Origin of the sequence: Tabrizicola sp. (genome assembly GCF_022842145.1) — a bacterium.
GTDB lineage: Bacteria > Pseudomonadota > Alphaproteobacteria > Rhodobacterales > Rhodobacteraceae > Tabrizicola.
The window spans coordinates 1-53,844 of sequence record NZ_JALHQD010000012.1 but is presented as its reverse complement, the minus strand read 5'-3'; the positions used below and the strand labels follow the sequence as shown (position 1 = coordinate 53,844).

Genomic DNA, 53,844 nt, shown 5'->3' with positions numbered 1-53,844 from the left:
GCCGAAACCGATCAGTATGTCGCCTTCGGATCGGAATACCGGGCGCTGGTGAACCTGCCGGGCATCGAGGACGCCCGCGTCTGGGAACCGGAACCCGCCACTGTCTACTTCTGGGAGCGTTGAGAGAATGCAGAGTTTCGATCTGGGGCAGGAAGGGCTGCGCGCCCTCAATTCCTCGCTTCACGCCCTGAAGGGCCAGACCAACATGACGGCCTGGGAAGTCATCAACCCGAAAGGCGCGCATGCGATTGCCGCCGGGGTGGATGCGCCGGTGGACATCACGGTCCGTGGGTCGACCGGATATTACTGCGCCGGGATGAACAAGCAGGCGACGATCCGGATCAAGGGCAGCGCCGGGCCGGGCGTGGCCGAGAACATGATGTCGGGCACCGTCATCATCGACGGCAACGCCAGCCAGTATGCCGGCGCGACGGGACGGGGTGGCCTGTTGGTCATCAAGGGCAATGCCTCCAGCCGCTGCGGCGTGTCGATGAAGGGGATCGACATCGTCGTCCACGGCTCCATCGGCCACATGTCGGCCTTCATGGCGCAGTCGGGCAACCTGGTGGTCCTGGGTGACGCAGGTGATGCGCTGGGTGACTCGCTTTACGAGGCGCGGCTGTTCGTGCGCGGTTCGGTAAAGTCGCTGGGTGCGGACTGCATCGAAAAAGAGATGCGGCCGGAGCACATTGCCTTGCTCACCGATCTTCTGAAGCGCGGCGAGGCGGACGGGAAGGCAAAGCCGGAAGAGTTCAAGCGTTATGGCAGCGCCCGGAAGCTGTACAACTTCAACATCGACAATGCGTCGGCCTATTGAGGCAATGGAATGACCGATCTTCCCCGTACCCCGCCCCGTTACTCGGCGACCTTCACCCCGGCGGTAAACGCAGAAATCCGCCGCGCTGCCGCCTCTGGCATCTATGACATTCGCGGCGGCGGTACCAAGCGGCACCTGCCGCACTTCGATGACCTTCTGTTCCTTGGCGCCTCGATCAGCCGCTATCCGCTGGAAGGTTACCGCGAGAAATGCTCGACCGACGTCTGGCTTGGCACCCGCTTTGCCAAGAAGCCGATCCACCTGGACATCCCGATCACCATCGCCGGGATGAGCTTCGGTGCCCTGTCCGGTCCCGCCAAGGAGGCCCTTGGCCGTGGCGCATCGGAAGCCGGCACCTCGACCACCACCGGCGACGGCGGGATGACCGAGGAAGAGCGCGGCCATTCCAAGACGCTGGTGTATCAATACCTGCCTAGCCGCTATGGCATGAACCCCGACGACCTGCGCCGGGCGGATGCGATCGAGGTTGTGGTTGGTCAGGGCGCGAAGCCGGGTGGCGGTGGGATGCTTTTGGGACAAAAGATCAGCGACCGCGTGGCCAACATGCGGAACCTGCCGAAGGGGATCGACCAGCGGTCGGCCTGCCGTCACCCGGATTGGACCGGGCCGGATGATCTGGAAATCAAGATCCTGGAACTACGCGAGATCACCGATTGGGAAAAGCCGATCTACGTCAAGATCGGCGGCGCGCGGCCATACTACGACACGGCTCTGGCTGTGAAGGCGGGCGCGGATGTGGTCGTTCTTGACGGCATGCAGGGCGGCACCGCAGCGACGCAGGACGTGTTCATCGAACATGTCGGCATGCCGATCCTGGCCTGCATCCCGCAGGCCGTGAAGGCGCTGCAGGACCTTGGCATGCACCGCAAGGTGCAGTTGATCGTCTCGGGCGGCATCCGGTCAGGCGCCGATGTGGCCAAGGCGATGGCCCTGGGCGCGGATGCGGTTGCCATCGGGACGGCGGCGCTGATCGCGCTGGGCGACAACGATCCCGTCTGGGAAGAGGAATACCAGAAGCTCGGCACCACCGCCGACGCATATGACGACTGGCACGAGGGGAAGGACCCCGCGGGGATCACCACTCAGGACCCGGAGCTGTTCAAGCGCTTCGATCCCGTCCTGGGCGGGCGTCGCCTGAAGAACTACCTCAAGGTGATGACGCTGGAAGCGCAGACCATCGCGCGCGCCTGCGGCAAGAACCACCTGCACAACCTCGAGCCCGAGGACCTTGTCTCGCTGACGATCGAAGCGGCAGCGATGGCCGGGGTTCCCTTGGCGGGCACCAACTGGATACCGGGGCGGAACGGCGGCTTCTAAGGCCGCCCTTTCCTACAACAACCAAAAAGACGACAGGGAGTTACAGTGATGGCGAAGGACCTTGCCAAGTGGGCCAAGGAAAAGGGCGTCAAGTATTTCATGGTCTCCTACACCGATCTCTTCGGTGGGCAGCGTGCGAAACTGGTGCCGACGCAGGCGATCAACGACATGGCGGTGGACGGGGCGGGCTTTGCCGGCTTCGCGACTTGGCTTGACCTGACGCCTGCGCACCCCGACATGATGGCGGTCCCCGACCCGGAAGCCGCCATCCAGCTGCCCTGGAAGAAAGAGGTTGCCTGGGTCGCTTCGAACTGCGTCATGGAAGAACAGCCGCTGGCGCAGGCCCCGCGAAACGTCCTGCGCCGCCTGATCGACGAGGCAGCCAAGGACGGTCTGCGGGTGAAAACCGGGGTCGAGCCCGAATTCTTTCTGCTGACCCCGGAAGGCGACAAGATCGCCGACCCCTACGATACGGCCGAGAAGCCCTGCTACGACCAGCAGGCCGTCATGCGCCAGTATGACTGCATTTCCGAGGTCTGCGACTACATGCTGGACCTGGGCTGGGAGGCCTACCAGAACGACCACGAGGACGCGACCGGGCAGTTCGAGATGAACTGGAAGTACGACGACGTCCTGCAGACCGCCGACAAGCACAGTTTCTTCAAGTTCATGATGAAGTCCGTCGCCGAAAAGCACGGCCTGCGCTGCACCTTCATGCCGAAGCCGTTCAAGGGGCTGACCGGATCTGGTTGCCACGCCCACATCTCGGTCTGGAGCCTGGACGGGTCGACGAACGTCTTCGCCGACAAGTCGAAGGAACTGGGGCTGTCCGAGCAGGGCCGCAACTTCCTGGGCGGGATCATGAAGCATGCCTCGGCCTTGGCGGCGATCTGCAATCCGACCGTGAACAGCTACAAGCGGATCAATGCGCCGCGGACCTCGTCCGGCGCGACCTGGGCGCCGAACACGGTGACCTGGACCGGGAACAACCGGACCCACATGGTCCGCGTTCCGGGACCGGGGCGGTTCGAGCTGCGGCTGCCCGATGGGGCTGCGAACCCTTACCTGATGCAGGCTGTCATCCTGGCGGCGGGTATCGATGGGGTGCGGACCAAGGCTGATCCGGGCAAGCGGCACGATATCGACATGTATCAGATGGGGCACACGGTGAAGAACGCGCCGAAGCTGCCGCTGAACCTGTTGGATGCGCTGCGGGAGTATGACCGCGACAAGACCCTGAAGTCGATGATGGGCGAGGAGTTCTCGACCGCCTTCCTGAAGCTGAAGCACAAGGAATGGAACGACTACTGTTCGCACTTCTCGGCCTGGGAGACGCAGAACACGCTGGACATCTGAGTCTGCCCACGGTGGTGGTCGCGGCGTGGCCAATGATATCAACGACTTGCTCGCGGGCGTACACGACTTCTTAACACCTTGCGGCGGGTGGACTTACCTGACCTGAACCCCCAACTGGCCCCGGAGCGATCCGGGGTTTTTCTCGTTGCAGGTGGCTGATCCGCTGGTGCTACAGGCCCGAAGCCGCCGTGCGCGCCTACAGAAGGCGCATCAGGGCCTTGCGGTCACATCATCCAATCCAGAGGCAACACACCGATCAAACGGACCATGAGGCGGTCGAACCACGTGGTGTTGGGCTCGGTCGCATGGACCACCTGCGCGCCGTTTTGATCCCGCGCTGCCCATTCCAGGCTTCCCTCCGCGGACAGACGCAGCGCGTAGGCGTCCTGGCCCATGACCTGATCCACCGCCTTCGTGACCGCCGCCGCAAAGGTCGGGCTTTCAATGAGCAGGCCCATTTCGGTGTTCAGCCGCGCTGAGCGGGGGTCGAAGTTGAAGGACCCGATAAAGAGCCGTTTGCCATCGATTGCAATGACCTTGGAATGAAGCGAGGAGGCGGAGCCCGCAAGCAGGCTGGCCAGCGTCTGGTCCTGTTGCGGGATCAGCGGGTCAACCCTGAGTTCGCCCAAGGCAACTCCGCCTGCCAGCAGTGCGGGGCGATATTCGGCGTAGGAGCCGTGGACGGCAAAGACATCCGTTGCTTCCAGCGCGTTGGTCAGCACCCTGACCGCAACCCCTTGCGCCGCCAGACCGGTCAAGAGGTCGGTTCCTCCAGGCCCCGGCACGAAATAGGCCGAGACAAGATCGACCGAAACACGGGGGCGGGTTTCGTCATCCGCCAGAATTGCCGCCAGCCGCTGGATCAGCAGCCCACCCGGACCCGGCTGACCAAGGCCCTTGCCGGGGTGATCGACTACTAGTGTCACCTGGGCCCATTCGATCGCATCCCGCCCTTGCAAAAGGGTTCTGATCAAAGGGGACTCGGCGATAGCTGCCAGATAAGGCGCAGCAAGATCGGCGGCCTTGACCCCAGCTACGGCGGAAGTCAGACGCGCCATGCCGTCGGGTGCCGGGGAGAGGATCAGATCTGCCGGATAGGCCGAGGCGCTGTTCCAATAGGCATCGAACGCAGTCGAGACATCCGCTGCCGCCGGGCCAAGGGCCATCACATCGGTGTCGATGTAATGCTTGTCCGGTCCGAAGGCGAAATAGATGTCGCCGACGTTCCGTCCGCCGACAACGGTTGCCGCGCCGTCCGCCGTGAAGGACTTGTTGTGCATCCGTCGGTTCAGCCGGACAAAATCGAAGCTGTAGGACAAAAGTTTCGGGCGGCGCAGGGTGAAAGGATTGAACAGGCGCACCTCGAAATTCGGCTGGTCGTCCAGCGCGCGCAGGGAGGCGTCCAGCCCTGCAATCCCGTTGTCGTCCAGTAAAAGCCGAACCCTGACCCCACGCGCGGCGGCGGCGCGCAATTCCTCCAGCAGGAGGTAGCCGGTCGTGTCGGCCTGCCAGATGTAAGACTGCACGTCGAGCGACTGCTGGGCCGTCCGCGCAAGCAGCATCCTTGCGGCAAAGGCCTCGCCCCCGCCCGCCAGAGGGATGACACCGCTTTTTCCCGGATGAGCCGCCTGCGCCCGGAGGACGGCAGCGCCGATCTTGGTGTTGGTCGTGGCGGGGAAGGCTTCGGTGACTTCGATCCCCTGTCGGGGTGGCAGCGGCAGTAAAAGCCCGAGTGTCACCACAACCGCGGCAAGTCCGGCCAGTAGGATAAGAAGGGTGCGAAGGAACGCCACGCTGTGTCACCGTGAAACCTGAGAACGGGATAGCAAGCTTTCGGACCGCAGGCCACCGTGTCGGGGCGTGGTGTCCGACCTACTCCACCGGCGTTTCGGCACCCGCGATGTGGACGGCCAGCAGGCAGCCGTTCGGGCTGTAGGAGTTGTGTTCCGTCCCGTCGCGGTAGAACACCATGTCTCCGGCGCGCAGGATGGTGCCGTCGCTTTCGTGCAGCTCGCCCTCCAGGATCAGGAACTGCTCGTGCCCGTTGTGGCGGTGGCCGCGCGTCGTCATGCCGGGGGGCATCCGGTAGACGTGGAAGCCCACGCCGAGCGGTTGGCTGTCGTCGAGTTGCAGGACCACGTCCCCCAGCGCCACACCGTCCGGATAGACGAAGGGCGTAAAGGCGGCCTGGTGGATATTGGCGATACGGCGGTCCTTTGGGTCGATCGACTGCATGGCGCGCTCCGGCGATTTTACCTGTGGGTGAACTTTCTTGACGCAGGTCAAGGCGGACAGGGGCATTTGGTGGTCTGCAGGGTGCGACGTCAACCGGGACAAGGGTGAAGCCATGACGAAGAAGATCCTGTGTCCGACCGATGGGTCGGATCATGCCAATCTGGGAGTGATCCAGGCTGCGGAACTGGCCAGACTGACCGGCGCACATCTGACGATCTGCGCGATCAACCTGGCGCTTGGCGGTGCTCGCGGGCCGCTGATCAACCAGTGGAGCGATGAGGAGGCCGAGGGCGTGTTGCAGAAGGCCGCCGCCGAAGCGAAGGCCGCCGGTGCGACGGACATGAACACCGTGGCCGTGGTTTCCCGCAGCGCCGGTCCGGCGATCATCGCCTATGGCGAAGAGATCGGCGCGGATCACATCGTGATGGGCACCGGCGACAAGCGCGGGGTGAAGCGTCTGGTCCTGGGCTCGGTCGCGGCGGAAGTCGCGGGTCAGGCGCATTGCACGGTGACCATTGCCCGATAGCCGCGCTTGCGCTTAGAATTCATGCAGAGGTTGCAGATGGACCCCGGAAAACTGATGTGTTCCGGGGTTCATTATGTTTACCAGCAGGAAGAAGATTTGACACAGGCGCAACTTTGTCTCTAGGCTGACGCAAAACCAGCGCGCCCTACGCGTGAAAAAAGACTCACCATCCGGAGGTTACCATGAAGAAGAGAGTTGCCGTCATCGGAGCGGGGCCGTCCGGCCTTGCGCAACTGCGCGCGTTCCAGTCGGCCAAGGCGAAGGGCGAGGATATCCCCGAGGTCGTCTGCTTCGAGAAGCAGTCGAACTGGGGCGGCTTGTGGAATTACACCTGGCGCACGGGCCTGGATGAGCACGGCGAGCCGGTGCATTGCAGCATGTACCGCTACCTCTGGTCGAACGGCCCGAAAGAGGGGCTGGAGTTCGCCGACTATTCCTTCGAGGAACACTTCGGCAAGCAGATCGCCAGCTACCCGCCGCGCGCAGTGCTGTTCGACTATATCGAAGGCCGCGTGAAGAAGGCGGGCGTGCGCGACTGGATCCGCTTCTGCACCACGGTGCGGATGGTCAAGTACAACGAGGACAAGGGCAACTTCACCATCACGGTGCATGATCTGAAGGCCGACCGGATGTACTCCGAGGACTTCGACAATCTGATCGTCGCGAGCGGTCACTTCAGCGTGCCGAACGTGCCGGAATATCCCGGCTTCGACAAGTTCAACGGTCGCGTGCTGCACGCCCACGACTTCCGCGACGCGCGTGAATTTTCGGGCAAGGACCTGCTGATCCTGGGGTCGTCCTACTCGGCCGAGGATATCGGGTCGCAATGCTGGAAGTACGGCGCGAAGTCGATCACCGTGGCTTACCGGAACGCTCCGATGGGGTTCAACTGGCCCGACAACTGGAAGGAAGTCCCGAAGCTGGAGCGGGTGGATGAGACGACGGCCTACTTTGCGGACGGGACCTCGAAGAAGATCGACGCGATCATCCTGTGCACGGGCTACAAGCACCACTTCCCGTTCCTGCCCGACGATCTGCGGCTGAAGACGGCGAACCGGCTGGCCGCGGCGGATCTGTATAAGGGCGTGGCATGGGTGCATAATCCGAAGTTGTTCTACGTCGGCATGCAGGACCAGTGGTTCACCTTCAACATGTTCGACGCGCAGGCCTGGTGGGTGCGCGATGCGATCATGGGCAAGATTGCCATTCCGACGGACAAGGCTGTCCTGCTGAAGGACGTCGAGGACCGGGTACGCCATGAGGACGAGGGCAAGGATGCCCACGACGCGATCCACTATCAGGGCGACTATGTGAAGGAGCTGATCGCCGAGACGGACTATCCGTCCTTCGACGTCGACGGCGCCTGCGAGGCTTTCTTCGAGTGGAAGGAACACAAGAAGAAGGACATCATGGCCTTCCGCAACAACGCCTACAAGTCGGTCATCACCGGCACGATGGCCCCGGTTCACCACACCCCGTGGAAGGATGCGCTGGAAGATTCGATGGAAAGCTACCTGCGCAACTGAAGCAGGCTTCACGACAGGAAAGGGCCCCGGCATCGTCCGGGGCCCTTTGTCGTTCCGATTCATCTCTGCCGATTTTCCGGGCAACCGCCCGGTGTCTTGCCTTGGCGGGGCGCAGTTCGCGCGGCGGATGTCAAAGCCAGGAAACCTTGTTGCCCGGGATGAAGGGGCGAGTGCGCTCTGTGTGGTTAACTGTCTCCACCAGCTGCCCGGCATGCAACAGCGGCAGCGACAAACGGGGAGACGATCATGGAAGAACAGATCGCGGCCTTGACCGCGGAGCTTGCCGCCATGAAGGACAGCCTGGCCGGGTTGAACCGGACGACGGCAGAAACCTTCTACTGGCTGACCATCCCGCTGATGGTGCTGATCCATGCGGGGTTTCTGTCCTACGAGATGGGGGCAAGCCGCGCAAAGAATGCGCTGGCCTCGGGGATCAAGAACATCCTGGCTTTCGCCTTCATCATCCCGACCTTCTACTATGCCGGCTGGTTCATCTACTGGGCCTTTCCCACCGGCTTCAGCATGACGCCGGGGCCGATTGGCACCTCGGGTCTGGAGTATGCGATCGGGGCTGCCAATCCGGCCGGTTCGGTGATGGGACCGAACGTGGCCGACAGCGCGACGGGCGTGTTCTTCGGGGCCTTCGCCATGTTCGCGGCCACCACGGCCAGCATCATGTCCGGCAGCCTGATCGAGCGGATCCAGATCGTCGGCTTCACCATCCTTGCCATCGTGTTGGGCAGCTTCGTCTGGATCCTGGGTGCGGCCTGGGGCTGGCACGCGGATGGCTGGCTGGTCACGGCCCTTGGCTACCATGACTTTGGCGCTTCGGGCGTCGTGCACGCCATCGCGGGCTTCTTCACGCTGGGCGTGCTGATCAACCTTGGCGCGCGGATCGGAAAGTTCAATCCGGATGGAAGCGCCAACGCCATCGCCGGACATTCGATGCCAATGGCGCTGGTCGGGCTGATGCTGATCATCGCGGGCTTCTGGGGATTCCTGATGGGTTGCGTGATCTTCCCCGGCGAGCCTTGGAGCTGGGGGTCCGGTATCTTCCATTCGATCTACGGCACGCCGGTCACGTTGTCGGGCATGACCTTCAACATCCTGATGGGCTTTGCCGGGGGTGCGATTGCGGCCTGGGTGATGACGCATGACCCATTCTGGATGATGTCGGGCGCGCTGGGTGGCATCATCTCGGTCGCGGCGGGACTGGACCTGTACTGGCCGCCGATGGCCTTCGTCATCGCGATGATCGGCGGAGTGATCATGCCGCTGGTCGCGGGTTACGTCGAAAAGCTGCAGATCGACGACGCGGTGGGCGCGGTGGCGCTGCACGGCGTGGTGGGTCTGTGGGGCGTGGTCGCTGTGGGCATCTTTGCCAGCGGCTATCCCGCACTGACAGCTGAAGGTGCGCCGACGATCACGCTGTACGGGCAGGTCATCGGGGCCCTCGTCATGGCGGCGCTTGGCTTCATTCCGGGCTATCTGGTGTCCCTGGCCCTGAAGAAGCTGGGGCTTCTGCGAGTCCCGCAATCGGCCGAGATCATGGGCCTCGACAAGGTCAAGGTCCCGGTTCAGGCCTATCCCGAATTCCTGGGCGCGAACCCGCCGCCCGCAACCCCTGCAGAATGAGAGGACCACGGACATGCTGATCGGAACAAGCATTACAGACTGGAGCACGGTCGATGGCGCCTATTACGCGGGACAGGGGACCGAGGCGATCTGGCTTGGCCTGTCGATCCTACTGTGTGTCGTAGCTTTGGTCGCGGGGGCCCGCCATGAGAAGGCGGCCTACAAGAAGGCTGGCTGACACAGGTCGTGCTTGACGAGTGGGACCTGACTTGGGTCAAGTGAGCGGACTCTGGCGCTGCCGGAGTCCGCGATCCCTTTTGCACACGCTTTGCGTGTGACAGCTTTGGGAAACATTTATTCGCACAAATAAAATTTTCCTCGCCTTGTGGCCGCGACCGTGCTTTTCTCGCGCCGTCGGGCCGCTGGCAGTGCCACCTGACATGCGTCGGACGGGGAAAAGGCTGGGGAACCGGAAAAACACAAAATCCGATGCCGCAAAGCAATCTGGTCATTCGAAAAAAGCAGGGCAGTCAATAAGCCCGGATCGGATCGGCCATCCAACAGGAGTGAGGGAATGACGACTGAAACTGGATCGGGCCAAATGGTCCGAGCGCTAAGCTGGAAGGGGGCCTTCTGGGTCGCCGCCGGTGTGCCGCCACTGGTGCTGTTTTCGATTGGCGGAATTGCAGGAACGACGGGGAAACTGGCCTTCGCGGTCTGGATGATCTCGATGGTCATGGGGTTCCTGCAAAGCTTCACCTATGCCGAAATGGCGGGGATGTTCGGCAACAAGTCGGGCGGGACCTCGGTCTACGGGGCGACGGCCTGGCTGCGCTATGGCAAGCTGATCGCGCCCCTGTCGGTCTGGTGCAACTGGTTCGCCTGGTCGCCGGTGCTGTCCTTGGGCTGTGCCATCGCGGCGGGCTATATCCTGAACGCGCTGTTCCCGATTCCCCTGGCCGACAGCCAGCCGGTAATCGACTGGGTGACAGCGAATCTGGCCAGCTACACCGCCGAGACGCAGTCGGTCATCGACTATATGGCCGCCAACGCGGGCGTGGCGGTCGAGGATGCGATCAAGGCGGTCGCGGCGACGGATGGCGTTACGGCCCTGACCCCGGCCTTCCGGGTCTGGGAAGCTTTCCAGATCACCATACCGGGGCTGGGTAACCTCCACTTCAACTCGACATTTGTGATCGGCGTGATCCTGATGCTGATCATCCTGATGATTCAGGAGCGCGGCATCGCATCGACGGCGTCCGCGCAGAAGTATCTTGCGATCATCGTGCTGGTTCCGTTGCTGCTGGTCGGTCTGGTGCCGATCCTGACCGGGTCGATCAACTGGATGAACGTCACCAACCTGGTTCCGCCGACGGCGGCCTATTCCGGGGTGGATGGCGAGTGGAACATCGGCGGCTGGACGCTGTTCCTGGGCGGCATGTACATCGCCGCATGGTCGACCTACGGGTTCGAGACTGCGGTCTGCTACACCCGCGAACTGAAGGACCCGAAGACCGATACGTTCCGGGCGATCTTCTACTCGGGCCTTCTGTGCATCGTGTTCTTCTTCCTGATTCCGTTCTCGTTCCAGGGCGTGCTTGGGCAAGAGGGGATGCTGGCCTCCGGCATCGTCGACGGAACTGGCGTGGGCGAGGCCTTGGGCAACATGATCGGCGGCGGGCCGGTGATCACCCAGATCTTCGTCATCCTGATGATCATGGCGCTGTTCCTGGCGATCATGACCGCCATGGCCGGGTCGTCGCGCACACTTTACCAGGGCTCGCGTGATGGCTGGCTGCCGAAGTATCTGGGCGAGGTGAACAGCCACGGCGCGCCGCGCAACGCGATGTGGACGGACTTTGGCTTCAACGTGATCCTGCTGGCGCTGGCCTCGGACATCGGGGGGTACTTCTACGTCCTCGCGATTTCGAACGTCGGCTACATCCTGTTCAACTTCCTGAACCTGAACGCCGGCTGGATCCACCGCATCGACAGCGCCCATATGGAGCGTCCGTGGAAGGCTCCGACCTGGTTGATCGGGGTGAACACGCTGCTGGCCTTCGTCAACGCCCTGTTCCTGGGTGCGGGCGCGAAGGTCTGGGGCTACGAGAACGCGCTGTGGTCGGGTCTGATCTTCGCGGCCTTCATCTTCCCGGTGTTCTGGTATCGCCACTACTTCCAGGACGGCGGGAAGTTCCCGAAGGAAGCCTACGACGACATGGGACTGGCCTACGGCGACCTGGGCGAGCGGAAGGCGGGGATGCTGCCCTATCTGGCCCTGCTGCTGGGGGCCGTGGTGGTGCTTTGGTCCAACTGGTTCTTCGTGCTGCCTGTCTGACGGAAAAAAACGCTTTGGATCAGGCCGTCCTTCGGGACGGCCTTTTTCTTGGGCGGATGTTTTCTGAGAAGAAAGAATGTTGCACTTCATTATTGCTTTCTGGCGGGAATCGCCTGAGACTGTCGAAAAATCACCAATCAAAAGGGGAGGGTGTAAATGACGAATTCCTGGCGTTTCTCGGCACTGATGGACCGGCATCGGGCCCTGGGTTCAAATCTGGAAGACTGGAGCGGGATGGGAACCGCTTGGTCCTACTCCAAGGGTGACCCGGATGCCGAATACATGGCGATCCGCACCAAGGCCGGATTGATGGATGTGTCTGGCCTGAAGAAGGTTCACATCACCGGCCACGCCGCGTCGCATGTGATCGACCGGGCGACGACCCGCGATCCGGACAAGATCGCGCCCGGCAAGTCGGTTTACGGCTGCATGCTGAACGACGCGGGCAAGTTCGTTGACGACTGCATCATCTACCGGATGGGACCGAACTCCTACACCGTCGTGCATGGGTCCGGTCAAGGCCATGAGCAGCTGACGATGGCCGCGACGGGCCGCGATGTCTCGATCCGGTTTGACGACAACCTGCACGACCTGTCGCTGCAGGGTCCACTGGCGGTGGACTATCTGGAGAAGCACATCCCCGGCGTCCGCCAGCTTGCCTACATGGGCCACATGCCGGCGATGCTGTTTGGCAAGCCGATCACGCTGTCGCGCACCGGTTATACCGGCGAGCGTGGGTACGAGATTTTCTGTCGCGGTCAGGACGCGGGCGAAATCTGGGACCGCATCCTGGAAGAAGGCGCCAGCATGGGGATCATTCCCTGCCGCTTTACCACGCTGGATATGCTGCGGGCCGAGAGCTACCTCTTGTTCTTCCCCTTCGACAACTCGGAAATGTATCCGTTCGAGAACGAGGGCCCCGGCGACACGCTGTGGGAGCTGGGCCTCGACTGGACGGTGACCAAGGGCAAGACCGGCTTCCGCGGCGCCGAGGAGCACTATCGCCTGCAGGGCAAGGAACGCTTCAAGATCTATGGGCTGAAGCTTGAGGGCAAGAACGTCCCGGGCAACGCGCCCGTGTTCAAGGACGGCAAGAAGATCGGCGTCGTGACGCAGCCGATGTACTCGCCGTTGAACGACTGGGTCGTGGCGATTGCCCGTCTGCCGGTCGATTGCGCGGTGGATGGCGTCGAGGTGGAAGTGCGCTGCGGGACGCATGGCCCGATCAAGGCCGTGACCCATTCGCTGCCCTTCTACGACGTGGAGAAGAAGCGCCGTACCGCGAAGGACTGATCTTTTGGGGCCCGCCTTCGGGTGGGCCCCTTTCACTTAGGGAAATGCCCCGTGAAAGTTGAACTGACCCCCATTGACGCCCCCTCGATCAAGTCGCGCCCGGTCTATGCGCCGCTGGAGCCGCGTCCGGGAAAGCTGCACGTGATCGTCGCCGATGATGCGGGCGCGGATGCCGTGAATGACATGCTGACCAAGGCGACCAACCGTTCGGAAATCCTGGCCGGCGCGCATGTGATGTACTGCCCAGGCCCGACCGGGACCGACGGGACGGCGAAACTGGAGGCATTGGGTGCGGCGCAGTTCTTCCGCGCCCCCACCATTCCTGCGCTGCTGCCAAGACTTGTTCGGGTGCTGTTGGACGCCCATATGGGAACCCAGTTCTACCTGGCAGGCAGCGAAAGCCTGATCGGTCAGGCGGAACGCGAGATCATGAATACCGGCTTCCCCTTCGCCTCGATCCAGAAGGAACAGCGCGGTTCGACCCTGCGGCGGGTGCAATGCGTGCACTGCAAGGGGATTACCGAGAACGTGGCAACCGACCCGTTCAGATGCAGCCATTGCGGGCTTAGCCTTTTCGTCCGCGATCATTACTCCCGGCGCATGGCCGCCTTCCAGGGCGTGAACATCGATGCCGAGGACCCCGGCCTGGTGCCGGAAAGCGTGGTGAGGTTCAAATGAGCGGGGGTGCGAAACTGCAGGTCCGGGTGGCCGAGGTTGTTGACGTCAACGAACTGATCAAGCGGTTTCGCTTCGTCAGCCGCGATGGCTCGGCGTTGCCGGCGTTTTCGGGCGGCGCGCATACCGTGGTCGAGATGGATGACCACGGGACCCGCAGGCTGAATCCCTATTCACTTATGTCCGACCCCGAGGATCGCTCGGCCTATGAGATCAGTGTCCGGCGGGATGATGTGGGACGTGGCGGCTCGCTTTACATGCACCGGCATGTGGTGACGGGGATGGAGATGACGCTTTCCTACCCGGTCAACCTGTTCCCCTTGGACAACCGGGCGAGGAAACACCTGATGATCGCGGGCGGGATCGGGATCACCCCGTTCCTGGCGCAGATCGCCCAGATCACGCATTTCGGCGGCAAGTTCGAGCTGCATTATTCGGCACGGTCCCCGGCGCTGGGGGCCTATATGGACCGGCTGACGGCGGCGCATCCGGACCGGGTGCATTGCTACTTCGACGACCGGAAGCAGATGATCGACCTGCAGAAGGTCCTGGAAAATCAGCCGATTGGGACGCACCTCTACGTCTGCGGGCCGAAGGGGATGATCAACTGGGTGCTGGCGACGGCCGAGGCCTTGGGCTGGCCCAAGCAGGCGCTGCACCATGAGGAATTCCTTGCGCCAGGTACCGGCCTGCCGTTTCAGGTGGAATTGGCCGCCAGTGGCAAGACGATCACCGTCGGCACGACGCAAAGCCTGCTGGAAGCGATGGAAGCCGCCGGAGTCGACGCGCCTTACCTGTGCCGTGGCGGGGCCTGCGGGCAGTGTGAAACATCCGTTCATAAATGCGACGGCACCATTCTGCACCGCGACCATTGGCTGTCGCCCGAGGAGCATGCCTCGAACCAGAAGATCATGCCTTGCGTTAGCCGCTTCGAGGGCAAGACCCTCGTCATCGACCGATAGGAGACGACGATGAGCCTCGATTTCAAGTTCGCGCCCGATGACTTCGGTGGGTTCTTCCGGGACGAGACGTTCCGCGAGACGTTCACCTACACCAACAGCAATCCGCGCCGATTCCCGTTCCCGTTCGACCGCGACGACTACATGTACTCGGTCAACATGGAGCCGCATGTGCCGGGCCGTCCGGGGACGGTGTTCGAGCATGTGTTCGACGTGGACGAACACTACGTCGCCGAGATGATCGACCGCGCAAAGGTGCTGGCCGAGGACCCGCTGCGCTGCCAGTCGTTGCCGCACATGACGCTGGCGGGCTGGGACGTGCTGGAACTGATCATGGAGGCGAAGGCGCGGGACTATCCGCAGTGGTTCTCGCTGACCAAGGATGGCAACCGTTGGCACTGGGTGAACCGGCCGCTGGGGATCGAACAGTCGTTCACGTTCCTCGACGAGTCCACGCTGCCCTATCCGCCCTTCGAGTACATCATGCGGCAGACCCAAGGCGACTGGACGCTGCAGGACGACCGCGAAGGGACGCTCTGGATGGATGCGGGCATCGCGACCAGTCAGGCCGACTGGTCGGTGGACTTTGACGTCGGCATGAACTTCATGGAATGGCACGCCCCGGTGCCGCTGGCGCATGAGAAGGGAGTTTTCGACCGGGCGCTGAAGTTCCTGCTGAAGCTTCAGCACGGTTCGCCCGTGCGGCGGTTCAACTGGACGATGACGGTGAACCCTTTGCTGGACACTGCGCCGGAGACTTACCCGAAGTGGGGCCCGATGAAGGCCAGCATCACGCCCGAGAATCTTGGGGCCAAGCAGCACCTGCGGGTGGAACTGCAATCGCTGTACCGCCTGCCCCGGTCCAACGCGATCGCCTTCGACATCCGCTGCTACCTGTGCAGCTTCGACCAGATCGTGACCGTCCCGAAATGGGCGCGCCGCCTGCACCGGGTGGTGCGCGACCTGCCGGACGAGTTGGCGACCTACAAGGGCTTCATCCGCAACCGCCCGGCGATGGTGGAGTGGCTGGCGAAACATGACGACGGCACGCCGACTTCGCCCGGCTGGTGGCCCGATGACTGACCGCGGCGGACCTTTGCGGCTGGGGTTCCTGATGTTCCCCGGCTTTCCGATGGCCTGCCTGACTTCGGCCATCGAGCCTTTGCGCGCGGCCAACGAGATCACCGGGCGGCAGGAGTTTGTCTGGAAACTGGTCGCCGAAGCACCAAACCCCGTGCGGTCCAGTGCCGAGATCGGGTTCGATCCGGACGTGACGCTGCAGGATCTGGAGGGGGTGGATCACCTTTACCTCATCTCGCCGCCGACGGCCGAGTATGTCGATCCGCGCCGCAGCCCGGCGAAGCTCCGCTGGCTGGACCGGACCGGGGTGACGCTGGGGGCGTTTTCGGGCGGGATCTTCCCGCTGGCGCGCGCGGGGCTGATGGAGGGGAAACCCTGCTCGGTCCACTGGTGCTATGAGGCCGCGTTCAAGGCCGACTTCCCGGGAATCGAAGCGCGGGAGGTCACCATCCTGCGCGAGGGTCGCCGGATCACCGCAAGTGGTGCAGGTGCCGTGTTCGACCTGATGCTGCGGCTGATCGAGGAGCGGCTCGGTCGAGACTGCATGACCGAGGTCGCCTGCTGGTTCCAGCACCCCTTCGTCCGCGACGCGGATGCCAGCCAGAAAGTCCCGGTTGCGCGGTCGGGGGGCACGACGGACAGCTTGCCCGCGGCCATCCGCGAGGCGATCCGGCTGTTCGAGACCCATGTCGAGGATCCGTTGCGGATCCCGGATGTCGCTGCGGCGGTGGGTCTGTCGGGGCGGCATTTCGAACGCACCTTCAAGCGCGAAACCGGGCAGAGCCCGCTGCGCTACTATCACCATCTGAGGCTGATGAAGGCGCGGCAGCGGGTGCTTTACTCCAACGATTCGCTGCGGGAGATTGCGGCTTCGGTGGGCTACATGACATCCAGCCCGATGATCCGGCATTACACCGAGTTCTTCGGGGTCAGTCCCCGGGACGAGCGGCGGTTGACGCAGACGATGCGCCGCGCGCCGTTGCGGGTCGAGGCCGCGGAATAGGACGCAAGAGTCGGGTGGGCGGTATAGCCCACCCTGCTTTCAGGCCCCCATGATCCCCAGCACGGCAATCCCCCCGAAGACGCAGGCGATGCCCAGCCACTGAACCGGGCGCACAGCCTCGCGCAGGAACCAGGCGGCCAGAAGGACGGTCAGCACTCCGAAAAGCGAGGATGCGACGGACGCGTATTCCGCCTGCGGCAAGCCCCCGGCGGCTATCACCAGACCAAGTGCCACGGCATCGAATGTGCCCATCAAGGCCAGGATCCAGCCTTGTCCCGCCTGAGGCCGCACCGGGGTCCGGCGCCCGAGCGCCAGCCCCAGGATCACCGCCAGCGCCACGACCCGACCGATCAGCATCACCGGAAGCTCCGAGCCCTCCCGCGCTGCCGCTTGTCCCAAGGCGAAGGTCGCAGCAAAGCCGACTGCGGCCAATGCCGCCCAGCCAATCGCTACGCGGGGCGGGGCGGCATAGCCCTCGGGGGCGTCGGACCGCGCGGCAAGGGCGACGATCCCGATGCCAACGACAATTGCGATAACGGCAAGCCAATCCGCCGCTGGCACCTGGCGGCCCTGACCGACAGCGATCAGCAGGGAAAGCATCGGGTAAGCGCCGATCACAGGCGCCACCAGCCGGGCCGGCGCCAGGCTGAAGGCCCGGTAGAGACTGCCGCCTGCCAGGGCATAGGCCACACCCGAGACGACCGCGATTACCCAGGCCTTGGACGTCATGGCGGCCCAGTCCCCGAAGAAGATGGCGAGTGGCAGCAGCACGACGCAGCCCGCTGCAAAGACCACAGCCACCATTGGCAGCAGCGCTGCACCCTGGCTAAGCTTGCGGGCCAGAAAATCGTGGACCGCCCAGATCAGCGCAGCGCCCAGACCAAGGCTTAATGCCAGCATTCTATCGCCTTCCCGTTACCCCGTGCTTGTGCAAGCCTTACCCTGCCGCTATTCTTCTGGATGAACAAGTTTTATCCTCATTAAACTGGTGCGGAGTCTGACGGCCGAATCGCTACGGGGAAATGCCATGCTGGACACGATCTATCCTTCGGTTCCTCCGGGTCCACCGCGACCCTCTCGCATCCTGATTCCGCAGGGGTTTTCGCGGCATCACGGGCAGGAGAGGCATGTGGTCCCCGGTGGCGGTGCGGTCCTGCTGCAACTGATGGTGGGCGATCGGCTGACGCTGGTGAATGACGAGGGCGGTCAGCCGGTGGAGCTGGTGGCGGCTGCCAAGGACGGGCGGATCGACGCGGCGATCCTGGGGCAGGCGGCCAATTCAACCGCCGAAGGTCTGAAGGCCATGCTGGCGGGGGGCGATGAAAGCCTGCGCCGGTTGCACAAAGGGCTTGCGGCGCGGAAGATCGATTTGGCGACCGCGGGGGCGGTGCGGCTCTTTGGGGCTGATACCCCGGCAGGGATGCGGGCCGAACTGGTGGCGCTGGACGAAGGGTGGCTGGTGGTGGCGGCCCCCGGTCTGCCGATGGCGCCCGAGGCGCAGGATACGGCGACGCCGGTGACGCTGCAGGTCCAGCGCGCCACGCCGCGGCTGGTCGGGAACTACGATCTGCCCGATCCGCTGGCCGACCCGATCCTGGACCTGCGGGTCAAGTCGGCGACGGCCGAAAGCTATTTCGTCAAGGCGGGGGATTACATCCAGATCCTGGACGTCGACGGACGCCAATGCACCGACTTCCAGTGCTTCGATGCGCGGAAGCTGGACAAGGGCATCCAGCACGCCCTGGACGTGACCACCAGCCGCACGTTGATGGGTCACGCCTATTCGATGCCCGGCCTGCATTCGAAGTACTACGATCAGGACTGGGTGCCGCTGGTCGAAGTGGTGCAGGACACGGTAGGTCGGCACGACGCTTTCGCGATGGCCTGCGCGTCGAAATACTATGACGACATCGGCTATCCGGGGCATGTGAACTGCTCGGACAACTTCAACATCGCGCTGGCGAAGCATGGGATCGATCCTCGGCCCGGCTGGATGGCGGTGAACCTGTTCTTCAACACCAACATCGACGCCCATGGCGTTCTGATCAGCGACGAGCCGTGGTCGAGGCCCGGTGACTATGTCCTGTTCCGCGCGCTGACCGACATCGTCTGCGTGAACTCGGCCTGCCCGGATGACACTTCTCCGGCGAACGGCTGGTACCTGTCGGACATCCACGTTCGCACCTATTCCGGGGCCGAGACCTTCTCGCGTTCCATCGCCTATCGCCCCACGCCCGCTTCGGAGCCGAAGATGACCAAGGAAACCGCCTTCCACGACCGGATCAGCCAGAAGACCCGGAACGTGGTGGAGTACAAAGGCTACTGGCTGCCGCAGGCCTATTCGTCGAACGGTGCCTTGGAGGAATACTGGGCCTGCCGTCAGGCAGCCGTGGTGCTGGACCTGTCGCCCTTGCGCAAGTTCGAGGTGACCGGCCCGGATGCCGAGGCGCTGATGAACTGGGTGCTGACCCGCGACATGAAGAAGCTGAGCCAAGGCCAGGTTGTCTATTCCGCGATGTGCTACGACCACGGCGGGATGATCGACGACGGCACCGCCTTCCGGCTGGGCCGCGACAACTTCCGCTGGATCGGCGGGGATGACTATGGTGGCGTCTGGATCCGCGAGCAGGCGGAAAAGCTGGGGCTGAAAGCTATGGTGCGGTCCTCGACCGACCAGCTGCACAATCTGGCGGTCCAGGGGCCGAACAGCCGCGAGATCATCAAGCGGATGATCTGGACTGCGCCGCACCAGCCGACGATCGAGGAGCTGGGCTGGTTCCGCTTCACCGTGGGCCGGTTGGGTGGGCCGTCGGGGGCGCCGGTGGTGGTGTCGCGGACGGGGTATACCGGTGAGCTGGGGTTCGAGGTCTTCTGTCATCCGAAGGACGGGTCGGCGGTCTATGACGCGGTCTGGGCCAATGGCGAGGATCTGGGGCTGCGGCCGATGGGCCTGGCCGCGCTGGACATGGTGCGGATCGAGGCGGGGCTGATCTTCGCGGGCTACGATTTCAGCGACCAGACCGACCCCTTCGAGGCCGGGATCGGCTTCACCGTGCCGCTGAAGTCCAAGACCGACGACTTCGTGGGCCGCGACGCACTGATCCGGCGGAAAGAGCATCCGTCACGGAAGTTCGTGGGGCTGGAGATCGACAGCAACGTGGACGTGGGTCACGGCGATTGCCTGCACGTCGGGCGGGCTCAGGTGGGGGAGGTGACCTCCTCTGTCCGCTCACCGATCCTGGGCAAGAACATCGCGCTCGCGCGGGTCGACGTGGCGCACGCGGAGGTTGGCACGGCGCTGGAGATCGGCAAGCTGGACGGTCAGCAGAAACGGCTGCCGGCGGTGATCGTGGGTCTTTCGCACTACGACCCGAAGAAGACGCGGCCGCAGAGCTGAGGGTCCGGACTTTTTGAAAAGTCCGGTTCGGAGCCTTCAAAGGCTCCGGTTCGATTTCTTTGAAGAAATCGGGGAGAGGAGGATGCGATGGAGCCGATGATCGACCGGATCGGGGGCGAAGAGCAGGTTCATCTGTTGGTGAACCACTTCTACGACCTGATCGAGACCGTGCCGCAGGGCCGCACGATCATGGAGATGCATCTCAAGGGCCACGGGCTGTCCCATGTGCGGCCCGAGCAGTTCAACTTTCTCTGCGGCTTCTTCGGCGGGCGGCGCTACTATCACGAGCTGCACGGCCATATGAACCTGCGCGAGATCCACGCGCATGTGGAGATCCGCCGCCAGGACGCAGAGGATTGGCTGGCAGTCATGGACCGCGCGATGATCGAGACTGCCGTGGGAGAGAAGGAGCGGGGGGAGATCATGGCGACCTTCCGCAGGGCTGCGCTGATGCTGGTGAACGTGACCTAGGTGGGGCGGCCCGCCTGCATCCCTCCCGCGCCCGGATGCCCGTCGCGCAGGGCCTGGACCTTCTGACGCAGGCCGAGGTCTGCAAGGACAACCCGCCCCACAGCCGCCAGCTCGTCCCGCAGATCGGTGGGCAGGACCTGGGTGCGGCGGTAGAAGCGGTCGATTTCCTCGGGCGGGGATTCGGCCAGGAAGGCCTGCAATTCGGGGCGAAACTGGTAGGCGCCCTTGGTCATGCGGAACGTTAGCCGCGCCAGCCAGTCGGCGCGGTCCTGGGCGTGGAAGTGCAGAAGTTTCATTTCGGGCTGCCAGTCGGGGGTCTGCACGAACTCCTTGTTCACCATCACAGCATGGAGGCGGGGCAAAAGGCCCGGAACACGGGTGCGGTAGATCACCTTGCCGACGGTATGGGACAGCATCCCGTCGCGGATCACCTTGCGGTAAGGTCCCAACGCCGCCCGGCGGCGGGGCCAGTGTTCATGCCGAAGCGCCCCGCGGAATTCGCGCGCGGTGTAGATGTCGTCGGGCAGAAGGGGGTCGTGCATCGCCTCGAAGGGTTCAAGCTTCATGGCGATGGTTTCGGCCGGTGTCTCATCCAGGATCGTGGCCACCGGCCGCGGGGTCAGGATGAACTCGTCCACGTCGATGTGGACGATCCAGTCCGAGGTCACCTTGTCGCGGTAGGTGTAACGGGCGTTGTGGGTCTGGCGGTTCTGGTGTTGCGGCGGGCGTGGCTTGCCGACGCGGGTCCAGTGCGGCTCGTCGCAAGGGGTCACGCTGACTCGGGGGTGGTCTACCAGCGGGGCAGGGATCGGTTGGGTGGGGTCGTCGAAGTAGAGCCAGACCTGATCGGCCCCCAGCGCCAGGTGATGCGCCACGAAGGCCAGCACCTTCTCCTCTGTCGCCTTCACGGTCGAGACGACGCCCCAGCTCGCCATCAAAGCGCGTCCAGCAGATCGCGCGTGGGCCAGCCGTCAGCGGGAAGGCCGAGGCGAAGCTGTTCCTTCTGCACCGCCGTCCGGGTGCCCGCGCCAAGGATGCCGTCGACCTTGCCGACGTCATGGCCAAGCGTGGCAAGCTTTTCCTGCAGGGCGGTCATCTCTTCGGGTGCGAGAGCCGGATCGGGGTTGCCCGCCGCATAAGGCTCGGCCCCTTCGATGCGCGTGCCGAAATAGGCGGCGGTGGTGACGTAGATGAAGCTCTTGTTCCATTCGAAGAGCACGCGGAAGTTCGGATAGGCCAGGAAGGCCGGTCCGTTGCGGCCCTGTGGCAGCAGGATCGAGGCCGGAAGCCCATGTGCCAGGGCGCCGTTGCGCGGAGTGACCCCAAGAGCGGACCAGTCCGAGGTTGGCTTTTCCGTATCAAGGCCGGTCAACGACCAATCGAAATCCTGGGGCAGGGTGACTTCTGCCAGCCAGGGCTCACCCGGCCGCCAGCTGTGGTGCTGCAGCATCCGCGCGCCCGACAGGATGGCGTCCGCTTCGGATGTCTTCAAGAGGATCAGCCCGTCGCCATCGCCGTCCACGCCGCGTTCCAGGATGTCCTTCGGCAGCATCTGGACCATGCCGATCTCGCCCGCCCAAGCCCCGGTGGTGTCGAGGTCGAATTCATCCAGCGCATGAAGCTGAGCGGCCGCCAAGACCTGAGGCTGGAACAACTCGGGCCGGCGGCAGTCATGGGCGAGGGTCAGCAGCGCGTTGCGGGTGTTGAAATCGCCCTGCACCTGGCCGAAGTCGGTCTCGAAGGCCCAGAAGGCCAGCAGGATCCCGCGCGAGACGCCGTATTCGGTTTCGGCCCGGGTGAAGATGTCATCCAGGCTTTCGGACTTTGCCCGGGCGGTGGACAGGCGACCTTTCGAGATCAGCGACTGCGAGAAGTCGAGGAAGGTCTTGCGGAAGACGCCCTGGCTGCGGTCGGCCTTCAGAACCTTCGGGTCCTGACGAGCGTTCGCGAAGAACTCGGCAGCCTTGTCGGCTGGAACGCCGGAGGCGACGGCCTCGGCTTCCATTGCCTGAAGAAAACCGGCGAAGTCGCCACCGCACGGTGCCGCAGCGACGGGTGTGGCGATCAGCAAGGCAAAAAGGGCGGCGCGCATGAATTCTCCGAAAGTTTCGGAGAAGTTAGGTGAGCGCCGCCAGAACGGCAACCGCAAGGAGCACCGCCCAGACCCGCCACAGCGCGTCAGCAGCGGCATCGATGTCATCGGGACCCGGATCGCGACGCCCCTCGGGCCAGACCCAGGGATAGTCCTTGCGAAGCCCGTTGTAGCTGCGGGGGCCGGAGAGGGCGACGTTCAGGACTGGGGCCATCGCGCTTTCGGGCCAGCCTGCGTTCGGGCTGCGGTGCTTGGGCGCGTCGCGCAGGATCGGCGCGGGATCGACCCACCCATGGCTCAGCGCGATGAAGAGCGCCGTCAGGCGGGCGGGGATCAGGTTCAGCACGTCATCCAGACGCGCAGAAGCCCAGCCGAAGTCTTTGTAGCGGGGCGTCAGGTGGCCGATCATGCTGTCGGCAGTGTTGACCAGCTTGTAGGCCAGGATGCCGGGCACACCCAGGACCAGATACCAGAAGACCGGTGCCACAACCCCGTCAGACAGGTTCTCGGCCGCGCTTTCGATCGCCGCGCGGCTGATGTCCGGCCCGGTCATCTCGGCCGTGTCACGACCGACGATCATGGCGACGGCTTTGCGGCCCTCGGGAATGGAGCGGCGCAGGGCGGTGGCCACGGCGCGGACGTGTTCCACCAGCGACTTCTGCGCCACGAGGATGGCGACCGCGAGGACCTCTATGGCGCCGTGGTCGGGGATGAGGTGGATCAGCCAGCCCAGGATCAGGCCCGTCAGCAGCAGGCCAGCGGCGACCAGCGTACCCTTCAGTTTCAGATCACCATCGCGGTTGAAACGCTGATCGCACCAGGCCACCAGCCGACCCATCAGGACTGCCGGATGTGGCAGGCGGTCCCATAGCCAGCGGGGCTCGCCGAAGGCCGCGTCAAGGAGAAGGGCTGCAATCAGGATCATGACGCTGGCTATCGGCGGCGGCCCGCTGATTCGCAAGCGGCCGCGGAACTTTCTGCGCTTTCGCTGCGCAGCATGGGTCGCGCCTCGGCGGGGCAACCTCAGGTTGTGCAAACCTGTGTCTTTGCCGACATGCGGCATTTACATTGGGGTAATACCCTTGTGCCAACTTGATTTTGTTCGCGCCCGCTTCAGAATTAGAAGCGGGGAGAGGTGAGGCTGCCATGCTTGAATTTCTGCCGCCATATGTGCGCGAGGGGCTTGAAGCTGCTCGCAAGAAAGAAATGAAGCGCAAGTCGCGGCTTCGAGTCGAAGTGGGCAATGCCGTCTTTCCGGTGCTGCGCTTCTGGCACGACGGCTTTGCGCTGGATGCCGATTTCTCGCCCGGAAAACTGCGCGGGTTGGTCGATGTCTATGACGGCTCGCGCCACGTGTTCCAGTGCCTGATCATGGCCTCCAGCATCGAGAATGGTGAACTGGTCTGCGACTTCAAGCGGGCAACCGCGGTGTCGGACCGGGCGCCGCTGGACTTCTGGCGCGACGAGAATGCGCCGGTCGGGTATCTGCCAAAAGCCTGAAAGGCCTTAGGGCTGGATCTCGACCTTGGTGCCGATCGGGGTGACGGCCCAGATTTCCCGCATCTCGGCATTGGTGACGGCGATGCAGCCGGCAGTCCAGTCGCCCTCTATCTTCAGCCCTTCGGGAAGCGCATTCGGCTGGCCGTGGATGAAGATGTCTCCTCCGGGCGAATAGCCGCCTGCCGCCGCCTGGCGGATGTCTTCGGTCCTGGGATAATCCAGGCCCACCGAAAGATGAAAGGCGCTTTCAGAGTTTCGGCGGTCAATGGTGAATTCGCCTTCGGGGGTCTTGCCGTCGCCCTGTCGGGTCTTGTCGCCCTCGGGCGTGAAGCCGAGAGCGATCTGATAGGTGCGGACGGGTTCGCCATCCTGGAACAGCTGCATCCGCCGGGCGGCCCTTTCGATCACGACAAGGTCGACCTGACCGGTCAGTGGAGGCGGGGGCGGCAGCGGCCGCATCGGGCTGTAAAGCGACGCCGCGATGAAGCCCAGCCCAACCAGGATGCAAAGATACAGAAAGAGCCGAAGGAACCGGATCATTGCAGGTCGGCGAAGGCCCTTTCCAGCCGGGCGACTGCCTCGACCACCTGAACGCGCGGGCAGGCAAGGTTGAAGCGCAGGAACGTCTCGCCCCCGGTGCCGAAGGCTGATCCGTGGTTGGTGGCGATCTTGGCCTGCTTCTCGACCCGTTCGATGAACTCCTGCGGGGCCATGCCCGTGCCGGAGAAGTCGACCCAGGCCAGGTAGGTGGCCTCCAGCGGTGTGGACTTCAGGCCGGGGATCTTCGCGATACCCGCATCGAAAAGCTTCCGGTTGCCGTCCAGGTAGCGCATCAGCGCATCGACCCAGGCCGCACCGTCGGGCGAATAGGCGGCGGTCGCCATGTGCATCCCGAAGGAGTTGGGCGCTATTCCCATCGAATTGATCGTGCCCCCGAAGGCCTTGCGCAAAGCGGGGTCGGCAATGATGACGTTGCCGATATGCGCGCCGGCGATGTTGAAGGTCTTCGTCGTGGCGGTCATCATCACCAGCCGGTCGGCGATCTGCGGGGCGGCAAGCGCCATCACGGTGTGCTTCTGGCCGGGGAAGACGAGGTCATGGTGGATTTCGTCCGACACCAGGATCAGGTCGTGCTTGACGCAGAAATCGGCGATCTGGCGAAGCTCGTCCACCGTCCAGACCCGGCCGCCGGGGTTGTGCGGAGAACACAGGATCAGCATCTTCTCGCGGCCGGTCAGATGCTTTTCCCAAGCCGCCGTATCGACCTGCGCCAGGCCGTCCTGCAGGGTCAACGGACATTCGATGACGTCGCGCCCCGCCGCTTTGATCACGCGCGCGAAGGCGTGGTAGACCGGGGTCATCAGGATGACCGCATCGCCGGGCTGGGTGTAGCTGTGGATGCAGAGCGCCGTGCCGTTGACCAGGCCGTGGGTGGTGAAGATCCAGTCTGCCTGAACCTCCCAGCCGTGGCGGGTCGCCATCCACCAGCGGATCGCGTCCAGATACGCCCGGTCATCTCCGAAATAGCCGTAGACCCCGTGGTCTAGCATCTTCTGCAACGCGTCCTGCACCACCTGCGGCGGCTTGAACTCCATGTCCGCGACCCACATGGCGAGGCCCTCGTCGGGCTTCATGCCGTAAAGCGGTTCCAGCATGTCCCACTTGACGCAATGGGACCCGGTGCGGGAGATGGGAGTGTCAAAGGTCATGTCTGTCGGCCTGTTGGTTGGGATGTTCATCCGATTATTCCATCATCGACGGGATGTCATCCCAAATTCACCCAATATCTTGGAACTAACGTCCAATAAGGACGGTAAATACAGAACAAAACGCCCGCTGCGTTTCTGCGGGGGCCTGAACCGCGTTCCTCTTGCCATCTTGGGCCCGCTTTCGTAGATCGCTTTCATGATCCGCCCTATCCTGATCCATCCTGACCCGCGCCTCAAGAAGGTCTGCGACCCTGTGGCTGAAATCACGCCAGAGGTCCGGCAACTGGCCGCCGACATGCTGGAGACGATGTACGATGCCCCCGGCATCGGGCTGGCCGCGCCGCAGATCGGGGTCACGAAACGGGTCATCGTGATGGATTGCATCAAGGAGGGCGACCCGGAGCCGATCGCGCTGGTCAACCCCGAGATCCTGTGGTCCTCGGAGGACCTGTCGGTCTACGAGGAAGGCTGCCTGTCGATCCCCGAGCAGTATGCCGACGTGAAGCGCCCGGCCGAGGTGCAGGTCCGCTGGCTGGGCCTGGATGGACAGCCGCAGGAACGGCAGTTTGCGGGTCTGTGGGCGACCTGCGTGCAGCACGAAATCGACCATCTGGATGGCAAGCTTTTCATCGATTACCTGGGACCGCTGAAGCGCCAGATGATCACGCGGAAGATGGAAAAGCTGAAGCGGGAACGGGCGCGGGCGTGACCAGAGTCCGGCGTTGCTTGCCTTGGCCTGCGGCAGTGTTGCGGACGCCGGCGGCGGATGTGGCTGCGATCACCAATGAGGTGCGCGCGCTATGGTCCGACATGATCGACACGATGGACGCGATGCCGGGCTACGGTCTGGCGGCTGTCCAGATCGGCGTGGCCTTGCGCCTGGCGGTCGTGGATTGCTCTGAAAGTCGGGGGCAGGCCGTGCGGATGGCCAACCCCGAGGTGCTGCATGCCAGCGTCCAGCTTCGAGAACATGAGGAAGCCTCACCCAACCTGCTGGGGGTGTCTGCGGTCATTCAGCGGCCGCGGGCGGTGACCGTGCGATTCCTCAATGCCGAGGGAGCGGTCGAGGAGCGGGATTTCGTCGGGCTGTGGGCCACGTCGGTGCAGCACCAGATCGACCACCTTGCGGGCAGGATGTACTTTGACCACCTGTCGCCCCTGAAGCGGAAGATGCTGATCGCCCGCGCTCAGAAGCTGGGGCGTCAAAGATGAAAATCGTTTTCATGGGAACACCGGAGTTCTCGGTCCCCGTCCTCGACGCCCTGCACCTGCACCATGAGATCGTGGCGGTCTACTGCCAGCCGCCGCGCCCGGCAGGGCGGGGCAAGGCGGACCGGCCCAGCCCGGTTCAGGCGCGGGCCGAGGCTTTGGGGCTGCCGGTGCGGCACCCGGTTTCCTTGCGCAATGCCGAAGCGGTGGCCGAGTTTGCTGCACTGGGGGCTGACGTGGCCGTCGTGGTCGCTTACGGTTTGATCCTGCCGCAAGCCGTGCTGGATGCCCCGCGGCTGGGCTGTCTGAACATCCACGCCTCGCTTCTGCCGCGTTGGCGGGGTGCGGCGCCCATTCACCTGGCGATCATGGCCGGCGACCACGAAACCGGGGTCTGCATCATGCAGATGGAGGCGGGGCTGGACACCGGGCCGGTCCTGTTGCGCGAGACGGTGACGATCGGGGCCGAAGAGACGACCGCGGACTTGCATGACCGCCTTTGCATCTTGGGGGCGCGGCTGATCATCGAGGCGTTGCAGCGCCTGCCGCTGCCCGCTGTCCCGCAACCCACCGAGGGCGTGACCTATGCCGCCAAGATCGACAAGGCCGAGGCGCGGGTGGACTGGACCCGCCCGGCGGTCGAAGTGGACCGGCTGATCCGGGGCCTCTCGCCGTTTCCGGGGGCCTGGACCCAGGTCAACGGCGAACGGGTGAAGCTGCTCCGCTCGCGTCTGGCAGAGGGTCAAGGCGCACCGGGGCAGGTGATGCACGGCTTCACCGTGGCTTGCGGTGACGGCGCGGTCGAGATCACCGAAGCGCAGCGCGAAGGCAAGCGGCCGATGCCCGCGACCGAGATCCTGCGCGGTCTGATTTTGCCTGAGACACTATAGCGCAGGGGGCAAAGGGTTCCCATATTCCGCAGACTGGAATGGGGAGGGACACCATGCCGCTTGTCGCACTTCTGGTCGTCGGGGTTGCCGTGGGCTTTCTGGCCTCGCGCCTGCTGAAGGTGAATCTGGACACTCCGTCCACCATCGCCTTGGGCGTGCTGGGCGCGCTGATTGGCGGTCTGGTGCTGCGCGGGCTGACGATGCTGACCGGGATCGGCGCGGGCTTCGTCGGTGCGTTTCTGGGCGCCCTGATCCTGATCTGGGCCTGGAAGACCTACGCTAAGTAAGCCGCTTCACCGCGTCCTTCAGGCGGAAGGCGGGCTCACCTGCAGCGGACCACAGGGCCTGACCTTGCCATGCGGCGAAGAGAAGCGCGGCACTTTCGCGGGACTTGGGCGTATTGCCCAACCGGTGGGCCAATGCCGTTTCGACCGCAGCGCGCCAGCCAGTGGCGCGGGCGGCAAGATCAGGGAAGCGCAGGTCACCCGCGACTGCCCCGGCATCCACCGGCCCGATGGCCTTGAGCAGGCCCTGCGGCCCCTTGTCGGCTGTACCCGCAATCGCCAGGGCGGTCCGATGCTCCACTTCGTCCCAGAAGGCCAGTCGCGCAGCGCGGACCATGCCGTCGCGGCTGCCGTAACGCTGCACCAGAGTCGGCGGAGCCAGACCGGTGGTGGCCGACACGCTGCCGAAGGACACCGCCTTGTCGCCACCCCGGTCCAGCAAACGCTGGATCGCAGCAAAGACGTGGGTGTCAGGAATAACGCGGGTACGAGGCATGTCGGAACGGTAAACGAATGTTCGTTCACCTGACAAGCCTTAGCGTTTGGGGGCCCCCGGGCTGGGCGGCAGGGAACGGTAGACCGGAAGACGCCAGCCAAGCGCGATGCTTCCTGCCCGCAGCGTGAAGACCAGCGCCGCGCAGATCAGCAGCGACAGGCCATCGCCAAGTCCGGCAATCCGGGCCAGGACCGCGCCCAGCGATCCTGCAAGGGCGCAGGTGGCGTAAAGCTCGCCCTGTTTCAGGACCAGCGGGACTTCGTTGCAGACCACGTCGCGCATGAGGCCGCCGAGACAGCCGGTGATCATCCCCATGACCAGGACGATCGGCCACGCCTGTGCCTCGGCCAGCGCCACGGCGACCCCGGCGGGGACGGCGATGGCAAGGGCTGCGGCGTCAAACCAGAGAAGCGCGCGGTAGCGGCTTTCAAGAAGGTGGGCGGTGAAGAAGACCAGCACGGCGGCCAGTGTGGCGACACCCAACGTGAGGGGATCGGCGACCCAGAAGACCTCGCGGTTGAGGATGGCGTCGCGCAGGGTGCCACCGCCGACGGCGGTCAGGCAGGCGATGAAGATGAAGCCGACAATATCCAGTTGCGACCGGCTGGCCGCCAGCGCCCCCGTCAGCGCGAAGACCAGCACCGAGGCATAGTCCAGCGCGTCCAGCAACGTCATGCCGAGCCCTTGAACGGGGCCATCCCCGCTCGGGCCAACTCGTCGGCGCGTTCGTTCTCGGCGTGGCCGGCGTGGCCCTTGATCCAGCGCCAGGTCACGCTATGCGTGGCGGCGGCAGCTTCAAGCCTTTGCCAAAGCTCCACGTTCTTGACCGGAGAGCCTCCGGCGGTCCGCCAGCCCTTGCGCTTCCACCCGGCGATCCAGTCGGTGATCCCGTTCTTCACATAGGCGCTGTCGGTGACGATGGTCAGTTCGGTCGGGCGCGTCAGCGCCTCCAGCGCCGAGATGGCGGCCAGAAGCTCCATCCGGTTGTTGGTGGTCAGTTGCTCGCCGCCTTGCAGGGTGCGTTCCTTGACGACGACGCCGTTTTCGCGCGCGACCATCAGCACGCCCCAGCCGCCGGGACCGGGGTTTCCGGAACAGGCGCCGTCGGTATAGGCATAAAGCTCGGGCATGGGGTCAGGCCTGCAAGGGGATGGCGAGGCAGCCAAGGACGACGACGGTCAGCATCACCCGCAGCCGCAGCCACCAGCGTGGCGCAAGGCCCCAAGCCTGGAACATCGCGTCAAGGAGGAGGAGACCGACGAAGCCCGCGGCCAGGAAGATCGCCGAGGTGTCCGAAGCGTCCGAGACCATGAAGAACACCCAGAGCGCGGGGATGACCGACAGGGTGTAGGCGAGGGCGGCATCGCGGCCTTCGGTCTTGGTGGCGAAACCCCACAGAACGCCGGACATGAAGGATAGGATGACGGTGCCGTAGGTCAGCCCGACGTAAGAGCCAAGGAACATCGGCTGCATGAACTGACCGGCCCAGGCAGAGAGGCCGGGCGAAAGATGCGTGGCGGCCGACCAGACAAAGGGGATCAGCCCGGCAAGGCCGAGAAGGAGCGCAGGGCGGGGGATGCGGGCGTCATCAATCATGCGACTGATCTAGCCTGCCCGCGCCGACAAGGCCAGATCAGTCCGGGTCCATGAAGCGGTCGAAGCGGGGCGGAATGGCTGCGGCAATCGCGTCAAGGACCTTGCCCACCCGTTCGACATCAGCGGTGGCAGGGTGCGGCAGAAGGTCGATCTTCTTGCCATCCAGGTAGACCGCGCCGCCCGTCAGCCCACCGCCGACGACGATCTCCTCGGCCTCGCGGGCGGGTTTTTCGGCCAGACCGCTTTCGGTCGCCGCCTGTCGGATCGCGGCCAAGGCGTCTTGGGCTACCGTGGCGCGGCGGGTCTTGCAGTAGGGGCCTTCGGTTTCGTACCCCGTGCAGTGCTTCAGGGTCAGATGCCCGTCGGTCAGGATCGAAACGGTCGTGTCCCAGGCGTATTCCGGCGGAAGGCTGCCGGAGTCGGTCTGGTACTCGGCGAGCACGTCCTGCGCATGGACGGGCAGGGACAAGGCGAACAGGAAGGCGACGGGCTTCAGCATTCAGGCGGGCTCTCGAAGGATGCGGGGGACCTTGAATTCGATGTCCTCGACGGCCGTTTCGACGAGGTCCACGGTGACCTGATAGCGGGCGCGGAAGGCGTCGATGACTTCGTTGACCAGAACCTCGGGGGCGCTGGCCCCGGCGGTCAGGCCGATGGCCCGGGCGGTAGCGAGCGCGCGCCAGTCGATGTCGGTCGCGCGCTGGATCAGCATGGAGTAGGGGCAACCGGCGGCGGAGCCGACCTCGACCAGACGCTTGGAGTTCGAGGAGTTGGGGGCGCCGATCACGAGGAGGGCGTCGATCTTCGGGGCGACGGCCTTCACGGCGGCCTGACGGTTCGTGGTGGCGTAGCAGATGTCGTCGTGGGCCGGGGCGTGGATGAGGGGGAAGCGGGCCTTCAGGGCGGCGGCGATCTCGGCGGTGTCGTCGACCGAAAGAGTGGTCTGGGTGATGAAGGCGAGCTTGGCCGGGTCGCGGACGTGCAGGGTGGCGACGTCGGCGACGGTTTCGACGAGGAGGACCTCGCCTTCCGGAAGCTGGCCCATCGTGCCGACCGTCTCGGGGTGGCCGTCGTGGCCGATGTAGATCATCTGGGTGCCGGCCTCGTGGTGGCGGGCGGCTTCGTTGTGGACCTTGGTGACGAGGGGGCAGGTGGCGTCGACGGCGATCATCTGGCGGCGGCTTGCTTCGGCGGGGACAGCCTTGGGGACACCGTGGGCGGAAAAGACGACGGGCCGGTCGGTGGGGCAGTCGTCCAGTTCCTCGACGAAGATGGCACCCTGGGCCTTCAGGGCGTCGACGACGAACTTGTTGTGGACGATCTCGTGGCGGACGTAGACGGGGGCGCCCCATTTCTGGATCGCCATCTCGACGATCTTGATCGCGCGGTCCACCCCGGCACAGAAGCCGCGGGGTGCGGCGAGGTAAAGGGTGAGCGGGGGCAGATCGGGGGGCATCGGCGGCTCCGGCTGGGCGGTTGGCACAGACTTAAGGGCTGGCGGGTTGTCCGTCCAGTCCCGCGCGTGGCGCATGTAGCGGGACCAGAGATTCCAACGGGTTGGCTGCGGGCGTTAGGCTGGCATTAACCAGCGACCGCCCCCAATGCCGCAGCGCCGAGCCAGCCCAGAACGATGTAGCGGCCGGTCTTGGCGAGGGCCACCAGCGTTAGAAACACCGCAAACCGCACCCGCAGGACACCGGAGAGAGCCACGATCATGTCGCCGAAGGGCGCCCAGGACAGAAGGAGCAACCAGAGGCCCCAACGGCCCCACCAGCGCTCGGCGCGGGCCATCTGGACGGGTTTCAAAGGAAACCAGCGGTGGTCGCGCTGTTCGGAAAGCCAGCGGCCAAGCGCATAGGTCACGCAGGACCCCAGCGTGTTGCCGATGGAGGCGACGACGATAAGGGCAAAGGTCTCCCACCCGGCGGCCTGCATCCCCAGGAAGACCAGTTCGGACTGGAAGGGAACGGGCGTCGCGGCAAGGAAGGCGGCGAGAAACAGGCCTGCGAGGGCAATCATGACCGGAACCCCCGTGTCCCGGTCACGACTGTTGCAGGGATCACTTCGCCTCGACCACGACCTCTTCGGCGGTGGCGGGGCGCGGCTCACGCGGCGGACGGCCGATGACTTCACGCAGTTCGTCCAGCTCGATGAAGTTGTCGGCCTGGCGGCGCAGTTCGTCGGCGATCATCGGCGGCTGGCTGCGGATGGTCGAGACGACCGAGACGCGGACGCCCTGACGTTGCAGGCTTTCCACCAGCGGGCGGAAGTCCCCGTCGCCGGAAAACAGCACGATATGGTCGACCCGCGCGGCAAGCTCCATCGCATCGACGGTAAGTTCGATGTCCATGTTGCCCTTCACCTTCCGCCGTCCCTGGCTGTCGGTGTATTCCTTCGCGGGCTTCGTGCGCATCGTGAAGCCGTTGTAATGCAGCCAATCCACCAGCGGCCGGATCGGAGAATAGTCATCGTTTTCCAGAAGCGCGGTGTAGTAGAAGGCCCGTAGCAACTTTCCCCGGCGCATGAACTCCATCCGGAGGAGCTTGTAGTCGATGTCGAACCCCAGTGCCTTGGCCGCGGCGTAAAGGTTAGAACCATCGATGAACAGCGCGAGCCGTTCGTCTTTGTAAAACATTCTGTGTCCCCTCAAAGTCGCTGTCAGAACAAACCTAGCCAGTCAAAAAGACGTCCACTCAGGAAAATCCAGCAGCCAACCGGAAATCACTAGCAGCCGGACCCCGCAGCACACAAGAGAACTAAAGGACAAAACCCATGTACGAAAGGATAGGAGCACCCGTTTTGGTTGCGCTCGGCGCAAACTTGCCATTTGGGGGCGAGTCACCGGCGGAGACGCTTCGACAGGCTTTGCAAGCGATTGCAAAAGAAGGCCTTACAGTTCTGGCGGTTAGTCCCTTCTACGCGACGCCCTGCTTTCCGGCCGGGTCCGGCCCGGATTATGTGAATGCGGCGGCGGTCTTAGCTGGAAATGAAGAGAGTGACGCAACGTCACTTCTGGCGATCCTCCATGCTGTCGAAAACCAGTTTGGCAGAGTTCGCAACAAACGTTGGGGAATGCGCACTTTGGATCTGGATCTGCTTGCACTGGGCGATTCGGTGATGCCCGATCCCGCGACCCAGGATTCCTGGCGCCTGCTGCCAGCCGAAGCCCAGGTGCGGGCGACGCCCGACCAGCTGATCTTGCCGCACCCGCGGCTGCAGGACCGGGCCTTCGTCCTTGTCCCGCTGGCCGCTGTCGCCCCGGACTGGGTGCATCCCCGCACCGGTGCAAGCGTGGCCGAGATGCTTGCAGCCCTGCCGGAAGCGGACCGCGCGGCTGTCAAACCACTTTGATTTTGCCCGATTTGCCGCTTGTCAAGACTTTCCACCCGGCATAATAAGGCCACTTCCAGCGAAGCTTCCGATTTGGAGTATCCCCATGGCCCGCGTGACGGTTGAAGATTGCGTTGACAAGGTCCCGAACCGGTTCGAGCTGGTGATGCTTGCTGCCCACCGGGCACGCGAGATCCAGTCGGGCTCGCCCGTCACCGTGGACCGCGACAACGACAAGAACCCGGTCGTCGCCCTGCGCGAGATCGCGGACGAGGCTCAGCAGGCCGAAGTCCTGCGCGAGCGGATGATCGAAAGCTATCAGACCCAGATCGAGGTCGACGAGCCCGAGGAAGACCAGATGGCGCTGCTGATGGGCGGCGAGATGGATCGTCCGATGGTCGACGACATGTCGGAAGAAAAGCTCCTGCGCGCCTTGATGGAAGCCCAGGGCGAGTTCTGACGGGGACAGGACCCGCAAAGGGGCGGTGATGATTGACGTCGAAGACCTCATCGCCCTGGTCCGCAACTACAATCCGCGCTGCAATGCCGACCTGATCCGCCGGGCCTATGCCTACGGGTTCAAGATGCATGACGGCCAGATGCGGAAGTCCGGCGAGCCCTATTTCACCCATCCCGTCGCCGTATCGGCAATCCTGACCGAGCAGCAACTGGACGACGCGACGATCGTCACTGCCTTGCTGCACGACACGATCGAGGACACCCGGTCGACCTATGCCGATCTGGCCGCGATGTTTGGCGAGGAAGTGGCCGAGCTGGTCGATGGCGTGACGAAGCTGACGAACCTGCAGCTGTCGAATACCGAAAGCCAGCAATCCGAGAACTTCCGCAAGCTGTTCATGGCGATGTCCCGCGACCTGCGGGTGATCCTGGTCAAGCTGGCCGACCGTCTGCACAACATGCGGACGATCAAGTCGATGACTGCGGAAAAGCAGGCCCAGAAGGCGCGCGAGACGATGGAGATCTTCGCTCCGTTGGCCGGGCGGATGGGCATGCAGTGGATGCGCGAGGAGCTGGAGGACCTGTCCTTCAAGGTCTTGAACCCCGAAGCGCGGAATTCGATCCTGCGGCGGTTTTTGACGCTGCAGAAGGAATCCGGCGATGTGGTCCACAAGATCACGGCGGACATCCTGCACGAGCTGGAAAAGGCGCAGATCGACGCGGATGTTTTTGGTCGGGCAAAGAAGCCCTACAGCATCTGGCGCAAGATGCAGGAAAAGGACCTGGCGTTCAGCCGGTTGTCCGACATCTACGGGTTCCGGGTGATTGCCGGGTCGGTCGCGGATTGCTACCGCATCCTGGGGGTGATCCACCAACGCTGGCGGGCGGTGCCAGGCCGGTTCAAGGATTACATCAGCCAGCCGAAGAACAACGGGTATCGGTCGATCCACACTACGGTCTCGGGGCGCGACGGCAAGCGGGTGGAAATCCAGGTCCGCACGCGCGAGATGCACGAGGTGGCCGAGGCCGGGGTTGCGGCGCATTGGTCTTACCGTGAGGGCGTGCGGGCGAAGAACCCCTTTGCGGTCGATCCGGCCAAGTGGATCGCGACGCTGACCGAACGGCTGGACGAAGGCGACACGGACGAGTTCCTGGAACACGTCAAACTGGAAATGTATTCCGACCAGGTGTTCTGCTTCACGCCCAAGGGCGACGTGATCCAGATGCCGCGCGGGGCGACTCCGCTGGACTTCGCCTATGCGATCCATACGCGGATCGGGAACAGTTGCGTGTCGGCCAAGATCGACGGCATCCGGGTGCCCCTGTGGACGCGGCTGAAGAACGGCCAGTCGATCGAGATCATCACGGCCGAGGGGCAGCGTCCGCAGTCCAGCTGGATCGACATCGTGACGACGGGCCGCGCGAAGGCGGCGATCCGGCGGTCCCTGCGTGAGGAGGACCGGGGGCGGTTCGTCAAGCTGGGGCAGGAACTGGCGCGGGCGGCCTTTGACCACGTCGGCAAGAAGGCCACGGACAAGGCGCTGCGGACGGCGGCCAAGATGCTGGGGTTGTCGGACGAAAACGACCTTCTGGCGCGGCTCGGGTCCGCCGAACTGCCGGCGCGGCGGGTGGTCGAGATTCTGTATCCCGAGCTGGCGCAGGCGGTGGCCGAAGAGGTCGACAGCAAGCGGCCGGTAGTGGGGCTGATGGCCGACCAGGACTTCCGCCGCGCGCGGTGCTGCCAACCGGTTCCGGGCGAGCGGATCGTGGGGATCACCTACCGCGGGCAGGGGGTCGTGGTCCATGCGATCGACTGCCCGGCGCTGGAAGAGTTCGAGGATCAGACCTCGCGCTGGGTCGACCTGCACTGGCACTCCGGACGGCACTCGCCGGTGTTCACGGTCAGCCTGGACATCACAATTTCGAATGATGCGGGCGTTCTGGGCCGCATCTGCACCCTGGTAGGCGAGCAGAAAGCGAACATCTCGGACTTGCGGTTCACCGACCGAAAGCCGGATTTCTATCGCCTTATCATTGACGTGGACTTGCGCGATGTCGAACATCTGCACATGGTCATGACGGCGCTGGAAGCTGAAACGGATGTGGCGCAGATATCGCGTCATCGGGATTTGACACGCCGGCCATAAGGTCGGACAGCGGGGGTGGGGCCCGGAGAAGAGGCGACGTTGGTTTTCAGGCGCAGGGATAAGTTAGGGTGGGGCGCATGGTTGCGCGAGCAGGTCTATCCGCGCTCGGGCTTCAAGCGTGCGACCCGTTATGTCGTATACCGGATGCGCCGCCTGCCGGACCAGCCGCACCGCGTCGCGCGGGGGGTATTCGCCGGGTTCTTCATCGGTTTTCTGCCTTTGCCCGGGCTGCAGTTCCTTGCCGCCTGGGGGGCTGCACGCCTTGTGAGGGGTAATGTGCTGGCGGCGCTGCTGGGGACCTTCAATACCAATCCCGTGACGACTCCCTTTTTCGCGGTGCTGGCGATGACCCTTGGTCACTGGATCATGGGGATCGAGGCGCCGCTGAACGGCAAGTACATCGGTCACGCCTTTGGTGAAGCGGGGCGCGACCTGTGGTTCAACTTCCTGGCGATGTTCGGACCGCAGAAGACCCAGTGGGACGGGCTGATCCAGTTCTGGAACGAGATCTATATCCCGTATCTGATCGGGGCGCTGGGACCGGCGCTGATCCTGTCGACCATCGCCTATTACGTGACGATTCCGCTGGTCGAGGCCTACCAGAAAGCCCGCGCGGCAACGGCGCAGGACCGGGCCGAGCGGCGTGGCAGGATGCGGGCCAAGCTTGCAGAGGCCGCGGCCAAGCTGAAGCGTCGCAGCGAAAAAGGCAGCGAAGACGATGACGACAGCCCGGGAACGCCCTAGACTGTCGGAAAACGCGGGAAGGCCGGAATGATCCAAGCACTGCACCAGACTGGCAAGCTTCGGCTTGGGGTGAACATCGACCACGTGGCGACCGTGCGGAATGCCCGCGGTTCGGCCTGGCCCGACCCGCTGCGCGCGGCGCTGTTGGCGGAAACCGCAGGGGCGGACGGGATCACCGCGCACCTGCGCGAGGATCGCCGCCATATCCGCGACGCCGACATCGAGGCGCTGATGGCCGCCTTGACGGTGCCCCTGAACTTTGAATGCGCCGCCACGGCCGAGATGCAGGCGATTGCGCTGCGCCACAAGCCGCATGCGATCTGTCTGGTCCCCGAAAAGCGCGAGGAGCGGACGACCGAGGGCGGGCTTGACGTGGCCTCGGACCAGAACCGTCTGACCGACTACATCACTCCCCTGCGCGAGGCAGGCTGCCGCGTCAGCATGTTCATCAGCCACGATCCCCGCCAGATCGAAGCCAGTGCCCGGATCGGCGCGGCGGTGGTTGAACTGCACACCGGGCTGTACTCTGATCTTCTTGCGGACGGCCACGCGGCGCTTGCGGACCGCGAGCTTGCCTCTCTGCAGGCCGGGGCCGAGTTCGCCGCCAGCCTGGGGCTGGAGGTCCATGCCGGTCACGGGCTGACCTATGACAACGTGGAAGCCATCGCCGCCATCCCGGAGCTGGCCGAGCTGAACATCGGGCATTTCCTGGTCGGCGAGGCGATCTTCCGCGGGCTGGAAGCCTCGATCGAGGAGATGCGTCGGCGGATGGACCTGGCACGCGGTCTGTAAGGCCCGCCAAGCGTCCGCGGTCTTGCCGGGGGACCCGGTGGGGCACAGACCTGCGGGTTTCTGAAGCTGATGGTGGCGCTGGAAGAGGCCGGGCAACTCTGCCATGAGTTTGCCGAGGCAGGCTGATCCCTGCGGGCAAGTCAGGGGAAGGCGATGATCCTGGGTATCGGCAGCGATCTGTGCAACATCGAGCGGATGGAGGCGACGCTGGCGCGACATGGCGAGCGCTTCAAGCAGCGGGTATTTACCGACATCGAGCAAAAGAAGGCCGACAGCCGCCCCCGCGCCATCGCCGCGACTTACGCCAAGCGTTGGGCCGCGAAGGAAGCGTGTTCGAAGGCGCTCGGCACCGGATTGCGGATGGGGATCGGCTGGAAGGACATGGCTGTCACGAACCTGCGGTCGGGCCAGCCGGTGATGCATGTCACGGGCTGGGCCGCCGAAAGGCTGCGCGCGATGACGCCCGCGGGCCACGAGGCCGTGATCCATGTCACGCTGACCGACGACCACCCCTGGGCGCAGGCATTCGTGGTGATCGAGGCCCGTCCGCTGGTCGCGGGGGCGCCGGGCCAAGCTTGACTCCCCTGAACCCCGCGCGCATGTAGCGCAAAACGGCAAGAGGCAGGACGGCATGGAAAGCAGCGACAAGGGCGATGGCGGCATCGTCGAGACGATCAAGACGGTCTTCTGGGCCCTGGTCATCGCAATCGCGTTCCGGTCGATCCTGTTCCAGCCGTTCTGGATCCCGTCCGAGTCGATGAAGGACACCCTGCTGATCGGGGACTTCCTCTTCGTCAACAAGATGGCCTACGGCTATTCCCGCTATTCCTGCGAAATCCCGTTCACGACGGTCAGCCTTTGCCCGGTCTCGGGCCGGGTTCTGGGCGCGGACCCGGCGCGCGGTGATGTCGTGGTGTTCCGGCATCCGACGGCGGGGGCGGACTACATCAAGCGGCTGATCGGGCTGCCGGGCGACAAGCTGCAGATGCAAGGTGGCGTGCTGTACATCAACGGCGCGGCGGCTCCGCAAGAGGCGGCAGGCGTGTTCGAGGAAGTGATGGAAGCGCAGGGCCCGATGCGCAATCGCCCGCGCTGCGAGAACGGCGCGGTGGGCGACGGCGGGCTTTGCACGAAGTCCCGCTTCGTCGAGACCTTGCCCGAGGGCCGGCAGCACAACGTCCTGAACATCGATGCTTCGGGTCCCGGCGACGACACGGATGTCTTCACCGTGCCCGAAGGCCACTACTTCGTGATGGGCGACAACCGCGACAACTCCACCGACAGCCGCTTTCCGCAGGCCCTGGGTGGCGTCGGTTTCCTGCCGGCCGAGTTCCTGATCGGCCGGGCGGATCGGATCATGTTCTCGTCGGCGGGCCGGAGCCTGTTCTTCTTCTGGACCTGGCGGGCCGACCGCTTCTTCAAGGCGATCGAGTGAGAGCGAACCCGTGAGGTTGGCGGCGGACCTGCTGGCCTTTCAGGGCCGCCTGGGACATGCGTTCCGCAAGCCTGATCTTCTGGTGCGGGCGGTGACGCATGCCTCGATCGGCACCGCGACGCGGCCCGACAACCAGCGGCTGGAGTTTCTGGGCGACCGGGTGCTGGGGCTGGTGATGGCCGAGGCGTTGCTTTCGGCCGACACCGATGCGCGGGAGGGACAGCTTGCGCCGCGCTTCAACGCGCTGGTGCGCAAGGAAACCTGCGCCGATGTGGCCCGCGAGGTCGGGTTGGGGGACGTGCTGAAGCTGGGGCGGTCCGAGATGCTGACCGGCGGCCGCCGCAAGGAGGCCTTGCTGGGCGACGCGATGGAAGCGGTGATCGCAGCGGTCTACCAGGACGCGGGCTTTGAGGCGGCGCGGGCCCTGGTGCTGCGTCTTTGGGGCAGCCGGATCGCGGCGGTGGAACCCGACGCGCGGGATGCCAAGACCAGTCTGCAGGAATGGGCGCAAGCCCGTGGCATGGTGCCGCCCAGCTACGAGGAGGCCGGGCGCAGCGGCCCCGACCATGCTCCGGTCTTCACGGTGCGGGTGACATTGGCGACCGGACAGGCGGCCGAGGCTTCGGCAGGGTCGAAACGGGTGGCGGAACAGGCCGCGGCGCGACTGCTGCTGGACCGGGTGGAGGCGACCCGCGACTAGTCCGGCAGGGATGGCGGCATCAGCCCCTTCTGCCGCGCCTCGCACCGCCAGAGCTTCTTGCGGACCCCGGCGACTTCCAGACCGGCATACTTGCCGCGGGAGAAATTGGGCCAGTCGATCGCGGGGGTTTCGAGATCAAGGTTTGCCAACTGGCATTTCCGTCCGCTTTCCAGTATGGGGCAAGCTTACATCAAGGATAGCTGAACGACATGACCACGCGCGCGGGCTTCGTCGCCCTGATCGGAGAGCCCAATGCGGGCAAGTCCACCCTCCTGAACCGGATGGTGGGGGCGAAGGTGTCCATCGTCACGCACAAAGTGCAGACGACGCGGACCCGGATCCGGGGCGTCTGCATGGAGGGGCAAAGTCAGATCGTGTTCGTCGATACGCCCGGCATCTTCCGGCCCCGGCGGCGCCTGGACCGCAGCATGGTCAAGGCGGCCTGGGGTGGGGCGTCGGATGCGGATATCATCGTCCTTCTGATCGAAGCGCAGCGCGGGCTGACCGAGGGCGCCAAGGCGATCATCGAACGGCTGAAGGACGAGATGCCGAAGGGCCAGCCCATCGCGCTGGCGATCAACAAGCTGGACCGGGTGAAGGCGGAAACGCTGCTGGCTCTGGCCGAGGAGGCCAACGCGGCCTTTCCCTTTGCCAGAACCTTCATGATCAGCGCCGAGAAGGGTTACGGCGTCGCCGATCTGCGGGAGTGGCTGGCGGCCGAAGTGCCGGAAGGCCATTGGTTCTACCCCGAGGACCAGATCGCCGATCTGCCGATGCGGATGATCGCGGCCGAGATGACCCGTGAGAAGCTGACCCTGCGGCTGCATGAAGAGCTGCCGTATCAGCTGACCGTCGAGACCGAGAAGTGGGAAGACAAGCCCGACGGGACCACGCGGATCGACCAGATCGTCTATGTCGCCCGCGACGGCCACAAGGGGATCGTGCTGGGCAACAAGGGCGAGACGATCAAGGGCGTGGGCCAGGCAGCGCGGGCTGACATCAGCGAGTTCCTGGGTCGCACGGTGCACCTCTTCCTGCAGGTGAAGGTGCGGCCGAACTGGCTGGACGAACCGGAGCGCTATTCCGAGATGGGCCTCGACTTCAAAGACGGCGATGCGTGAGAGGGGCAAAAGTCTTCGAAGACTTTTGCAAACTCCTTCGAAGGAACTGGGTCGCGGCCGGGGCGTGGCGCGATGAGCCCACGGCTGGCGAGCGGCATCTGGGTCTCGGCTTACCTTACGCGGCTGCGGCTGGCGGATATTCCGGCCTATGTGACCGCCAAGGGTGACAGCGAGGCGGGCGCCGTGGTGGTCAAGGTGGCGCTGCTGGACGGGTCCGCGCGGGCTTACGAGCGGCGGTCGGACCTGATGACCGGGGCGCGAGCCTGGATCCTTCTGACCGAGGGGCCGGAGGCGGAGGTCGACGCTTTGGTCTCCCGCACCAAAGCACGCGATCCGGATCTGTGGGTGATCGAGCTGGAGGATCGGCAGGGCCGGACCCTCCTGGAAGAAGACGGGTTGGCGGACTGAGGCGCGGGAGAAAGGCGGGCCTGGCAACCGGGCTTGCGGGGGCGGGCGTCGCAGCGGATAGTCCGACGCATGGATTGGCGCGACGACGGCATTCTTCTGTCCATGCGGCCGCATGGCGAGACCTCGGCGATCATCGAGGTGATGACGGCGGCGCATGGTCGGCATTCGGGCGTCGTGCGCGGTGGTGCCTCGCGCAAGATGGCGGCCAGTTTGCAGCCGGGGACGGGTCTCAAGCTGGAATGGCGGGCGCGGCTGGACGAGCATATCGGCAGTTTCACGGTCGAGCCGGTGAAATCCCGCGCGCATCTCTTGGGGGACCGGCTGGCGCTGGCGGGGCTTTTGGCGGTCTGTGCCCTTTTGCATGAGGCACTGCCGGAACGGGAGTCCCATCCGGCCCTGTGGCGGAAGTCGCTGGCACTGATGGATGTTCTGGGGGGCGAGGGCTGGACGGCGGCCTATGTCCGCTGGGAGCTGTGCCTCTTGGAGGAGATCGGCTTTGGCCTGGACCTTTCCGCCTGCGCCGTCACCGGGGCGACGGACGGGCTGGCTTACGTCAGCCCGAAGACCGGGCGGGCGGTGACAGCCAAGGGCGCGGGGGAATGGGCGGACCGGCTGCTCCCCTTGCCCGACGGGCTGGAGGGTGAGGCGCCGTTGTCGCCGCAGGCGGTGGTGACGGGGCTGCGGTTGACCGGCTACTTCCTGGACCGCGAGTTGCGTCCCGTGCTGCACGACCGCCCCCTGCCCGAGGCACGGTCGCGGCTGGTCGACCTGCTGGCGCGTCTGGCCTGAACCGCACTGGCCCCTGACACGGCTGGCCCGAAACGACCGCAGATGTCGGCTTTGTGGCAGACGGAACCGGGTCTGGCCGTCCAAGTCGGATCATGGCCAACCGTTACATTCCGCTGGCGCTGCGCCACAGCCCGACGCCCCGGATCGAGCATTTCGCACTGCTGTCGGGGCTGGACGCGTCGATCCGCGGGATGCTGATCTCGACCATGCCGCTGGTGGTCTATGACGCGCTGCAAGATGCGCAGGCAACCTCGGTCGTGTTCTTCATCTCGGGCGTCGTCGCGCTGATCTGGGGGCTGATGGTGCCCTGGGCCGCCCGGCTGATCCCACGGCGCTGGACCTATACCGCGGGCGGCTGCCTGTATCTCGTCGGCAATACGCTGGGCGCCATCGGGACGGTCTGGTCGGTGCCGATGGCGCTGATCTGCAATGCGATGGCGACGGTGACGATCTTCGTCTGCCTGAACGCCTATGTGCTGGACTATGTCGACCGGGAGAACCTGGGGCGCAGCCAGTCGACCCAGATGGTCTATGCGGCTGCCCCCTGGGCTATCGGGCCGATGGCGGGGGTCTGGCTGTATCATCAGTGGCACGCGCTGCCTTTCATCGCCTCGGGCGTCTTCGCCTTCATCCTTCTGGTCTGCTTCTGGGTTCTGCGGCTGGGGAATGGCAAGCAGATCACCCGGGCCAAGCGGGCGGCGGTGAACCCGCTGGGCTATCTGGGCCGGTTCTTCAGCCAGCCCCGGCTGATCGCGGGCTGGATGTTCGCGGTGATGCGGTCCTGCGGCTGGTGGGTCTATGTCGTCTACCTGCCGATCTTCTGCATCGAGGCGGGCTTGGGCGACAAGGTGGGTGGCATCGTGCTGTCGATCACGAATGCGCTGCTTTTCGCGGCCCCGGCGCTGAACCGTCTGGCGCGGCGGCTGTCGGTGCGGCGGTCGGTCCGCGCCGCGTTCGGGATCTGCGGCGCGCTGTTCCTGGCGGCGGGGCTTCTGGCCTTCCTGCCCTGGACGACGGTGGCCCTCTGCATGGCGGGCTCGGTTTTCCTGGTCATGCTGGACGTGGTCGGGGGTCTGCCCTTCCTGATGTCGGTGAAACCCAGCGAGCGGACCGAGATGTCGGCGGTCTATTCCAGTTTCCGTGACGTCTCGTCGATCCTGACTCCGGGGGCAGCCTGGCTTGTCCTCTGGGTCGCTCCCTTGCCGGGGATCTTCGTGATGGCTGGGGTGGGGTTGCTGGCCTCGTGGGCGGTGGCGGGGCGGATGCATCCCCGGCTGGGCGTGCAAAGGCCGTCGCGCGGCGGGGTGGCTGCCTGATACCGCTCCTCGATGGTCTTCGACCACTCGTCGCTGGGCACTTGCGACGAGAAGCCGAAGGCGAACGAGGAGCAGTCGTCAGGCCCAGATCCTGCCGTGCTTGACCAGCCAGTCGGCCGAGGCGAGGAGCGCGGCTTTCGGCGCGATGAACTCCATCCCCATTTCCTTGACCGCACGGGCATTGGACACGCGTTCCAGGTGGCCAAGCTTGGGCAGGATCGACTTGATGGAGGCATCGAAGACCGACAGCAGCCGGACGATGGCTTTTGGCGCCTCGCGCGTTGGAATGCGGCGGGTGGGGTAGGCGGCCTTGAGGGTCCGGCCCATGTCCACGAAGGCCATCGAACCGGAGGAGGCCAGGTAGCGGCGACCCTCGGTTTCGGGGCGTTGGAGCGCGCGCAGGTGCATCTCGGCCACGTCACGGACATCGACGACGGGGATTCCCATCGGTGGGAGCATCGGGTCCTTGCCCTTTAGGAAGCGCTCGACGAGGCCAAGCGACGAGCCGTAGTGTTCGTCCAGGGGTGGTCCCAGAACCAGGCCGGGGTTGATCGTCGTCAGCTTCAGACCGCGTGCCTTGGCGATCTCCCAGGCGGTGCGCTCGGCCAGGGTCTTCGACTTGGCATATGGCGTGGTCGAGGGCAGATGGATGTCGCACCAGTCAGCCTCGTCCTGCAGCGTGTCGGGCTTTGCTTCGTTCAGAACCGCGACGGTGGAGGAGGTCAGGATGACCCGTGTCACGCCGGCGGAAGCGGCGGCCTTCAGGACCCGCTCGGTGCCTTCCACGGCGGGGCGGATCACCGTGGCTGGGTCCTTCGGCTGGGCGATGGGAAAGGGCGAGGCGGTGTGTACCAGCGCCGAGACGCCAGCCATCGCCTCGGCCCAACCGGCGTCGGATTCGAGGTCGGCCTGGACGAAGGTCAAGACGCCGGCATGTTCGGTGAGATAGGGCGCAAGGGCGGCGCGGACCTCCTCGGCCCGGTCCATGCGGCGCAGGGTTCCGCGCACCGAATACCCGGCGTTCAGCAGCTTGAGGGCCACATGTTTCGCGATGAAACCGGAGACCCCGGTCAATAGCACCAAGTCCATGCCCGACTCTCCCCTAACCCTGCTTACAAGATTGGTCCGGTCGGGCCGCAATTCAATCCCTTACTCCAGCAGGCGCCGCGCTATGACCTGGGCCTGAATCTCGGCGGCGCCTTCGAAGATGTTCAGGATGCGGGCATCGCAAAGGATGCGGCTGATCCGGTATTCCAATGCGAAGCCGTTGCCGCCGTGGATCTGCAGCGCATTGTCGGCACTGGCCCAGGCGACGCGGGCGCCAAGAAGCTTGGCCATCCCGGCTTCGACGTCGCAGCGCTTGTCATGGTCCTTCTGCCAGGCGGAGAAGTAGGTCAGCTGGCGGGCGATCATGACTTCCACCGCCATCATCGCCAGCTTGGATTCAATGCGGGGGAACTCAATCAGCGATTTGCCGAACTGCTTGCGGTCCTCGGCATATTGCATCCCCGTTTCCAGCGCCGATTGCGCAACGCCGATGGCGCGGGCTCCGGTCTGGATGCGGGCGGATTCGAAGGTCTGCATCAGCTGCTTGAAGCCCTGGCCTTCGACCTGGCCCAGCAGGTTCGCCCCATCGACGCGGAAGTCGTCGAAGTTGACGGTATATTCCTTCATGCCGCGGTAGCCGAGCACCTCGATCTCGCCGCCCGACAGGCCGGGGTCCACGAAGGGCGTCTCGTCGGTGCCGGGGGTCTTTTCCGCAAGGAACAGCGACAGGCCGCGGTAGTCGGTGGTGCCTTCGACGCTGCGGGCGAGGACAGTCATGACGTGGGTGCGGGCGGCGTGGGTGATCCAGGTCTTGTTGCCGGTGATGACCCAGTCGTCACCGTCCTTCTTCGCCTTGGTGCGCAAGCTGCCAAGGTCCGAGCCGGTGTTGGGTTCGGTGAAGACAGCGGTGGGCAGGATCTCCCCGGAGGCAAGGCCGGGCAGCCACTTCGCCTTCTGCTCTTCCGTTCCGCCGCACAGGATCAGCTCGGCGGCGATTTCGGTCCGGGTGCCAAGCGAGCCGACGCCGATATAGCCGCGGCTGAGTTCTTCGGACACCACGACCATCGAGGCTTTGGACAGGCCGAAGCCGCCATAGGCTTCCGGGATGGTCAGACCGAAGACACCCATCTCGGCGAGTTCGGTGATGACCTCCATCGGGATCAGCTCGTCCTTCAGGTGCCAGTCGTGCGCGCGGGGGATGACCTTTTCGTCGGCATAGCGGCGGAACTGGTCGCGGATCATCTCCAGCTCTTCGTCGAGGCCGGTGGCCCCGAAGGTCGCGCGCCCGTGGTTGTCCCGCATCAGCGCGACAAGGGCGTGGCGTGCCTCGGGCGTATTGCCTTGGGACATCAGCTTTGCGGCCTGGGCGCCGGGGGTCCAGGTCAGGCCAAGGTCGGAGAGGCGCGCGAACTCAGTCTGGCTCATCGGGATTCCGCCAGCGATCTGGGTCAGGTATTCGCCGAAGCCGGCCTGAAGGATCAAGGCTTCCATCTGGCCGAACTGGCTGGCATCCGCCAGTCGTCCCGCCCAGGCGTCCAGCTGGCGCAGTGCCTCCACGTAGGTTGCGAGCCAGGCCAATGCGTGCGCCTGATACTGTTGCGCCTCCAGCGCCTGGTTCGACACCTTGCCGCCGGTGGAAACCTGCGCCTTCAGACCGTCCCGCGCCTGGGTGAACAGCGCCTCGACCTCGGGCAGGGCGGCCTTCGTAAGCGCCTGAAGATCGGAGAGGATCGGGGTCTGGGTCATGACTTGTCCGTCAGGCATGGGTCGGCTCCGGCGAGATTCTGCACCTGCGAAGAGGTAGCGCCTTCGCAACGGCAGCGCAACAAGATTTCGCCACTGAACGCTGGGGCGACCGAAAATGTCGCAGCCGTTTTCAAGAGATTGCGCCGCAGGCTTGGGCAATCTGCGGCAGCGCCTGGGCCGGGACCACTTCGAACGTCACGGTGTAAAGCTGTTCCCCGCCGGCCCAGGCCTCGAAGCGCCAGATGCCGGGGATCAATTCATCCTCGCGGTCGAAGCGGAAGAAGCCGAACTGGTCGGAGATGTCGGTGAAGCTGGAGGTCCAGACCTCGGGCGTGGCGGAACCGGGACGGTAGACGCGCATTTCACCGTCGAGGAAGAGGCCGGGTTGCAACCGGGACTTTACTCCGAACGCGAGGCCGATCTGCGCCGGGACGATCTGGCGGTCGGGCCAGTGGAAGTCGATTTCGGTGTCGGGGACGTGGATCCAGCCGGAAAGCGTGCCGGGGGCGGGGCGCTGGTCCATCGCCTGCAGGGCGCAGAAGACGCCGAACGTGAGGCTAGCCACATTTGGGCCCGCCTGCGGTGCGGCGGGTTGGGCAGCCAGGGGGGCCGCAAGAGCCAGAAGCAGTGCCAGTGCCAGCCGTCGCATGTGCGTCTCCCGCGGGGGGTTTCCCCCGCAGGAGGACTGCGCCACAAGGGGCGGGAAAGGGCAAGTCATGTTCGATCTTCTTTCCGGCGGGCTGTCGGGCCAGGCCTTTACGGTGGCGCTGGCGGTGACCCTGTTTGCCGGCTTCGTGAAGGGCGCAGTGGGCTTTGCCATGCCAATGATCCTGGTGTCGGCCTTCGCGATCTTCCTGCCGCAGGAGATGGCTCTGGCAGGTCTGATCCTGCCGACGCTGGTGACGAACCTGAGCCAGGCGTTCCGGCAAGGCGTCGGACCGGCGGTCGAAACGGCACGGACCTATCGGCGGTTTCTGGTGGCCACCGTGGTCTGCATCGCGATCTCGGCCCCCTTTGCGGATGCGATCCCGCGGGTGGTCTACCTTCTGATGCTGGGCATCCCGATCAGCCTTTTTGCCGCCCTGCAACTGATGGGGCGGAATCTAGCGATCCAGTTGCACCACCGCGACCGGGCGGAGTGGGGGTTGGGAGTGATCGGAGGCCTTTACGGTGGGGTGTCCGGCATCTGGGGGCCGCCCTTGCTGGTGCTGCTCTTGTCGACAGGGGCGGACAAGATGACGATGGTCCGGGCGCAGGGGGTGGTTTTCCTGATTGGTGCGGTCGCGCTGTTGGCCTCGCACCTCGGGACCGGGATCGCCAATCCGCAAAGCCTGGGCTTTTCGACTGCGTTGTCGGTGCCGGCACTGGTGGGGCTTTACCTTGGCTATGCCGTGCAGGACCGGCTGGATCAGGCACGCTTTCGGCGCTGGACGCAGGGGCTGCTGGTCGTCACCGGGCTGAACATGGTCAGGCAGGCGCTTTTCGGCTGACCGCGTAGCCAAGGGCGAGAAGCAGCACTCCTGACGCAAGGAAGCCAAGGTCCCAAGCCAGCCATCGGTCGGGCGGGACGGTTTCATTGACGTGGTGCAGGCCAAGGAACTGGTGGTTCACCAGCCCTTCGATCAGGTTGAAAAGGCCGAACCCCATCAGCGCGCCACCGACAAGCTTGCTGCCGTAAAGCCGCGCCCTGCGTTGCGCGCCGCGCAACAGAAGCGCGATTCCCGCGACGGTCATGATCCAGGTGGCGGCATGGAACAGGCCGTCGAGAAGCGTATTCCGTTCCAGCCCCGCGACGGTGTCCACCGGCACTCCGGCCGACGAGGCGATGTGATGCCATTGCAGGATCTGGTGCAGGACAATGCCGTCGACAAAGCCGCCGAGACCCGCACCCAGAAGAAGCGCGCCCGCCATCGGAAAGCGCGCGCGCGGCAGGTGGGTCTGTGGCACAGTCTGCGAGGAAAGCATCGCCGGTAAGGGTCCTTCAAGACCAGAACCGGCGGGGCTGGGGGTTGTTCCCGGTCAGCCGATGGCGGCGGCTTTCACATCGGCGTCGATGAAGGGCACGTACTGCGCAAAGTTCTTCTGGAACATGCCCACGAGCTTTGCCGCCTGGGCGTCATAGGCGGCTGGGTCGGCCCAGGTGCGCCGCGGGTCCAGAAGGGCCGCGTCGACGCCCGCGACCGAGACCGGAACCTCGAAGCCGAAATTCGGGTCCTTGCGGAAAGCCGCGGCGGACAGCGAGCCGTCCAGCGCGGCGGCGAGAAGCGCGCGGGTGGCCTTGATCGGCATCCGCTTGCCGGTGCCATAAGCCCCGCCGGTCCAGCCGGTGTTGACCAGCCAGCAGGACGCGCCGTGCTTGGCGATCTTGGCTTGCAGAAGCTTGCCGTAAACCTCGGGGCGACGTGGCATGAACGGGGCGCCGAAGCAGGTGGAGAAGGTCGGCTGCGGCTCGGTGATGCCACGTTCGGTCCCGGCGGCCTTGGAGGTGAAGCCGGAGAGGAAGTGGTACATCGCCTGCGCTGGCGAGAGCCGTGCGATGGGGGGCAGGACGCCAAACGTGTCGCAGGTCAGCATGACGACGTGGCGCGGGTGACCGCCCAAGCCGGTGGCGCTGGCGTTCGAAATGGCTTCCAACGGATAGGCACAACGGGTGTTTTCGGTGAGGCTACGGTCGGAAAAGTCCAATTCCAGCGTTTCGGGGTCGAAGACCATGTTTTCCACGACGGTCGCGAAGCGGTGGGTCGTGGCATAGATCTCGGGCTCGGCCTCGGGCGAGAGGTCGATGGTCTTGGCGTAGCAGCCGCCCTCAAAGTTGAAGATGCCACGGTCGGACCAGCCGTGTTCATCGTCGCCGATCAGCGTGCGGTCGGGGCTGGCCGAAAGGGTAGTCTTGCCGGTGCCGGACAGGCCGAAGAAGACGGCCGCGTCGACCGGGTTGCCCAGTGCGTGGTTGGCCGAACAGTGCATCGCCATCACGCCCTTGGCGGGCAGAAGGTAGTTCAGCACGGTGAAGACGGCCTTCTTGTTTTCCCCGGCATAGGCGGTGTTGGCGATCAGCACCGTCTTTTCGTCGTAGTTCAGCACGATGGCTGTTTCGGTCCGGGTGCCGTGGCGGGCCGGGTCGGCCTTGAACGACGGGCAGTTGATGATGGTCCATTCCGGCGTGAAGCCGTCCAGGTCCGCACGCGCCGGGCGGCGAAGGAGATGGCGGATGAAAAGCCCGTGCCAGGCAAGTTCCGTAACCACACGGACGTCCAGCCGGTGCATCGGGTCGGCACCGGCATAGAGGTCCTGGACGAACAACTCACCGCCTTTGACATGGGCCAGCATGTCCGCCTTGAGGCGCGCGTAGGCCTCGGGAGACATGGCGGCGTTGTTGTCCCACCAGATCGTTTCTTCGGTGGTGGCGGTGCGGACAACGAACTTGTCCTTCGGCGACCGCCCGGTGAACTGCCCGGTCGAGCAGAGGAAAGCCCCGCCCCGACCCAGACGACCTTCGCCCCGCAGGACCGCGGCCTCGACCAGCGCGGGCTCGGCATAGTTGTAGTGGGCGACCGCCACACCCGTAATGCCTTGCGTCTCCAGCGTCTGATTGGGGTTCACGCGTCCTTGGGTCATCCTGCAAGCTCCCGTTGCCGCACCGCGGTGCGGCGGTTCAGTAGGTCGGCATTCGGGCCAATGAATGCCGCGACAAGCCCGCCAAGGGCAGGTCATACTAGGCCTATAGCATGGGATTTTTGCACCAGAATAGAGCGATTTCAAACAGTTAGCGCAATCATCTGGCCGTTAGCGCCACCATCGGCAAAGGGGCGCCGGAATGGACAAGGAATTGTCGTCGCGATGGGCTAAATTGTCACCCTGTCCCCGATTGTTTCACGGGTGATTCGCTTTTCTGTTGATTATCCGGGTGCAACCCTGAAAATGGCACATAAAACAATAAGGCAGCAGCAGTTTAGGGAGGCACGCAGATGTCCCGCATCGCCCTTGTCGACGATGACAGGAATATCCTGACCTCGGTCGCAATGACCTTGGAGGCCGAAGGATTTGAGGTCGAGACGTACAACGACGGCCAGTCCGCATTCGAGGCGTTCAGCCGCCGGATGCCCGACATGGCGGTCCTTGATATCAAGATGCCCCGGATGGACGGGATGGATCTGTTGCAGCGCATGCGGCAGAAGACCTCGATCCCGGTGATCTTCCTGACCTCGAAGGATGACGAGATCGACGAGGTTCTGGGCCTTCGGATGGGCGCGGACGACTACGTCAAGAAGCCCTTCAGCCAGCGCCTTCTGGTCGAACGCATCCGTGCGCTTCTGCGCCGGCAGGAGGCGATCAACACCGGCGAGGCTGCGGCCACCGAAGAAACCCGGATGATGGAGCGGGGCGCTCTGCGCATGGACCCGCTGCGGCATTCGGTGACGTGGAAGGGCAAAGAGGTCGCGCTGACCGTGACCGAGTTCCTGCTCTTGCAGGCGTTGGCGCAGCGGCCCGGCTTCGTGAAATCGCGCGACCAGCTGATGGACGTGGCGTACGACGATCAGGTCTATGTCGACGACCGCACCATCGACAGCCACATCAAGCGGCTGCGCAAGAAGATGCGTTCGGTCGACGATACCTTCTCGGCGATCGAGACGCTGTATGGCATCGGCTACCGCTACAACGAAGAATAACAGCCGCACGTCATGTCCTCGGCACCCCGGATTTCACAAGACGACCTGAGGCCGAAGCGCTCGGGCGACGTCCTTCTGGGCGAGGATTGGGTTTCCCCCGATGCCACCGTCGAGCGGCTGAAGGAAGGCCGGGGCGGGCGCAGCATCGTCGGGCTGAACCGCTCGCCACTGGCGCGGAAGATCATCGTCTTCAACCTGATGGCGTTGGTGTTGCTGGCGGTGGGCGTTCTGTTCATGAACCCGTTCCGCGACAGCCTGGCGTTGCAGCGCCAGCTGGGCATGGTGCGGCAGGCAGAGCTGATCTCGGCGGTCTATGAGGCGCATCTGCGGTCGGGCAACACCGGCTTTGATTTCCGCACGCCGTTGCAGGATATCGAGCTGGACCCGGTGCTGGAGGTTTTTGTCTTCGACCCCACGGGGTCGCTTCTGGCCTCACGCGTGGGGCAGGGGACCGGCACGCTGGTCACGAACCCGGACCAGCCGACCATCCTGACCGACTTTCTGGAAGGCGTGTGGAACCTTGTCACGGTGCTGTTCCGCCAGGGTCAGGCCGACTGGACCGAAACGATAGACCCCGCCGACAACGCGCGCTCGGCCTTTGAAGGCGCGCGCGGCGGTGAGGTTGTGACCCGGGTCACCCGCAACAGCGAAGGCAGCATCTATTTCACCGTTGCCACCCCAATCATCGTGGGCGGCGATCTGGTGGGGGTCGTGGCGATCACATCGAACAGTCAGGAGATCGACCGGCTGGTCCGCTATGAGCGGGAACAGATCCTGCAAATGTTCGTTCTGGCCGTGGTCCTGTCGATCAGCCTCAGCCTGATGCTGGCCTCGACCATCTCGAACCCCCTGTCGGACCTGGCTGCTGCCGCCGAAGTGGGGCGAGACCGCGACTCGCGCCGGGTGGCGCCCAGCCGGGTCCGCATCCCCGACCTTGCCGCCCGCCCGGACGAAATCGGTCGGCTGTCCGTCGCCATGCGAGGAATGGTCTCGGCCCTGTACGACCGGATCGATGCCAACGAACAGTTCGCCGCCGACGTGGCGCACGAGATCAAGAACCCGCTGGCATCGCTGCGGTCGGCCGTCGGATCGCTGCGCTTCGTCAAGAAGGAAGAACAGCGGGAAAAGCTCCTGGACGTCATCGAACACGACGTCCGCCGCCTGGACCGGCTGGTCAGCGACATCTCCAACGCCTCGCGGCTGGATTCGGAGCTGGTGAAGGAGGAGGAGGAAGAGTTCAACCTTCTCAAGACCCTGTCCAACCTTTGCCAGTACCTGTCGCAGCAAGCGGGTGAGAAGGGCGTCGATTTCATCATCGACCTGCCTTCGGACCCGATCGCGATCCACGGGCTTGAAGCACGGCTGGCGCAGGTCTTCGTCAATCTGGTCACCAACGCGATTTCCTTCTGCGAAGACGGCGATGCGGTCCGCGTCTGGGCGCGTCGCCGGGAAAACCGGGTGCTGATCGTGGTGGAAGACACTGGCCCGGGTATTCCGGAACAGGCGTTGACCAAGGTGTTCAAGCGGTTCTATTCCGAGCGCCCGCAGGCCGAGTTCGGCAAGCATTCCGGCCTGGGGCTGGCGATCTCGAAGCAGATCGTCGAGGCCCACGGCGGGGTGATCTGGGCCGAAAACATCCGCCCGACCGCCGCCGACCCGACCTCGGAGCCATTGGGCGCGCGGTTTGTGGTCGGCCTGCCGGTGTGACCAGCGAAATCCTGCACGCCAGTTGTGTCGCGGCCGAGGGTCGCGGCCTCTTGATCCTGGGACCCTCGGGCGCGGGCAAGTCGGCACTGGCGATCCGGCTGATCGTGCTGGGGGCCGCACTGGTGTCGGATGACCGGACCCGCATCGTGGTCGCGGGCGATACGCTGCAGGCAAGCTGTCCGAATCCGGACCTGCGCGGCCTGGTCGAATCGCGCGGCCTTGGTCTTTTGCGTGCCCCTGCTGTCGAAAGTGCGGAACTGGTGCTGGCGATCGATCTTGGGCACCCCGAAAGAGAGAGACTGCCTCCCTTCCGGACGGTCACGTTTCTGGGAAGACCGATCTCCCTTGTGCTGCAACCGCAGAATGACCATTTCCCCGACGCCCTGATGCTTTATCTTCGCCACGGTCGTCAGGCATGACGTCGCCTGGATTTCCAATGACACCTGAGCCCACGCAGGACCATCACCTTGTCTTCGTCACTGGCCCTTCCGGCGCCGGGCGGACGACTGCGATCCGTGTGCTGGAGGATCTGGGTTATGAGGGCATCGACAACATCCCCCTGTCGCTGGTCCCCCGGCTGATCGAAGGCGCTCCGCTGGGCCGCCCCATCGTTCTGGGCCTTGACGTGCGGAACCGTGACTTCAATGCCACCGCCCTGATCGAGTTGATCGACAGCCTGACCCGCGATCCCCGCGTGCGACTTGAGGTGCTCTATCTGGACTGCGCGCCCTCTGTGCTGATCCAGCGCTATTCCGAGACCCGTCGCCGGCACCCGCTGGCCCCGAACGAGACGCCTGCACAAGGCATCGAACGCGAGATCGACCTTCTGGCCCCGATCCGGGTGCGCGCGGACCATCTGATCGACACCACGGAACTGACGCAGCATGACCTGAAGGCCGAACTTGCGGCGATCTTCGACATCACGCCGACGGGACGGCTGTCCGTCTCGGTCCAGTCCTTCAGCTACAAGCGCGGCACTCCGCGCGGGATGGACATGATCTTCGACTGCCGGTTCCTGGCGAATCCCCACTGGCAGCCCGCGCTGCGTCCGCTGGACGGCCGCGACCC

60 protein-coding genes (1 of these 60 only partly in view) are annotated in these 53,844 nt (G+C 64.6%); 38 read left to right on the top strand and 22 right to left on the bottom strand.

Annotation, left to right across the window (positions count from 1 at the left end; translation table 11 throughout):
- The 4 genes in view from Q0C42_RS20695 to glnT are tightly spaced (at most 48 nt apart) and all read left to right on the top strand, a layout consistent with a single transcriptional unit that may run on beyond the window.
- On the top strand, positions 1–123 hold the end of the coding sequence (locus Q0C42_RS20695) for a glutamine amidotransferase family protein (RefSeq protein ID WP_295080676.1). It extends 774 nt beyond the left edge of the window; only the last 123 of its 897 coding nucleotides appear in the window; its start codon lies beyond the left edge, outside the window; it ends in the stop codon at positions 121–123.
- Positions 124–127: 4 nt separating this feature from the next.
- Positions 128–817 carry a GXGXG domain-containing protein gene (locus tag Q0C42_RS20690; RefSeq protein ID WP_295080673.1) on the top strand — a complete coding sequence of 230 codons (690 nt, stop codon included), beginning with the start codon at positions 128–130 and terminating at the stop codon, positions 815–817.
- 9 nt (positions 818–826) lie between these two features.
- The gene (locus Q0C42_RS20685; protein WP_295080670.1) at positions 827–2,155 is read left to right on the top strand and encodes an FMN-binding glutamate synthase family protein; all 1,329 of its coding nucleotides are present in this window, start codon (positions 827–829) and stop codon (positions 2,153–2,155) included.
- 48 nt (positions 2,156–2,203) lie between these two features.
- Positions 2,204–3,511: a type III glutamate--ammonia ligase gene (gene glnT / locus Q0C42_RS20680; protein WP_295080667.1), complete on the top strand. Its 1,308-nt coding sequence runs from the start codon at positions 2,204–2,206 to the stop codon at positions 3,509–3,511.
- Positions 3,512–3,735: 224 nt separating this feature from the next.
- Here the strand turns inward: glnT and Q0C42_RS20675 are convergent, their stop codons facing one another.
- Complete coding sequence (locus Q0C42_RS20675; protein WP_295080664.1) at positions 3,736–5,304, bottom strand: phospholipase D family protein; 1,569 nt, start codon at positions 5,302–5,304, stop codon at positions 3,736–3,738.
- 79 nt (positions 5,305–5,383) lie between these two features.
- Complete coding sequence (locus Q0C42_RS20670) at positions 5,384–5,746, bottom strand: cupin domain-containing protein (protein WP_295080661.1); 363 nt, start codon at positions 5,744–5,746, stop codon at positions 5,384–5,386.
- 112 nt (positions 5,747–5,858) lie between these two features.
- Between Q0C42_RS20670 and Q0C42_RS20665 the strand changes: the two genes are divergently transcribed.
- The 10 genes from Q0C42_RS20665 (at position 5,859) to Q0C42_RS20620 (ending at position 16,721) form a co-directional block, all read left to right on the top strand.
- The gene (locus tag Q0C42_RS20665) at positions 5,859–6,272 is read left to right on the top strand and encodes a universal stress protein (RefSeq protein ID WP_295080658.1); all 414 of its coding nucleotides are present in this window, start codon (positions 5,859–5,861) and stop codon (positions 6,270–6,272) included.
- Between the two features lie 182 nt (positions 6,273–6,454).
- Positions 6,455–7,798 (top strand): NAD(P)/FAD-dependent oxidoreductase, encoded by a 1,344-nt coding sequence (locus tag Q0C42_RS20660; RefSeq protein ID WP_295080655.1) that lies wholly within the window; start codon positions 6,455–6,457, stop codon positions 7,796–7,798.
- A 246-nt stretch (positions 7,799–8,044) separates the two neighbouring features.
- Positions 8,045–9,433, top strand: a complete 1,389-nt coding sequence (locus Q0C42_RS20655; protein ID WP_295080652.1) for an ammonium transporter — start codon at positions 8,045–8,047, stop codon at positions 9,431–9,433.
- A 13-nt stretch (positions 9,434–9,446) separates the two neighbouring features.
- Entirely contained in the window at positions 9,447–9,611 is a 165-nt protein-coding gene (locus Q0C42_RS20650; protein ID WP_295080649.1) for a hypothetical protein, read from the top strand.
- A gap of 336 nt (positions 9,612–9,947) precedes the next feature.
- Positions 9,948–11,711 (top strand): APC family permease, encoded by a 1,764-nt coding sequence (locus Q0C42_RS20645; protein ID WP_295080647.1) that lies wholly within the window; start codon positions 9,948–9,950, stop codon positions 11,709–11,711.
- A gap of 156 nt (positions 11,712–11,867) precedes the next feature.
- Positions 11,868–13,004, top strand: a complete 1,137-nt coding sequence (locus Q0C42_RS20640) for an aminomethyltransferase family protein (RefSeq protein WP_295080644.1) — start codon at positions 11,868–11,870, stop codon at positions 13,002–13,004.
- Positions 13,005–13,055: 51 nt separating this feature from the next.
- A complete protein-coding gene (locus Q0C42_RS20635) occupies positions 13,056–13,682 on the top strand; it encodes a dimethylamine monooxygenase subunit DmmA family protein (RefSeq protein ID WP_295080641.1) in 627 nt (208 codons plus the stop codon).
- A complete protein-coding gene (locus tag Q0C42_RS20630) occupies positions 13,679–14,641 on the top strand; it encodes a PDR/VanB family oxidoreductase (protein ID WP_295080638.1) in 963 nt (320 codons plus the stop codon). Before Q0C42_RS20635 ends, Q0C42_RS20630 begins: the two co-directional genes overlap by 4 nt.
- A 9-nt stretch (positions 14,642–14,650) precedes the next feature.
- Positions 14,651–15,721, top strand: coding sequence for a DUF3445 domain-containing protein (locus Q0C42_RS20625; protein WP_295080635.1), 1,071 nt, complete (start codon positions 14,651–14,653; stop codon positions 15,719–15,721).
- Positions 15,714–16,721, top strand: a complete 1,008-nt coding sequence (locus Q0C42_RS20620; protein WP_295080632.1) for a GlxA family transcriptional regulator — start codon at positions 15,714–15,716, stop codon at positions 16,719–16,721. Before Q0C42_RS20625 ends, Q0C42_RS20620 begins: the two co-directional genes overlap by 8 nt.
- Positions 16,722–16,760: 39 nt before the next feature.
- Here the strand turns inward: Q0C42_RS20620 and Q0C42_RS20615 are convergent, their stop codons facing one another.
- The gene (locus Q0C42_RS20615) at positions 16,761–17,621 is read right to left on the bottom strand and encodes a DMT family transporter (protein WP_295080629.1); all 861 of its coding nucleotides are present in this window, start codon (positions 17,619–17,621) and stop codon (positions 16,761–16,763) included.
- A 127-nt stretch (positions 17,622–17,748) separates the two neighbouring features.
- Here Q0C42_RS20615 and Q0C42_RS20610 point away from each other — a divergent pair, with 127 nt between their 5' ends.
- Positions 17,749–20,118 carry a DUF1989 domain-containing protein gene (locus Q0C42_RS20610; protein ID WP_295080626.1) on the top strand — a complete coding sequence of 790 codons (2,370 nt, stop codon included), beginning with the start codon at positions 17,749–17,751 and terminating at the stop codon, positions 20,116–20,118.
- An 87-nt stretch (positions 20,119–20,205) separates the two neighbouring features.
- A complete protein-coding gene (locus tag Q0C42_RS20605; RefSeq protein WP_295080624.1) occupies positions 20,206–20,589 on the top strand; it encodes a group II truncated hemoglobin in 384 nt (127 codons plus the stop codon).
- On the opposite strand, the gene Q0C42_RS20600 is transcribed toward Q0C42_RS20605, so the two are convergent.
- The 3 genes from Q0C42_RS20600 to cbiB are packed head-to-tail and all read right to left on the bottom strand — an operon-like array spanning position 20,586 to position 23,606.
- A complete protein-coding gene (locus Q0C42_RS20600; RefSeq protein ID WP_295080622.1) occupies positions 20,586–21,524 on the bottom strand; it encodes a glycosyltransferase family 2 protein in 939 nt (312 codons plus the stop codon). The two genes, Q0C42_RS20605 and Q0C42_RS20600, sit on opposite strands and share 4 nt — an antisense overlap.
- Positions 21,524–22,681 carry a lytic murein transglycosylase gene (locus Q0C42_RS20595; protein WP_295080620.1) on the bottom strand — a complete coding sequence of 386 codons (1,158 nt, stop codon included), beginning with the start codon at positions 22,679–22,681 and terminating at the stop codon, positions 21,524–21,526. The genes Q0C42_RS20600 and Q0C42_RS20595 overlap by 1 nt, the downstream gene beginning before the upstream one ends.
- 25 nt (positions 22,682–22,706) lie before the next feature.
- Positions 22,707–23,606: an adenosylcobinamide-phosphate synthase CbiB gene (gene cbiB, locus Q0C42_RS20590; protein WP_295080617.1), complete on the bottom strand. Its 900-nt coding sequence runs from the start codon at positions 23,604–23,606 to the stop codon at positions 22,707–22,709.
- Between the two features lie 221 nt (positions 23,607–23,827).
- Here cbiB and Q0C42_RS20585 point away from each other — a divergent pair, with 221 nt between their 5' ends.
- On the top strand, positions 23,828–24,181 hold the full coding sequence (locus Q0C42_RS20585; protein ID WP_295080614.1) for a hypothetical protein: 354 nt from the start codon (positions 23,828–23,830) through the stop codon (positions 24,179–24,181).
- A 6-nt stretch (positions 24,182–24,187) separates the two neighbouring features.
- On the opposite strand, the gene Q0C42_RS20580 is transcribed toward Q0C42_RS20585, so the two are convergent.
- Together Q0C42_RS20580 and Q0C42_RS20575 are read right to left on the bottom strand one after the other, a co-directional pair.
- Positions 24,188–24,721, bottom strand: coding sequence for a L,D-transpeptidase family protein (locus Q0C42_RS20580; RefSeq protein WP_295080612.1), 534 nt, complete (start codon positions 24,719–24,721; stop codon positions 24,188–24,190).
- Entirely contained in the window at positions 24,718–25,890 is a 1,173-nt protein-coding gene (locus Q0C42_RS20575) for a MalY/PatB family protein (protein WP_295080610.1), read from the bottom strand. The genes Q0C42_RS20580 and Q0C42_RS20575 overlap by 4 nt, the downstream gene beginning before the upstream one ends.
- Positions 25,891–26,086: 196 nt before the next feature.
- On the opposite strand from Q0C42_RS20575, the gene def (Q0C42_RS20570) reads away from it, so the two are divergent.
- The 4 genes from def (Q0C42_RS20570) to Q0C42_RS20555 are packed head-to-tail and all read left to right on the top strand — an operon-like array spanning position 26,087 to position 28,276.
- Positions 26,087–26,599, top strand: coding sequence for a peptide deformylase (gene def / locus Q0C42_RS20570; RefSeq protein WP_295080607.1), 513 nt, complete (start codon positions 26,087–26,089; stop codon positions 26,597–26,599).
- Entirely contained in the window at positions 26,596–27,102 is a 507-nt protein-coding gene (def, locus tag Q0C42_RS20565; RefSeq protein WP_295080604.1) for a peptide deformylase, read from the top strand. Before def (Q0C42_RS20570) ends, def (Q0C42_RS20565) begins: the two co-directional genes overlap by 4 nt.
- Positions 27,099–27,989: a methionyl-tRNA formyltransferase gene (fmt, locus tag Q0C42_RS20560; RefSeq protein ID WP_295080602.1), complete on the top strand. Its 891-nt coding sequence runs from the start codon at positions 27,099–27,101 to the stop codon at positions 27,987–27,989. The genes def (Q0C42_RS20565) and fmt overlap by 4 nt, the downstream gene beginning before the upstream one ends.
- Before the next feature lie 53 nt (positions 27,990–28,042).
- Positions 28,043–28,276: a GlsB/YeaQ/YmgE family stress response membrane protein gene (locus Q0C42_RS20555; RefSeq protein ID WP_295080599.1), complete on the top strand. Its 234-nt coding sequence runs from the start codon at positions 28,043–28,045 to the stop codon at positions 28,274–28,276.
- Here Q0C42_RS20555 and Q0C42_RS20550 read toward each other — a convergent pair.
- The 8 genes from Q0C42_RS20550 to Q0C42_RS20515 all read right to left on the bottom strand — a co-directional run bounded on the left by Q0C42_RS20550 (position 28,269) and on the right by Q0C42_RS20515 (position 33,000).
- Positions 28,269–28,769, bottom strand: a complete 501-nt coding sequence (locus tag Q0C42_RS20550) for a transcriptional regulator (RefSeq protein WP_295080596.1) — start codon at positions 28,767–28,769, stop codon at positions 28,269–28,271. The genes Q0C42_RS20555 and Q0C42_RS20550 overlap by 8 nt on opposite strands.
- Before the next feature lie 39 nt (positions 28,770–28,808).
- A complete protein-coding gene (locus tag Q0C42_RS20545) occupies positions 28,809–29,444 on the bottom strand; it encodes a trimeric intracellular cation channel family protein (RefSeq protein WP_295080594.1) in 636 nt (211 codons plus the stop codon).
- Positions 29,441–29,899 carry a ribonuclease HI gene (gene rnhA, locus Q0C42_RS20540; RefSeq protein WP_295080591.1) on the bottom strand — a complete coding sequence of 153 codons (459 nt, stop codon included), beginning with the start codon at positions 29,897–29,899 and terminating at the stop codon, positions 29,441–29,443. The genes Q0C42_RS20545 and rnhA overlap by 4 nt, the downstream gene beginning before the upstream one ends.
- 4 nt (positions 29,900–29,903) lie before the next feature.
- Positions 29,904–30,365: a DUF3429 domain-containing protein gene (locus tag Q0C42_RS20535; RefSeq protein ID WP_295080587.1), complete on the bottom strand. Its 462-nt coding sequence runs from the start codon at positions 30,363–30,365 to the stop codon at positions 29,904–29,906.
- A 37-nt stretch (positions 30,366–30,402) separates the two neighbouring features.
- Positions 30,403–30,864, bottom strand: coding sequence for a hypothetical protein (locus Q0C42_RS20530; RefSeq protein WP_295080584.1), 462 nt, complete (start codon positions 30,862–30,864; stop codon positions 30,403–30,405).
- Positions 30,865–31,821, bottom strand: coding sequence for a 4-hydroxy-3-methylbut-2-enyl diphosphate reductase (gene ispH / locus Q0C42_RS20525; protein WP_295080581.1), 957 nt, complete (start codon positions 31,819–31,821; stop codon positions 30,865–30,867).
- Positions 31,822–31,946: 125 nt separating this feature from the next.
- Positions 31,947–32,384, bottom strand: a complete 438-nt coding sequence (locus tag Q0C42_RS20520) for a VTT domain-containing protein (RefSeq protein WP_295080578.1) — start codon at positions 32,382–32,384, stop codon at positions 31,947–31,949.
- 40 nt (positions 32,385–32,424) lie between these two features.
- A complete protein-coding gene (locus tag Q0C42_RS20515; protein ID WP_295080575.1) occupies positions 32,425–33,000 on the bottom strand; it encodes an NYN domain-containing protein in 576 nt (191 codons plus the stop codon).
- A gap of 137 nt (positions 33,001–33,137) precedes the next feature.
- Here Q0C42_RS20515 and folK point away from each other — a divergent pair, with 137 nt between their 5' ends.
- The 8 genes from folK (at position 33,138) to rnc (ending at position 39,972) form a co-directional block, all read left to right on the top strand.
- Positions 33,138–33,716, top strand: a complete 579-nt coding sequence (folK, locus tag Q0C42_RS20510) for a 2-amino-4-hydroxy-6-hydroxymethyldihydropteridine diphosphokinase (RefSeq protein ID WP_295080572.1) — start codon at positions 33,138–33,140, stop codon at positions 33,714–33,716.
- 85 nt (positions 33,717–33,801) lie between these two features.
- Entirely contained in the window at positions 33,802–34,155 is a 354-nt protein-coding gene (gene rpoZ / locus Q0C42_RS20505) for a DNA-directed RNA polymerase subunit omega (protein ID WP_295080569.1), read from the top strand.
- Between the two features lie 28 nt (positions 34,156–34,183).
- The gene (locus tag Q0C42_RS20500; RefSeq protein ID WP_295080566.1) at positions 34,184–36,301 is read left to right on the top strand and encodes a bifunctional (p)ppGpp synthetase/guanosine-3',5'-bis(diphosphate) 3'-pyrophosphohydrolase; all 2,118 of its coding nucleotides are present in this window, start codon (positions 34,184–34,186) and stop codon (positions 36,299–36,301) included.
- An 81-nt stretch (positions 36,302–36,382) separates the two neighbouring features.
- Positions 36,383–37,045: a DUF2062 domain-containing protein gene (locus Q0C42_RS20495; protein WP_295080563.1), complete on the top strand. Its 663-nt coding sequence runs from the start codon at positions 36,383–36,385 to the stop codon at positions 37,043–37,045.
- Between the two features lie 39 nt (positions 37,046–37,084).
- Positions 37,085–37,837 (top strand): pyridoxine 5'-phosphate synthase, encoded by a 753-nt coding sequence (locus Q0C42_RS20490; protein ID WP_295080914.1) that lies wholly within the window; start codon positions 37,085–37,087, stop codon positions 37,835–37,837.
- Positions 37,838–37,990: 153 nt separating this feature from the next.
- A complete protein-coding gene (gene acpS / locus Q0C42_RS20485) occupies positions 37,991–38,416 on the top strand; it encodes a holo-ACP synthase (protein ID WP_295080560.1) in 426 nt (141 codons plus the stop codon).
- Positions 38,417–38,468: 52 nt separating this feature from the next.
- The gene (gene lepB / locus Q0C42_RS20480; RefSeq protein ID WP_295080558.1) at positions 38,469–39,272 is read left to right on the top strand and encodes a signal peptidase I; all 804 of its coding nucleotides are present in this window, start codon (positions 38,469–38,471) and stop codon (positions 39,270–39,272) included.
- Between the two features lie 10 nt (positions 39,273–39,282).
- Positions 39,283–39,972, top strand: a complete 690-nt coding sequence (rnc, locus tag Q0C42_RS20475) for a ribonuclease III (protein ID WP_295080555.1) — start codon at positions 39,283–39,285, stop codon at positions 39,970–39,972.
- Here the strand turns inward: rnc and Q0C42_RS20470 are convergent.
- Complete coding sequence (locus Q0C42_RS20470) at positions 39,969–40,121, bottom strand: hypothetical protein (RefSeq protein ID WP_295080552.1); 153 nt, start codon at positions 40,119–40,121, stop codon at positions 39,969–39,971. The two genes, rnc and Q0C42_RS20470, sit on opposite strands and share 4 nt — an antisense overlap.
- Positions 40,122–40,181: 60 nt before the next feature.
- Between Q0C42_RS20470 and era the strand changes: the two genes are divergently transcribed.
- From era to Q0C42_RS20450, 4 genes are all read left to right on the top strand, one after another.
- Complete coding sequence (era, locus tag Q0C42_RS20465; protein WP_295080548.1) at positions 40,182–41,093, top strand: GTPase Era; 912 nt, start codon at positions 40,182–40,184, stop codon at positions 41,091–41,093.
- A gap of 72 nt (positions 41,094–41,165) precedes the next feature.
- Entirely contained in the window at positions 41,166–41,501 is a 336-nt protein-coding gene (locus tag Q0C42_RS20460) for a DUF1491 family protein (RefSeq protein WP_295080545.1), read from the top strand.
- A gap of 69 nt (positions 41,502–41,570) precedes the next feature.
- On the top strand, positions 41,571–42,290 hold the full coding sequence (recO, locus tag Q0C42_RS20455; RefSeq protein WP_295080542.1) for a DNA repair protein RecO: 720 nt from the start codon (positions 41,571–41,573) through the stop codon (positions 42,288–42,290).
- A gap of 92 nt (positions 42,291–42,382) precedes the next feature.
- Complete coding sequence (locus tag Q0C42_RS20450; protein WP_295080539.1) at positions 42,383–43,606, top strand: MFS transporter; 1,224 nt, start codon at positions 42,383–42,385, stop codon at positions 43,604–43,606.
- Positions 43,607–43,684: 78 nt separating this feature from the next.
- On the opposite strand, the gene Q0C42_RS20445 is transcribed toward Q0C42_RS20450, so the two are convergent.
- The 3 genes from Q0C42_RS20445 to Q0C42_RS20435 all read right to left on the bottom strand — a co-directional run bounded on the left by Q0C42_RS20445 (position 43,685) and on the right by Q0C42_RS20435 (position 47,048).
- Positions 43,685–44,695: an aldehyde reductase gene (locus Q0C42_RS20445; protein ID WP_295080536.1), complete on the bottom strand. Its 1,011-nt coding sequence runs from the start codon at positions 44,693–44,695 to the stop codon at positions 43,685–43,687.
- A gap of 60 nt (positions 44,696–44,755) precedes the next feature.
- Positions 44,756–46,417: an acyl-CoA dehydrogenase family protein gene (locus Q0C42_RS20440; RefSeq protein WP_295080533.1), complete on the bottom strand. Its 1,662-nt coding sequence runs from the start codon at positions 46,415–46,417 to the stop codon at positions 44,756–44,758.
- A gap of 112 nt (positions 46,418–46,529) precedes the next feature.
- Positions 46,530–47,048, bottom strand: a complete 519-nt coding sequence (locus tag Q0C42_RS20435; protein WP_295080530.1) for a DUF3859 domain-containing protein — start codon at positions 47,046–47,048, stop codon at positions 46,530–46,532.
- A gap of 67 nt (positions 47,049–47,115) precedes the next feature.
- On the opposite strand from Q0C42_RS20435, the gene Q0C42_RS20430 reads away from it, so the two are divergent.
- Complete coding sequence (locus Q0C42_RS20430) at positions 47,116–47,889, top strand: sulfite exporter TauE/SafE family protein (protein ID WP_295080529.1); 774 nt, start codon at positions 47,116–47,118, stop codon at positions 47,887–47,889.
- Here Q0C42_RS20430 and Q0C42_RS20425 read toward each other — a convergent pair.
- On the bottom strand, positions 47,867–48,364 hold the full coding sequence (locus Q0C42_RS20425; RefSeq protein WP_295080526.1) for a DUF2243 domain-containing protein: 498 nt from the start codon (positions 48,362–48,364) through the stop codon (positions 47,867–47,869). The genes Q0C42_RS20430 and Q0C42_RS20425 overlap by 23 nt on opposite strands.
- Positions 48,365–48,418: 54 nt before the next feature.
- Entirely contained in the window at positions 48,419–50,017 is a 1,599-nt protein-coding gene (locus Q0C42_RS20420; protein ID WP_295080524.1) for a phosphoenolpyruvate carboxykinase, read from the bottom strand.
- A 350-nt stretch (positions 50,018–50,367) separates the two neighbouring features.
- Here Q0C42_RS20420 and Q0C42_RS20415 point away from each other — a divergent pair, with 350 nt between their 5' ends.
- From Q0C42_RS20415 to Q0C42_RS20400, 4 genes are all read left to right on the top strand, one after another.
- The gene (locus Q0C42_RS20415) at positions 50,368–51,069 is read left to right on the top strand and encodes a response regulator transcription factor (protein WP_137111551.1); all 702 of its coding nucleotides are present in this window, start codon (positions 50,368–50,370) and stop codon (positions 51,067–51,069) included.
- 12 nt (positions 51,070–51,081) lie between these two features.
- Complete coding sequence (locus Q0C42_RS20410) at positions 51,082–52,776, top strand: sensor histidine kinase (RefSeq protein ID WP_295080521.1); 1,695 nt, start codon at positions 51,082–51,084, stop codon at positions 52,774–52,776.
- On the top strand, positions 52,773–53,195 hold the full coding sequence (locus Q0C42_RS20405; protein ID WP_295080518.1) for an HPr kinase/phosphorylase: 423 nt from the start codon (positions 52,773–52,775) through the stop codon (positions 53,193–53,195). The genes Q0C42_RS20410 and Q0C42_RS20405 overlap by 4 nt, the downstream gene beginning before the upstream one ends.
- 17 nt (positions 53,196–53,212) lie before the next feature.
- A partial coding sequence (locus tag Q0C42_RS20400; protein WP_295080515.1) for an RNase adapter RapZ occupies positions 53,213–53,844 on the top strand: 632 nt, incomplete at its 3' end.

What these genes read in the sequence shown, in the direction of transcription:
- Q0C42_RS20545 (WP_295080594.1), bottom strand. Translation starts at nt 29,444, where the DNA reads ATGACGTTGCTGGACGCGCTGGACTATGCCTCGGTGCTGGTCTTCGCG.
- Q0C42_RS20575 (WP_295080610.1), bottom strand. Translation starts at nt 25,890, where the DNA reads ATGACCTTTGACACTCCCATCTCCCGCACCGGGTCCCATTGCGTCAAG.
- folK (WP_295080572.1), top strand. Translation starts at nt 33,138, where the DNA reads ATGTACGAAAGGATAGGAGCACCCGTTTTGGTTGCGCTCGGCGCAAAC.
- Q0C42_RS20615 (WP_295080629.1), bottom strand. Translation starts at nt 17,621, where the DNA reads ATGCTGGCATTAAGCCTTGGTCTGGGCGCTGCGCTGATCTGGGCGGTC.
- Q0C42_RS20655 (WP_295080652.1), top strand. Translation starts at nt 8,045, where the DNA reads ATGGAAGAACAGATCGCGGCCTTGACCGCGGAGCTTGCCGCCATGAAG.
- Q0C42_RS20605 (WP_295080624.1), top strand. Translation starts at nt 20,206, where the DNA reads ATGGAGCCGATGATCGACCGGATCGGGGGCGAAGAGCAGGTTCATCTG.
- Q0C42_RS20650 (WP_295080649.1), top strand. Translation starts at nt 9,447, where the DNA reads ATGCTGATCGGAACAAGCATTACAGACTGGAGCACGGTCGATGGCGCC.
- Q0C42_RS20415 (WP_137111551.1), top strand. Translation starts at nt 50,368, where the DNA reads ATGTCCCGCATCGCCCTTGTCGACGATGACAGGAATATCCTGACCTCG.
- Q0C42_RS20670 (WP_295080661.1), bottom strand. Translation starts at nt 5,746, where the DNA reads ATGCAGTCGATCGACCCAAAGGACCGCCGTATCGCCAATATCCACCAG.
- Q0C42_RS20515 (WP_295080575.1), bottom strand. Translation starts at nt 33,000, where the DNA reads ATGTTTTACAAAGACGAACGGCTCGCGCTGTTCATCGATGGTTCTAAC.
- Q0C42_RS20460 (WP_295080545.1), top strand. Translation starts at nt 41,166, where the DNA reads ATGAGCCCACGGCTGGCGAGCGGCATCTGGGTCTCGGCTTACCTTACG.
- Q0C42_RS20690 (WP_295080673.1), top strand. Translation starts at nt 128, where the DNA reads ATGCAGAGTTTCGATCTGGGGCAGGAAGGGCTGCGCGCCCTCAATTCC.
- ispH (WP_295080581.1), bottom strand. Translation starts at nt 31,821, where the DNA reads ATGCCCCCCGATCTGCCCCCGCTCACCCTTTACCTCGCCGCACCCCGC.
- Q0C42_RS20585 (WP_295080614.1), top strand. Translation starts at nt 23,828, where the DNA reads ATGCTTGAATTTCTGCCGCCATATGTGCGCGAGGGGCTTGAAGCTGCT.
- Q0C42_RS20630 (WP_295080638.1), top strand. Translation starts at nt 13,679, where the DNA reads ATGAGCGGGGGTGCGAAACTGCAGGTCCGGGTGGCCGAGGTTGTTGAC.
- acpS (WP_295080560.1), top strand. Translation starts at nt 37,991, where the DNA reads ATGATCCTGGGTATCGGCAGCGATCTGTGCAACATCGAGCGGATGGAG.
- Q0C42_RS20620 (WP_295080632.1), top strand. Translation starts at nt 15,714, where the DNA reads ATGACTGACCGCGGCGGACCTTTGCGGCTGGGGTTCCTGATGTTCCCC.
- Q0C42_RS20600 (WP_295080622.1), bottom strand. Translation starts at nt 21,524, where the DNA reads ATGGCGAGCTGGGGCGTCGTCTCGACCGTGAAGGCGACAGAGGAGAAG.
- Q0C42_RS20535 (WP_295080587.1), bottom strand. Translation starts at nt 30,365, where the DNA reads ATGATTGATGACGCCCGCATCCCCCGCCCTGCGCTCCTTCTCGGCCTT.
- Q0C42_RS20435 (WP_295080530.1), bottom strand. Translation starts at nt 47,048, where the DNA reads ATGCGACGGCTGGCACTGGCACTGCTTCTGGCTCTTGCGGCCCCCCTG.
- Q0C42_RS20500 (WP_295080566.1), top strand. Translation starts at nt 34,184, where the DNA reads ATGATTGACGTCGAAGACCTCATCGCCCTGGTCCGCAACTACAATCCG.
- cbiB (WP_295080617.1), bottom strand. Translation starts at nt 23,606, where the DNA reads ATGATCCTGATTGCAGCCCTTCTCCTTGACGCGGCCTTCGGCGAGCCC.
- Q0C42_RS20445 (WP_295080536.1), bottom strand. Translation starts at nt 44,695, where the DNA reads ATGGACTTGGTGCTATTGACCGGGGTCTCCGGTTTCATCGCGAAACAT.
- Q0C42_RS20580 (WP_295080612.1), bottom strand. Translation starts at nt 24,721, where the DNA reads ATGATCCGGTTCCTTCGGCTCTTTCTGTATCTTTGCATCCTGGTTGGG.
- Q0C42_RS20685 (WP_295080670.1), top strand. Translation starts at nt 827, where the DNA reads ATGACCGATCTTCCCCGTACCCCGCCCCGTTACTCGGCGACCTTCACC.
- Q0C42_RS20595 (WP_295080620.1), bottom strand. Translation starts at nt 22,681, where the DNA reads ATGCGCGCCGCCCTTTTTGCCTTGCTGATCGCCACACCCGTCGCTGCG.
- Q0C42_RS20555 (WP_295080599.1), top strand. Translation starts at nt 28,043, where the DNA reads ATGCCGCTTGTCGCACTTCTGGTCGTCGGGGTTGCCGTGGGCTTTCTG.
- rnhA (WP_295080591.1), bottom strand. Translation starts at nt 29,899, where the DNA reads ATGCCCGAGCTTTATGCCTATACCGACGGCGCCTGTTCCGGAAACCCC.
- Q0C42_RS20530 (WP_295080584.1), bottom strand. Translation starts at nt 30,864, where the DNA reads ATGCTGAAGCCCGTCGCCTTCCTGTTCGCCTTGTCCCTGCCCGTCCAT.
- glnT (WP_295080667.1), top strand. Translation starts at nt 2,204, where the DNA reads ATGGCGAAGGACCTTGCCAAGTGGGCCAAGGAAAAGGGCGTCAAGTAT.
- Q0C42_RS20645 (WP_295080647.1), top strand. Translation starts at nt 9,948, where the DNA reads ATGACGACTGAAACTGGATCGGGCCAAATGGTCCGAGCGCTAAGCTGG.
- lepB (WP_295080558.1), top strand. Translation starts at nt 38,469, where the DNA reads ATGGAAAGCAGCGACAAGGGCGATGGCGGCATCGTCGAGACGATCAAG.
- Q0C42_RS20425 (WP_295080526.1), bottom strand. Translation starts at nt 48,364, where the DNA reads ATGCTTTCCTCGCAGACTGTGCCACAGACCCACCTGCCGCGCGCGCGC.
- Q0C42_RS20550 (WP_295080596.1), bottom strand. Translation starts at nt 28,769, where the DNA reads ATGCCTCGTACCCGCGTTATTCCTGACACCCACGTCTTTGCTGCGATC.
- Q0C42_RS20665 (WP_295080658.1), top strand. Translation starts at nt 5,859, where the DNA reads ATGACGAAGAAGATCCTGTGTCCGACCGATGGGTCGGATCATGCCAAT.
- Q0C42_RS20450 (WP_295080539.1), top strand. Translation starts at nt 42,383, where the DNA reads ATGGCCAACCGTTACATTCCGCTGGCGCTGCGCCACAGCCCGACGCCC.
- Q0C42_RS20640 (WP_295080644.1), top strand. Translation starts at nt 11,868, where the DNA reads ATGACGAATTCCTGGCGTTTCTCGGCACTGATGGACCGGCATCGGGCC.
- fmt (WP_295080602.1), top strand. Translation starts at nt 27,099, where the DNA reads ATGAAAATCGTTTTCATGGGAACACCGGAGTTCTCGGTCCCCGTCCTC.
- era (WP_295080548.1), top strand. Translation starts at nt 40,182, where the DNA reads ATGACCACGCGCGCGGGCTTCGTCGCCCTGATCGGAGAGCCCAATGCG.
- Q0C42_RS20610 (WP_295080626.1), top strand. Translation starts at nt 17,749, where the DNA reads ATGCTGGACACGATCTATCCTTCGGTTCCTCCGGGTCCACCGCGACCC.
- Q0C42_RS20660 (WP_295080655.1), top strand. Translation starts at nt 6,455, where the DNA reads ATGAAGAAGAGAGTTGCCGTCATCGGAGCGGGGCCGTCCGGCCTTGCG.
- Q0C42_RS20410 (WP_295080521.1), top strand. Translation starts at nt 51,082, where the DNA reads ATGTCCTCGGCACCCCGGATTTCACAAGACGACCTGAGGCCGAAGCGC.
- Q0C42_RS20440 (WP_295080533.1), bottom strand. Translation starts at nt 46,417, where the DNA reads ATGCCTGACGGACAAGTCATGACCCAGACCCCGATCCTCTCCGATCTT.
- rpoZ (WP_295080569.1), top strand. Translation starts at nt 33,802, where the DNA reads ATGGCCCGCGTGACGGTTGAAGATTGCGTTGACAAGGTCCCGAACCGG.
- Q0C42_RS20420 (WP_295080524.1), bottom strand. Translation starts at nt 50,017, where the DNA reads ATGACCCAAGGACGCGTGAACCCCAATCAGACGCTGGAGACGCAAGGC.
- Q0C42_RS20430 (WP_295080529.1), top strand. Translation starts at nt 47,116, where the DNA reads ATGTTCGATCTTCTTTCCGGCGGGCTGTCGGGCCAGGCCTTTACGGTG.
- Q0C42_RS20520 (WP_295080578.1), bottom strand. Translation starts at nt 32,384, where the DNA reads ATGATTGCCCTCGCAGGCCTGTTTCTCGCCGCCTTCCTTGCCGCGACG.
- recO (WP_295080542.1), top strand. Translation starts at nt 41,571, where the DNA reads ATGGATTGGCGCGACGACGGCATTCTTCTGTCCATGCGGCCGCATGGC.
- def (WP_295080607.1), top strand. Translation starts at nt 26,087, where the DNA reads ATGATCCGCCCTATCCTGATCCATCCTGACCCGCGCCTCAAGAAGGTC.
- Q0C42_RS20625 (WP_295080635.1), top strand. Translation starts at nt 14,651, where the DNA reads ATGAGCCTCGATTTCAAGTTCGCGCCCGATGACTTCGGTGGGTTCTTC.